Origin of the sequence: Micropruina sonneratiae, assembly GCF_025972045.1 — a bacterium.
GTDB lineage: Bacteria > Actinomycetota > Actinomycetes > Propionibacteriales > Propionibacteriaceae > Micropruina > Micropruina sonneratiae.
The window spans coordinates 173,015-230,685 of record NZ_JAPDHX010000004.1; the positions used below are offsets into that span (position 1 = coordinate 173,015).

At 69.4% G+C, this 57,671-nt stretch carries 46 protein-coding genes (2 of these 46 running past the window's edge); 25 read left to right on the forward strand and 21 right to left on the reverse strand.

Annotation, left to right across the window (positions count from 1 at the left end; translation table 11 throughout):
- The 3 genes in view from OIE40_RS11920 to OIE40_RS11930 are tightly spaced (each overlapping or abutting the next) and all read left to right on the forward strand, a layout consistent with a single transcriptional unit that may run on beyond the window.
- Nucleotides 1–2,719 carry the 3' portion of a hypothetical protein gene (locus OIE40_RS11920; protein ID WP_264702538.1) on the forward strand. Its footprint begins 587 nt before the window's first position, so 2,719 of the gene's 3,306 nt are visible here — the last part of the coding sequence; the start codon falls outside the window, past its left edge; the stop codon is at nt 2,717–2,719.
- Entirely contained in the window at nt 2,712–4,868 is a 2,157-nt protein-coding gene (locus OIE40_RS11925; RefSeq protein ID WP_264702539.1) for a glycoside hydrolase family 3 N-terminal domain-containing protein, read from the forward strand. The genes OIE40_RS11920 and OIE40_RS11925 overlap by 8 nt, the downstream gene beginning before the upstream one ends.
- Complete coding sequence (locus tag OIE40_RS11930) at nt 4,865–7,339, forward strand: beta-galactosidase (protein ID WP_264702541.1); 2,475 nt, start codon at nt 4,865–4,867, stop codon at nt 7,337–7,339. The genes OIE40_RS11925 and OIE40_RS11930 overlap by 4 nt, the downstream gene beginning before the upstream one ends.
- 79 nt (nt 7,340–7,418) lie before the next feature.
- Here OIE40_RS11930 and OIE40_RS11935 read toward each other — a convergent pair whose 3' ends face one another.
- A complete protein-coding gene (locus tag OIE40_RS11935; protein ID WP_264702543.1) occupies nt 7,419–7,961 on the reverse strand; it encodes an MGMT family protein in 543 nt (180 codons plus the stop codon).
- 52 nt (nt 7,962–8,013) lie between these two features.
- Here OIE40_RS11935 and OIE40_RS11940 point away from each other — a divergent pair, with 52 nt between their 5' ends.
- Nucleotides 8,014–8,325, forward strand: a complete 312-nt coding sequence (locus OIE40_RS11940; RefSeq protein ID WP_264702544.1) for a Dabb family protein — start codon at nt 8,014–8,016, stop codon at nt 8,323–8,325.
- Nucleotides 8,326–8,358: 33 nt separating this feature from the next.
- On the opposite strand, the gene OIE40_RS11945 is transcribed toward OIE40_RS11940, so the two are convergent.
- The 10 genes from OIE40_RS11945 to dnaK form a co-directional block, all read right to left on the reverse strand.
- The gene (locus OIE40_RS11945; RefSeq protein ID WP_264702546.1) at nt 8,359–9,222 is read right to left on the reverse strand and encodes a hypothetical protein; all 864 of its coding nucleotides are present in this window, start codon (nt 9,220–9,222) and stop codon (nt 8,359–8,361) included.
- Nucleotides 9,223–9,318: 96 nt separating this feature from the next.
- Complete coding sequence (locus OIE40_RS11950; protein ID WP_264702547.1) at nt 9,319–10,239, reverse strand: carbohydrate kinase family protein; 921 nt, start codon at nt 10,237–10,239, stop codon at nt 9,319–9,321.
- A gap of 9 nt (nt 10,240–10,248) precedes the next feature.
- Complete coding sequence (locus tag OIE40_RS11955; RefSeq protein WP_264702549.1) at nt 10,249–11,643, reverse strand: sugar porter family MFS transporter; 1,395 nt, start codon at nt 11,641–11,643, stop codon at nt 10,249–10,251.
- Between the two features lie 146 nt (nt 11,644–11,789).
- Nucleotides 11,790–12,635: a formate dehydrogenase accessory sulfurtransferase FdhD gene (fdhD, locus tag OIE40_RS11960; protein ID WP_264702551.1), complete on the reverse strand. Its 846-nt coding sequence runs from the start codon at nt 12,633–12,635 to the stop codon at nt 11,790–11,792.
- Nucleotides 12,635–14,938 carry an FdhF/YdeP family oxidoreductase gene (locus OIE40_RS11965; protein WP_264702554.1) on the reverse strand — a complete coding sequence of 768 codons (2,304 nt, stop codon included), beginning with the start codon at nt 14,936–14,938 and terminating at the stop codon, nt 12,635–12,637. The genes fdhD and OIE40_RS11965 overlap by 1 nt, the downstream gene beginning before the upstream one ends.
- Nucleotides 14,939–15,037: 99 nt before the next feature.
- Nucleotides 15,038–16,438: a protealysin inhibitor emfourin gene (locus OIE40_RS11970; RefSeq protein WP_264702556.1), complete on the reverse strand. Its 1,401-nt coding sequence runs from the start codon at nt 16,436–16,438 to the stop codon at nt 15,038–15,040.
- Nucleotides 16,439–16,637: 199 nt separating this feature from the next.
- Nucleotides 16,638–17,099, reverse strand: a complete 462-nt coding sequence (locus tag OIE40_RS11975) for a heat shock protein transcriptional repressor HspR (protein WP_264702558.1) — start codon at nt 17,097–17,099, stop codon at nt 16,638–16,640.
- A 1-nt stretch (nt 17,100) separates the two neighbouring features.
- Nucleotides 17,101–18,249, reverse strand: a complete 1,149-nt coding sequence (gene dnaJ / locus OIE40_RS11980; protein WP_264702560.1) for a molecular chaperone DnaJ — start codon at nt 18,247–18,249, stop codon at nt 17,101–17,103.
- Between the two features lie 80 nt (nt 18,250–18,329).
- Complete coding sequence (locus tag OIE40_RS11985) at nt 18,330–18,887, reverse strand: nucleotide exchange factor GrpE (RefSeq protein ID WP_413774498.1); 558 nt, start codon at nt 18,885–18,887, stop codon at nt 18,330–18,332.
- A gap of 212 nt (nt 18,888–19,099) precedes the next feature.
- Complete coding sequence (gene dnaK, locus OIE40_RS11990) at nt 19,100–20,962, reverse strand: molecular chaperone DnaK (RefSeq protein WP_264702562.1); 1,863 nt, start codon at nt 20,960–20,962, stop codon at nt 19,100–19,102.
- A gap of 388 nt (nt 20,963–21,350) precedes the next feature.
- Here dnaK and OIE40_RS11995 point away from each other — a divergent pair, with 388 nt between their 5' ends.
- A complete protein-coding gene (locus tag OIE40_RS11995; RefSeq protein WP_264702565.1) occupies nt 21,351–22,958 on the forward strand; it encodes a hypothetical protein in 1,608 nt (535 codons plus the stop codon).
- A 29-nt stretch (nt 22,959–22,987) separates the two neighbouring features.
- Here the strand turns inward: OIE40_RS11995 and OIE40_RS12000 are convergent, their stop codons facing one another.
- The gene (locus OIE40_RS12000) at nt 22,988–23,908 is read right to left on the reverse strand and encodes a hypothetical protein (RefSeq protein WP_264702566.1); all 921 of its coding nucleotides are present in this window, start codon (nt 23,906–23,908) and stop codon (nt 22,988–22,990) included.
- Between the two features lie 145 nt (nt 23,909–24,053).
- On the opposite strand from OIE40_RS12000, the gene ddaH reads away from it, so the two are divergent.
- On the forward strand, nt 24,054–24,824 hold the full coding sequence (ddaH, locus tag OIE40_RS12005) for a dimethylargininase (RefSeq protein WP_264702568.1): 771 nt from the start codon (nt 24,054–24,056) through the stop codon (nt 24,822–24,824).
- Between the two features lie 66 nt (nt 24,825–24,890).
- On the opposite strand, the gene OIE40_RS12010 is transcribed toward ddaH, so the two are convergent.
- The gene (locus OIE40_RS12010; RefSeq protein WP_264702569.1) at nt 24,891–26,198 is read right to left on the reverse strand and encodes a condensation domain-containing protein; all 1,308 of its coding nucleotides are present in this window, start codon (nt 26,196–26,198) and stop codon (nt 24,891–24,893) included.
- A 51-nt stretch (nt 26,199–26,249) separates the two neighbouring features.
- Between OIE40_RS12010 and OIE40_RS12015 the strand changes: the two genes are divergently transcribed.
- Nucleotides 26,250–27,068, forward strand: coding sequence for an alpha/beta fold hydrolase (locus OIE40_RS12015; protein WP_264702570.1), 819 nt, complete (start codon nt 26,250–26,252; stop codon nt 27,066–27,068).
- Between the two features lie 17 nt (nt 27,069–27,085).
- Here OIE40_RS12015 and OIE40_RS12020 read toward each other — a convergent pair whose 3' ends face one another.
- Nucleotides 27,086–27,367, reverse strand: a complete 282-nt coding sequence (locus OIE40_RS12020) for a hypothetical protein (RefSeq protein WP_264702571.1) — start codon at nt 27,365–27,367, stop codon at nt 27,086–27,088.
- Between the two features lie 77 nt (nt 27,368–27,444).
- Between OIE40_RS12020 and OIE40_RS12025 the strand changes: the two genes are divergently transcribed.
- From OIE40_RS12025 to OIE40_RS12035, 3 genes are all read left to right on the forward strand, one after another.
- Nucleotides 27,445–28,101 (forward strand): HAD family hydrolase, encoded by a 657-nt coding sequence (locus OIE40_RS12025; RefSeq protein ID WP_264702572.1) that lies wholly within the window; start codon nt 27,445–27,447, stop codon nt 28,099–28,101.
- 68 nt (nt 28,102–28,169) lie between these two features.
- Nucleotides 28,170–28,823, forward strand: a complete 654-nt coding sequence (locus OIE40_RS12030) for an HAD family hydrolase (protein WP_264702574.1) — start codon at nt 28,170–28,172, stop codon at nt 28,821–28,823.
- Between the two features lie 86 nt (nt 28,824–28,909).
- A complete protein-coding gene (locus tag OIE40_RS12035; protein ID WP_264702576.1) occupies nt 28,910–29,863 on the forward strand; it encodes a proline dehydrogenase family protein in 954 nt (317 codons plus the stop codon).
- A 10-nt stretch (nt 29,864–29,873) separates the two neighbouring features.
- On the opposite strand, the gene metB is transcribed toward OIE40_RS12035, so the two are convergent.
- A complete protein-coding gene (gene metB, locus OIE40_RS12040; RefSeq protein ID WP_264702579.1) occupies nt 29,874–31,034 on the reverse strand; it encodes a cystathionine gamma-synthase in 1,161 nt (386 codons plus the stop codon).
- A gap of 232 nt (nt 31,035–31,266) precedes the next feature.
- Between metB and OIE40_RS12045 the strand changes: the two genes are divergently transcribed.
- The 5 genes from OIE40_RS12045 to OIE40_RS12065 all read left to right on the forward strand — a co-directional run bounded on the left by OIE40_RS12045 (nt 31,267) and on the right by OIE40_RS12065 (nt 33,477).
- Nucleotides 31,267–31,695 (forward strand): CBS domain-containing protein, encoded by a 429-nt coding sequence (locus tag OIE40_RS12045; RefSeq protein ID WP_264702581.1) that lies wholly within the window; start codon nt 31,267–31,269, stop codon nt 31,693–31,695.
- A gap of 1 nt (nt 31,696) precedes the next feature.
- Nucleotides 31,697–32,170 carry an aminoacyl-tRNA deacylase gene (locus OIE40_RS12050; protein ID WP_264702583.1) on the forward strand — a complete coding sequence of 158 codons (474 nt, stop codon included), beginning with the start codon at nt 31,697–31,699 and terminating at the stop codon, nt 32,168–32,170.
- Between the two features lie 74 nt (nt 32,171–32,244).
- Nucleotides 32,245–32,460: a CsbD family protein gene (locus OIE40_RS12055; RefSeq protein WP_264702584.1), complete on the forward strand. Its 216-nt coding sequence runs from the start codon at nt 32,245–32,247 to the stop codon at nt 32,458–32,460.
- Between the two features lie 82 nt (nt 32,461–32,542).
- On the forward strand, nt 32,543–32,824 hold the full coding sequence (locus OIE40_RS12060; RefSeq protein ID WP_264702586.1) for an acylphosphatase: 282 nt from the start codon (nt 32,543–32,545) through the stop codon (nt 32,822–32,824).
- A gap of 110 nt (nt 32,825–32,934) precedes the next feature.
- Nucleotides 32,935–33,477 carry a bifunctional adenosylcobinamide kinase/adenosylcobinamide-phosphate guanylyltransferase gene (locus OIE40_RS12065; RefSeq protein WP_264702587.1) on the forward strand — a complete coding sequence of 181 codons (543 nt, stop codon included), beginning with the start codon at nt 32,935–32,937 and terminating at the stop codon, nt 33,475–33,477.
- 188 nt (nt 33,478–33,665) lie between these two features.
- On the opposite strand, the gene OIE40_RS12070 is transcribed toward OIE40_RS12065, so the two are convergent.
- Nucleotides 33,666–34,436, reverse strand: a complete 771-nt coding sequence (locus OIE40_RS12070) for an adenosylcobinamide-GDP ribazoletransferase (RefSeq protein ID WP_264702589.1) — start codon at nt 34,434–34,436, stop codon at nt 33,666–33,668.
- 102 nt (nt 34,437–34,538) lie between these two features.
- Between OIE40_RS12070 and OIE40_RS12075 the strand changes: the two genes are divergently transcribed.
- The 3 genes from OIE40_RS12075 (at nt 34,539) to OIE40_RS12085 (ending at nt 38,372) form a co-directional block, all read left to right on the forward strand.
- Nucleotides 34,539–35,279: a response regulator transcription factor gene (locus OIE40_RS12075; RefSeq protein ID WP_319805230.1), complete on the forward strand. Its 741-nt coding sequence runs from the start codon at nt 34,539–34,541 to the stop codon at nt 35,277–35,279.
- The gene (locus OIE40_RS12080) at nt 35,276–36,814 is read left to right on the forward strand and encodes a sensor histidine kinase (RefSeq protein WP_264702591.1); all 1,539 of its coding nucleotides are present in this window, start codon (nt 35,276–35,278) and stop codon (nt 36,812–36,814) included. The genes OIE40_RS12075 and OIE40_RS12080 overlap by 4 nt, the downstream gene beginning before the upstream one ends.
- A 145-nt stretch (nt 36,815–36,959) precedes the next feature.
- Complete coding sequence (locus tag OIE40_RS12085; protein ID WP_264702592.1) at nt 36,960–38,372, forward strand: glucosaminidase domain-containing protein; 1,413 nt, start codon at nt 36,960–36,962, stop codon at nt 38,370–38,372.
- On the opposite strand, the gene OIE40_RS12090 is transcribed toward OIE40_RS12085, so the two are convergent.
- The 4 genes from OIE40_RS12090 to ppdK all read right to left on the reverse strand — a co-directional run bounded on the left by OIE40_RS12090 (nt 38,373) and on the right by ppdK (nt 46,496).
- Entirely contained in the window at nt 38,373–39,227 is an 855-nt protein-coding gene (locus tag OIE40_RS12090; protein ID WP_264702594.1) for a glycine betaine ABC transporter substrate-binding protein, read from the reverse strand.
- Nucleotides 39,228–39,442: 215 nt separating this feature from the next.
- Nucleotides 39,443–39,775, reverse strand: coding sequence for a DUF4352 domain-containing protein (locus tag OIE40_RS12095; protein WP_264702596.1), 333 nt, complete (start codon nt 39,773–39,775; stop codon nt 39,443–39,445).
- Nucleotides 39,776–40,069: 294 nt separating this feature from the next.
- Nucleotides 40,070–43,414 (reverse strand): PKD domain-containing protein, encoded by a 3,345-nt coding sequence (locus OIE40_RS12100; protein WP_264702598.1) that lies wholly within the window; start codon nt 43,412–43,414, stop codon nt 40,070–40,072.
- 457 nt (nt 43,415–43,871) lie between these two features.
- Nucleotides 43,872–46,496: a pyruvate, phosphate dikinase gene (gene ppdK / locus OIE40_RS12105; protein ID WP_264702600.1), complete on the reverse strand. Its 2,625-nt coding sequence runs from the start codon at nt 46,494–46,496 to the stop codon at nt 43,872–43,874.
- Between the two features lie 224 nt (nt 46,497–46,720).
- Here ppdK and OIE40_RS12110 point away from each other — a divergent pair, with 224 nt between their 5' ends.
- Together OIE40_RS12110 and OIE40_RS12115 are read left to right on the forward strand one after the other, a co-directional pair.
- Complete coding sequence (locus OIE40_RS12110) at nt 46,721–47,737, forward strand: class I SAM-dependent methyltransferase (RefSeq protein ID WP_483403794.1); 1,017 nt, start codon at nt 46,721–46,723, stop codon at nt 47,735–47,737.
- 104 nt (nt 47,738–47,841) lie between these two features.
- Nucleotides 47,842–49,128 (forward strand): glycoside hydrolase family 1 protein, encoded by a 1,287-nt coding sequence (locus OIE40_RS12115; protein WP_264702603.1) that lies wholly within the window; start codon nt 47,842–47,844, stop codon nt 49,126–49,128.
- 4 nt (nt 49,129–49,132) lie between these two features.
- Here OIE40_RS12115 and OIE40_RS12120 read toward each other — a convergent pair whose 3' ends face one another.
- A complete protein-coding gene (locus OIE40_RS12120) occupies nt 49,133–52,006 on the reverse strand; it encodes a PKD domain-containing protein (RefSeq protein WP_264702605.1) in 2,874 nt (957 codons plus the stop codon).
- 190 nt (nt 52,007–52,196) lie between these two features.
- On the opposite strand from OIE40_RS12120, the gene OIE40_RS12125 reads away from it, so the two are divergent.
- The 5 genes from OIE40_RS12125 to OIE40_RS12145 form a co-directional block, all read left to right on the forward strand.
- Complete coding sequence (locus OIE40_RS12125; RefSeq protein WP_264702606.1) at nt 52,197–53,591, forward strand: glycoside-pentoside-hexuronide (GPH):cation symporter; 1,395 nt, start codon at nt 52,197–52,199, stop codon at nt 53,589–53,591.
- A 112-nt stretch (nt 53,592–53,703) separates the two neighbouring features.
- Entirely contained in the window at nt 53,704–54,564 is an 861-nt protein-coding gene (locus OIE40_RS12130; RefSeq protein WP_264702608.1) for an O-fucosyltransferase family protein, read from the forward strand.
- A gap of 186 nt (nt 54,565–54,750) precedes the next feature.
- On the forward strand, nt 54,751–56,244 hold the full coding sequence (locus OIE40_RS12135; RefSeq protein WP_264702610.1) for a metallophosphoesterase: 1,494 nt from the start codon (nt 54,751–54,753) through the stop codon (nt 56,242–56,244).
- Between the two features lie 49 nt (nt 56,245–56,293).
- Nucleotides 56,294–57,619 (forward strand): hypothetical protein, encoded by a 1,326-nt coding sequence (locus OIE40_RS12140; RefSeq protein ID WP_264702611.1) that lies wholly within the window; start codon nt 56,294–56,296, stop codon nt 57,617–57,619.
- A gap of 19 nt (nt 57,620–57,638) precedes the next feature.
- A protein-coding gene (locus OIE40_RS12145; protein ID WP_264702613.1) for a tyrosine-protein kinase domain-containing protein crosses the window boundary here: on the forward strand, nt 57,639–57,671 show its start. 1,443 nt of this gene lie beyond the right edge of the window; 33 of the gene's 1,476 nt are visible here — the first part of the coding sequence; it begins with the start codon at nt 57,639–57,641; its stop codon lies off the right edge, out of view.

Below are 57,671 nucleotides of genomic sequence, written 5' to 3' on the forward strand. Positions count from 1 at the left end.
CGAACTGGCCGGGCTGCGCCGGCGGGCCCTTCCGAACCGGCGGCTGCAGCACGAGCACACCCTGGCGGTGCTGTCCTCGAAACCGGAGGTGCTGCAGCCCGGCGAGACCCAACGCGGCGGCTTCTTCGGCCTGCTCGTCGAGGACCACCCCGCCGCGACCGGGCCGGGCGACGTCGATGCGGCCCCGGCGGCCCCGCTGCCGGTGGTGGAACGGGGGACGGAGCCCGGACTGCCCGCCGAGTCCGCCTCACTGGTGGTCCGGGCCGCGCAGCTCGACGGCGCGCCACTCGACCCCGGCGAGCTGGCCGCGCTGGTCGGCGATGACGTGCGGGTGGTGGAACGGCAGGCCGACGCCTGGTGGGAGGCCGTGGGGCCCCCCGGAGAAGTGCTGGTGAGCGCCGCGAAGCAGGCAGCCGTGCTGCGCCCGCATGGGCAGCTGCTGCGGACCTCCGCGGCGACGACCCCCACCCGGACCTGCCTCACGGCGACGGTCTGGATGGACGGCGTGTTCGCCGCGCAACTCACCCGCGGTCACGTCGGGCGGCGGCCGATGCTGACCACCACCCGCACCCACCTGGGCCTGCAACGCAGCCAGGGCCTACGGCTCTACCTCCGCCGGGGTGGCACGTGGTGGCGGCTCGGGCGGCCCAGCACCTGGGGGTTGCGACCCGACCGCGCCCGCTGGCTCTACGCCTTCGACGACGTGGTGCTGCAGGTCACCACCACGGCGGCGCAGGCCACCGACGAGTTCGCCGTCGAGGTGCAGACGCTCCGGGGCGCGGTCGACGAGCTGCTGTGGGTGGGCCAGTTGGCCGGCGGCGACGACCCGGAACCGACGCTGGAGCTGACCGAATCCGGGGCGATCGCCCGCTGGACCGACCGGACCCTGCGCGTCCGGTCTGAGGTCGATCCACATCGGGCACCGACTTCGGTGCCCGATGTGGACCAACCCCGACACCGGTTCGCCGCCGACGCCCCCCTGTACGCCGACGGACGGCAGCGCGGCACCGGCTGGCTCACGCTGCGCAGCGGCGGCGACGTGCGGCTCGTGGTCGACGCTCCCGCCGAGGGCGAACAGCAACCGGCCGCGACCCCCGGCGGCACCCACCCGGTCCGGCTCGGGTTGAGCCTGACAGGTGGGCCGGCGGCGTCCGAGGTGGCGGAACTGGACCGCATAGTGCCCTGGTTCGGCCACGACGCCCTGGTGCACTACCTGTCGCCACGCGGCCTGGAGCAGTTCACCGGTGGCGGGTGGGGAACCCGTGACGTGTGCCAGGGCCCGGTCGGGCTGCTCACCGCGCACGCCGACGACCGGGCCCAGCGCGACCTGCTGGTGCGGGTCTTCTCCGCCCAGCATGAGCGCGGCGACTGGCCACAGGCGTTCGAGTTCCTCCCCCCGGCCGGGGCCGGGCAGCCCGACGCGCACGGCGACGTGCTGTTCTGGCCGCTGCTCGCCCTGGGCGACTTCCTGCTGCGCAGCCACGACGCCGGGCTGCTGGCGGTGCCTGCCGGTTTCGTCGACGACGACGGCCCCACCGCGAAGGCCCCGATCTCGGAGCACCTGACCAGGGCGCTGGCGGTGATCGAGAACCGGACCGTACCGAACAGCCCGCTGCCCGCCTACGGGCACGGTGACTGGAACGACTCGCTGCAGCCGGCCGACCCGCGGCTGGCGGCGCAGATGGCGTCGGCGTGGACGGCCACCCTGCAGGTGCAGGCGCTGCGGGCACTCAGTGCCGGGCTGGCGGCGACCGGCGCGGAACCGGCGCTGGCCCGGCGGGCCTCCGAGCTGGCCGACGCGACCGAGGCGGCGTTGCGGAAGGAGCTGCTGGTCGACGGCGTGCTCGCCGGCTATGGGGTGTTCGACACCGACGGCGTCCGCGACGAGGTGCTGGTGCATCCGCGCGACGACCGCACCGGATTGACCTACGGGGTGCTGCCCTGGATCCACGCGATCAGTGCCGAGCTGCTCGAACCGGACGCCGCGGCGCATCATCTGCGGCTGATCGAGGAGCACCTGCTCGGGCCGGACGGCACCCGGCTGTTCGACGCCCCGGTGCCCTACCGCGGCGGCCCGGTGGAGGTCTTCCAGCGGGCGGAGGCGGCCACCTTCTGGGGACGTGAGATCGGGCTGATGTACACCCACGCACACCTGCGCTACGCCGAGGCGTTGGCGCGGTTCGGCGACGCCGGGGGGCTTTTCCGGGCGCTGTGCCTGGTCAACCCGGTCGGCGTCACGGCGCGGGTCGCCGGCGCCCGCCCCCGGCAGAGCACCTGCTACTACTCCTCGTCGGACGCCGCCTTCGCCGATCGCTATGACGCCGCCGCCCGCTACCCGGCCTCGCTGACCGGCCAGGTGCCGCTGGAGGGCGGCTGGCGGGTGTACTCCTCGGGGCCGGGGCTGTTCCTGCGCCTGCTGGTGGAATGCCTGCTCGGGGTTAACCGGCGCGGTGCCGAACTGCTGCTCGACCCGGTCCTCGACCCGGCGCTCGACGGCCTCGTCGCCGAGGTGCCTCTCGACGACCGGACGTTGCGGCTGACCTACCGGGTGCGCGGGCCGGGCCACGGAGTCTGCGCGGTGCGGGCCGGCGGGCGTGAACTGTCGCTGCGGCCGCACCCCAACCGCTACCGGCGCGGCGGCGTCCTGATCGATCGGGGCGACCTCGGCGAACCCGTCGGCGGCGTCACCGAGGTGCTGGTGCTGGTGGGCGATGAGTGAGCGGCCGTGGTTGCGCGAGGGCCCGCTGGAGCACCGGGTCGAGTCGTTGCTGGCCGAGCTGACCCTTGCCGAGAAGGCGGGCCAGCTCAATCAGCCGGCCAACGTGTCACCGGGTGACGACCACGACGCGCTCGCGGCGGGCCGGATCGGCTCGTCGCTGTACGCCAGTGGCGCATTGGGCGGCAACGAACGCGACGAGGGCCTGTCGATCGCCGCGATCGAGCAGTGCCAGCGGATCGCCGTCGAGGAATCCCGGCTGGGTATTCCCGTGCTGTTCGGCCGCGACGTCATCCACGGCCACCGCACTGTCTTCCCCATCCCGCTCGGACTCGCCGCCGGCTGGGACCCCGACCTGGTCGAACGCCTGGCCGCCGTCGCCGGCGAGGAGGCGGCCCGCGAAGGGGTCGCCTGGACCTTCGCCCCGATGGTCGACATCTCCGAGGAGCCGCGCTGGGGCCGGGTCGCCGAGGGATTCGGCGAGGCGCCGGTGCTGTCCGGGCGGCTCGCAGCGGCGTCCGTGCGTGGCTTCCAGCGCTCGATCGGTGCGACGGCCAAGCATTTCGTCGGCTACGGCCTGGCAGCCGGTGGACGCGACTACGACACCGTTCAGGTCGGCGAGAACACGCTGCGGAACCTGCACCTGCGCACCTTCCGCGACGCGGTGGACGCCGGGGTGCTGGCCGTGATGGCGTCCTTCAACGACGTCGACGGCACACCCATGCACGCAAACCGGCGGCTGGTCCGCGAGGTGCTGAAGGACGAGTGGGGTTTCGACGGCGTGGTGGTCGCCGACTGGTCGGGGGTGGGCCAGCTGGTCGACCACGGGGTCGCCGCGGACGCCCGGGACGCCGCCCGGCAGGCGCTGCTGGCCGGCGTCGACCTCGACATGGCATCGGGCTGCTATCTGGCGCACGCCGAAGAGCTGGTCGTCTCGGGCGCGGTGCCGGCCGAGATCGTCGACGACGCGGTCCGCCGGGTGTTGCGGATGAAGTTCCGGCTCGGCCTGTTCGACGACCCGTACCCGCGCACCACCGACGAGCCGATCGGGCCCACCGCGTCCACCCGTGCGCTGGCCCGCGAGGCGGCGGCGTCCTCACTGGTGCTCGTCGGCAACGACGGTGTACTGCCGCTGCGCGAGGACGTTGCGTCGCTGCACCTGACCGGACCGTTCGTCGACGACGGCGAGGCCCTGCTCGGCACCTGGGTGCTCGACGGGCGGGGCGAGGACGTGGCCACCCCGCTGGCCGCGTTCACCGAACTGCTCGGTGAGCGAGTGAGCCACACCGACGGCCGGTTCAGCGACCTGGCCTGCCACCGCACCCGTGAGGCGGCAGTCACGGTCGCGCTGCTGGGTGAGCATCCGAGCCGCTCCGGTGAGGCCAACTCGGTGGCCGACCTGGGCCTGCCGGCAGGCCAACTCGAGGCGCTGCGGCAACTGTGCGACCTGGGCAAGCCGGTGGTCGCGGTGGTGTTCGCCGGGCGTCCGCTCGACCTGACCGAGGTGCTGCGAGCGGCGTCCGCCGTGCTGGTTGCCTGGCATCCGGGCACCGAGACCGGCCCGGCTCTCGCCGATGTGCTGTTCGGACGCCGGGAGCCCCGCGGCCGGCTGCCCATGACCTTCCCGCGCAGCACCGGGCACGTGCCGTCGTCGATCCACGCCCGCGGCACCTCCCGGGTGATCGATTTCAGCCGCGACGTGTGGGGCGGCCGCTACCTCGACGCTCTCACCCAGCCGCAACTGCCGTTCGGCTTCGGCCTGGCGTACACCACCTTCGAGATCGGCCCGCCCGCCCTCGACAGGTCGCAGGTGCCGCTGGGCGGAGAGGTCGGCGTCCAGGTGCCGGTCGCCAACACCGGCGGCCGGCCCGGGCGTGCGGTGGTGCAGCTCTACCTGCACGATCCGGTGGCCGACGTCACCCGGCCCAAGGTGGAGTTGCTCGACTGGCAGGCCATCGACGTCGACGCGGGGGCGACCGGGTCGGCACGGTTCACCGTCTCCACCGACGCCTTCGGCTACTACGGGCGCGACCTGAGCCGGAGGGTCGACACCGGCCTGATCCGGCTGATCGCCGGTCCGGACGCCGCGCACGGCCAGGCAGTCGAACTCACCGTGACCGAACCCACGGCGACAAGGGAGGACGACGCATGACCTCGGTCGAGACCAGGGCCGGTCAGCTGCTCATCGACGGCGAGCCCAGGCTGGTGATCGCGGGCGAGATCCACTACTTCCGGGTGCCCCGCGACGAGTGGGCCGACCGGCTCGACCTGGCCGTCGAGGCCGGCTGCAACGCGGTCGCCTCGTACATCCCGTGGCTGCTGCACGAGTTGCCCGACGGCACGCTGGACGTCACCGGCGACACCCGCGACGACCGCGACGTGGGCGCGTTCATCGACCTGTGCGCCGCCAAGGGCCTGTGGTTCATCGCCCGGCCGGGGCCGTTCGTGATGGCCGAGCTGATGAACGAGGGGCTGCCGTTCCGGCTGTACCGGGAACATCCGGAGCTGGTCCCGGTCGGTTGGGACGGCGTCCCGACCGGCAGCAGGACGCTCGACTATCTGCATCCCGCCTTCCTGGCCGAGGTGCGCCGCTGGTACGCGACCGTGCTGCCGCGGATCTACCAGCGGCTGGCGCCCCGCGGCGGCAACGTGATCGCCGTCCAGCTCGACAACGAGGTGGGCATGCTGGCCTGGGTCACCAACTCCCCCGACCTGACCGGTCACCTGCTGGCCGACTTCCGCGACTGGTTGGACGCGCCGGCACGCCGAGCCTCGACCGGGCACACCGGCGGCACCCCCTGGCCGGACGAGCCGGAGGGGCCGGACGGGACCTCGCACGGCGCCACACCCTGGCCCGCGCTCGCCGCCCTGTCCCCCGAGCCGGACGCCTTCGCGCGCGCCGTCCGCTCGCCCGAGGAATCCTGGGCGGGTGAACTGCGGGCCGCGCTGCCACTGTTCATGCGCGACCGGTTCGCCCGCTACCTCGGCGCCCTGCGCGACCTGGCGCACGAGTTCGGGGTTCACGACGTGCCGCTATTGGTGAACCTGCACGGCACCGCGGCCGGGAGCGCCGAGCCGTTCCCGATCGGCATCAGCCAACTGGTGGAGACCTACTCCGGGCTACCGGGGATGGTGGCCGGCTCGGACCACTACGTCGGCGAGATGACGCTGAACGCCACCACCGACCTGTACGTGATCAACGCCTTCCAGGCGGCGGTCAACGGCCCCGACCAGCCGCTCACCTCGGTCGAGTTCGAGGCCGGCAGCGGCGACTACGGAAACGGCATGGACGTCGCTTACGACCCTTCGACGGTCGAGTTGAAGACCCGGCTGTTCCTCGCACAGGGCAACCGGCTGATCAACTACTACCTGTTCGCGGGCGGCCACAACCGCCCCCTGGAGGTGCCGATCGGCGACGGGATCGACCGGATCGCCTTCACCGGTGAGCGGCACGGGTTCGCCGCCCCGGTGGGGCCGGAGGGGCAACGCGGGCTGACCTTCGAGCCGACGTCGCGAGCGGGCCGGACGGCCCGCACCCTGGCGCCCTGGCTGTCCCGGATGCGGCCCGAGCCGGACTCGCTGCAGCTCGGCCTGGTGCTGGACGCCTACGCCAGCGAGTACCACCACCCGGGCTCTGCTCTGATGACCGAGATCACCGAGGACCTGACCCGGCACCGCGGTGCCGGCCCGCGGCGAGCCCTGGCCCGTTCGACCCTGCTGCTCGGCTACCAGTTCGACGCCGTCTGGCTGGAACGTTCGGCGCCACGCGACGACGCCGTGCTGATGCTGTCGACCGGGCGCTTCATGGACGCCGCCCTGCAGCGCCGGCTGGCGGCCTGGGTGCGCGGCGGTGGCCGGCTGCTGCTACTCGGACGCCTGCCCGAGGCGGATCTGGCCGGGCGTGGCTGCACGGTGCTGGCCGACGCACTGGGCCTGCGCGGCATTGGCATGGTCTGGGACGCCGCCCACTACTTCCCCACCGCCCGGGCCGCCGGCTGGACGAAGCCGTGGCCGGACACCCGGGTCGGATGGTTGCAGCGGCTCGCGGTCGACGACTCCCCGGGCGCGCCGGCGTCCGAGGTGGTGCTCACCGACTGCGACGACATCCCGTGCGGCGTCGAGGTCGAACTCGGGCGGGGCCGGGTGGTGTTCCTGGCCGCCGAGCTGCCCAGCAACCTGGCCCTGTTCGGGCGGGTGCTGGACCGGTTCGGCGTCCGGCCCCGGCTGCGCCTGGAGACTGAGGTGCCCGGCGTCTTCGGGCTCAGCACGGTCACCGACAACGGTCAGCGGCTGCTGCATCTGCTCAACGTCACCGGGTACGAGCCGGAAGTGGTGGTGTCCTTCGACGGCCTCCCCGCGCGGCGGCTGCGGCTGCCCGTCCGCGCCGGGGTGGCACTGCCGGTGAACCTGGCCACCCCGGTGGGGGTGATCGAGTGGGCAGACGCCGAACTGGTCGACGTCGCAGCCGATCGGTTGGCGTTCGGGCCGGGGCTGGCCGGTGACGCGTCGAGCGTGCGGTTGCGCGGGCCGGTGACGGCGGTCGAGGGTGGCACGCTCAGCGTCGACGGCGAGGTCAGTGTGGTGACCGGCCAGGGGCCGTTCGTGCTGCACCTGCCGACCTGACCGAGCGCCACGCGGCCGCGCCGGGCCTCATCGCGGCGTGGTCAGCGGGCCGGGGCGTCCGTAGCCGACCGGGCGCCGGTCACCGGGCGGGCGCACGCGCCGGCCACGTCCAGCCCAGCCGGTCGAGTTCGTCCGCGAGCAGCGCCAGCGCCTTGGGACCGAACCCGTGCAGGCCCAGCAGCTCCGACTCGGGGTGCTCGATCACCCGCTCCAGGGTGGTGACCCCGATGGACGCCAGGGCACGAGTCGCCGGAGCACCGATCGACGGCAGTGGCGTCCCGTGGTTGGCGAGCACGGCGTCCAGCCCGCGACGATAGGCACGGTCGAGGGCGTCCAGGTCGGCGTGATGGTCGGCCATCCGGCAGCCCAGCCCGTTCGGTTTCACGGTGATGCCCTCGTCCTCCCAGTGCGGGCGGAAGTGCTCCAGCAGGCCGCCACCGGGGTCTCCGGAGACGCCGACCACCCGCCAGTACGGCACGTCGCGGGAGTACAGCCGCATGATCGTGCCGACCCGGCGCGGCGACGTGCCGGTCAGCCGGGCCAGGTCCCCATAGGCGGCCACCCGACCGCGCGGAATCTGCTCGACGGCCAACAGCACGCGATCGACCAGGTAGTCGTCCATCGGGCTACGGTAGCGGCGGCCACGGCGGGGCGTCAGGACTAGATTGGGGCGCATGATCAAGCACATCGTGGCCTGGAACTTCGCCGACGAGGCCGAGGGCGCCGACAAGGCGACGAACGTCGCGCTCGTCGCGGACGCGCTGCGCGCCCTGCCCGCGGTCATCGACGGCATCGTCGAGTTCGAGGTCGTCGTCGCCCAGCCCGGCATGGACATGACGTTCGACCTGGCGCTCAACTCGGCGTTCACCGACGCCGAGGCGCTGCAGGCCTACGCGGTGCACCCCGAGCACCAGAAGGTGGTCGCCCTGATCGGTGCCCGCCGCACCGGACGCGCCTGCATCGATTACGACCCCGAGAAGTTGTGACGTCCCTGCCGCGATGACGCTGTGCGCGTCGCTTCAGTCGAGTGCCCGGGCGGCGTCCGCAAGCGTGCGCTCGGCCTGGCCCACCCTGCTGCGGGCCTCGTGCACCTCGTCCTCGGACGCTGTGAGGGTGTCCCGGGCCGCGACCTCCGCCTGCTCGGCGCTGCGCAGTTCGGCGCGTAGGTCGGCGACCTCCTGACTCGCCCGGTCGAGGGCCACCCGGGCCTCGGCCTGTGACGTCTGGGCCGCCTTCAGCATGGCGCGCGCCTCGATCAGCGCCTCGGTGGCCGCCTCCAGGGCGCGCTGCGCCTCGGCCCGCCGTTCCTGCTCGGCGCGCTGCTCATCCGCCGCCGGCTCGTCGGGCTCGACGTCCGGCCTGGCCGCGGCGGCCCGCTTCGGTGCCGCGGATGCCGACGGCGCGCCCATCGGCACCCCGAAACCCGAGTACACCAGGGCCTTCACCACCCGGCCGGCCTGCACGTCGGCCAACGCGTCCCGATCGGCGACGGCTGCCCCGAAGGTTCCCGCCACCTCTGAGCGCACCGCCTCCGTCGCCTGGTAGCCGCGCTCGGCCCCGGACGCGACGGCGTCGGTGGTGAGTTCCTGGACGAGTCGTTGCCGCTCGGTGCCGAGAGCGCGCAGCCGCGCCAGGTCGGCGGCGCCGTGCGCCGCGGCGAGTTCGGCCCCGAGCTCGCCGAGTCGTCGCACCCGATCGGGCGCCACCCGGGCCAGCACGTTCACCAGCCACGCAGAGCGGGTCGGCTTCTTCAACGCCCCGATGGCGGACGCCGCCGGCCGGTCCTTGGCCTGCCGGGCCGCCGCGACCAGCGCCGTCCGGGCGGCCATGAACTCGTCGGGGTCGAGCCCGTACAGCTCGTCGGCGGCGGTGTCCACGTCCATGCTCCCAGCCTGCCGCCCGGGCCCGCCCGCCGCCAGCACCATCCCCCCCCTCACCCCCATGCCGCGCAGGGGGTGAGGGGAGCAGGACGGACTACGTCAGAGCTCAGCGCGGGTCGGGGCGTAGGCGCCGGCCCGGCTGACGGTGTTCGATGAGGTGATGATCGCCCGGTCGACGGCGGGCATGATGTCCTCCAGCCGGGCGCCGCGCAGCGCGGCCGCGGGTCCGGGACCGCCCAGATAGTCGGCGTCGAGCAGGCCGGACAGCAGGCCGGCCATGAACGAGTCCCCGGCACCAACCGTGTCGCCCACCTCGACCACCCGAGGGGCGACCTCGATGATCGCGTCGTCGGAGGCGATGGCGACGAACGCGCCCTCGCCGCCCCGGGTCACGACCACCAGCGCCGGACCGAGCTGCAACCAGTACCTCATCACCTCGGCCACGGAACGGCCCGGGTAGAGCCAGTGGATGTCCTCATCGCTCGACTTCACCACGTCGGACAGGCCGACGATCTCCTCGACCCGACCGATCACGGCGTCCGGGCTGCCCATCAGGGTGGGCCGGGCGTTCGGGTCGTACGACACCGTCACCCGCTCACCGGCGGCACGGATGGCCGCCACCACCTGCGAACCGCCGGGCTCGAGGGTGGCCCCGATGCTGCCGGTGTGCAGATGGCCCACACCGTCGGCCGGCGGCAACTCGGGCAGCAGCCAGGACAGGTCGAACTGGTACGTGGCCTGGCCGGCGGCGTCGATCAGGGCGTTGGCCACCGAGGTGCGCGGCGCCCGGTCCGAGCCGGACGCGACCCGCACGTGGGCGTCCCGACAGGCCTGGGCGATGCGCTCGCCGCGTTCGTCCCTGGCGAACCAGGCCGCCAGTGTCACGTCATGGTCGAGCCGACCGAGACCGAACGCCACGTTGGCGGGGCTGCCGCCGACGTGCTCGGAGACCTGTCCAGCCTTGTGGACGACGTCGACCAGAGCCTCGCCCAACACCAGAACCGGGCTGTCCTTCGCCATGAACGCTCCTCAGTGCATCGCCGGGGTGGCCGGTCCACCCACGTCGTCGGGGTCGTGAACGAGCCCGAGCCTATGCTCCATCTCCTCCAGCGGCACACCCTTGGTCTCAGGCATTACCTTCAGCACCCAGATCAGCTGGGCGACCATGCAGACGGCGAAGATGCCGAACGCCACCCCGCCGCCCAACAGGGCGATGACGGGCGGGAACAGTGTCGAGGTCAGCCAGGCGAACACCCAGTGGGTGAGCGAGCCCAGCGACTGGCCGCGCCCCCTGATGCGGTTCGGGAAGATCTCCGAGATGAACACCCAGATCACCGCGCCCTGGCCGAAGGCGTGGGCGGCGATGAACAGCATCAGGCCGCCGAGCACCAGGTAGCTGGACGTGGCGTCGAAGTGGCCCGCGTAGGAGAACATCACCCAGGACAGGAAGCCGAGGCTGATGATGTAGCCGATCGACCCGACCAGCATCAGGTTGCGGCGTCCGAACCTGTCGATCACGGTCAGCGCGGCCATGGTCGCGACCAGGTTCATCGCCCCGACCCCGACACTCATCAGGAACGCGGTGTTCTGCGCGGCACCGGCCTGCTGCATCACCTCGGGTGCGTAGTAGAGGACGGCGTTGATGCCGGACAACTGGTTGAACATGGCGATGGTGAATGCCAGCAGGATGACCTTGGCGTGCCCCTTGGTGAAGAACGGCACGTTGGGCGCGTTCTCCGCGGCGTTCAGCGCGGCGTGGATCTCGCCGACCACCTGGTCCGCCTCGGCGTCGGTAGCGGCCAACCGGCGGGCCACCGCCTCACCCTCGGCGTCCTTGCCGACACTCAGCAACCAGCGCGGCGTCTCGGGGACGGTGAACAGCAGCAGCAGGAACACCGCTGCCGGGACGGCCATCACCCCGAACATCCATCGCCACGCCACGTCGGCGGACAGGGTGCTGACGATGATGAAGTTCGACAGGTAGGCCAGCAGGATGCCGAGCACGATGTTGAACTGCACCAGGCCGACCAGCCGTCCGCGCACCGCGGGCGGCGACACCTCGGCGGTGTAGATCGGCGCACACACCGAGGCCGCACCGACACCGATCCCGCCCAGGAACCGGAAGATGTCGAACATCAGCAGGTCGGAGGTGAGGGCGGTGCCGAGGGCTCCGACGACGTACAGGATCCCGATCACGAACAGGGTCGGTTTACGGCCGTACCTATCGGCCGGCTTGCCCGCGACGAGGGCACCGACGATTGTTCCGATGAGGGCAATGCCGACCGTCCAGCCGAGTCCGGCATCGTCGAGGTGGAACACCTCTTTGAGCGCATCAGTCGTCCCTGAGATCACTGCGGTATCGAAACCGAAGATCAAACCACCCAGGGAGGCGACAATCGCAGAGCGAATGACTAGGGGTTTCATACCGCAGAAGCTAGCGCCCCTCGATTGCCGGCGGGGAGTCCCGACTCACGGATACTTTCGCCGAAATTCTCCGAAACCACTCGCGACAATCACGCTTTGTGTTGGTTACTGTCGTGTGTCGACCGATACCACGCGCCCATGTGGATTCAGTTGTTGCTCTCAGGAAACGTTACCCGATGTGCATTGGCATACACGTTGAAGGAATCCCCGCGCACGAAGCCGGCAACCGTCACGCCGAGCCCGGACGCCGTGTCGACCGCCAGCGAACTGGGCGCCGACACCGCCGAGACGATCGGGATGCCGGCCAGGTAGGCCTTCTGCACCAGTTCGAACGAGAGCCGGCCGCTGACCTGCAGCACGGTGCCGGTGAGCGGCAGGCGTCCGGCCAGCAGCGCCCAACCGACAACCTTGTCGACGGCGTTGTGCCGGCCGACGTCCTCTCGCACCACCAACCGTTCGCCGGCCGCGGTGAACAGCCCGGCCGCGTGGACGCCACCGGTGGAGTCGAAGGTCCGCTGCGCCGCGCGCAGCCGGCCGGGCAGGGCCAGCAGCACCGCGGCGTCCAGCACCGCCGGGTCGGACGCCACGTCGTAGCGACCCTGCCGCGACAACGCGTCGATCGACTCGGCCCCGCACACCCCGCACGCACTCGAGGTGTACTGCGCACGCGGCACGGGCGGGGCGACGCCGCGTCCCAGTTGCAGGTCGAGCACGTTGTAGGTGTTGACGCCGGTGCCGGTCTCGTCGTCGAGCACCGAGCCCGCACAGTACTGCGCCAACCGCACGTCGGACGCCGCGGCGATCACCCCCTCGGCGTGCAGCCAGCCGTGGGCGAGTTCGATGTCGTGACCGGGGGTGCGCATGGTGACGGCGTGCGGGCGGCCCGCCACCCGCAGCTCGAGCGGCTCCTCGACCGCCAGCCGGTCGGGCCTGGTGACGCGGCGTCCGCCCTCGAAGCGGACCACCCGCACCGGCTGGGTGACGCGACCCATCAGCGCACGCCGACGGGGCTGCCGTCGGTCGGCTCGAGCCGGACGACGACGGATTTCGACGTCGGCGTCCCCGATTCGTCGGCGACCGAGTCGAGCGGCACCAGCAGGTTCGTCTCCGGGAAGTAGGACGCCACGCAGCCCCGGGCCGTCTGATAGTCGACGAGCCGGAAACCGATCGCCCGGCGCTCCTCGACGCCGTCGGGGCCGGTCCAGGTCGACACCAGGTCGACGATGTCACCGTCGGCGAAACCGGCCCTGGCCCGGTCGTCGGGATGGATGAAGACCACCCGGCGGCCTGCGGTGATGCCGCGGTACACGTCGTCCATGCCGTAGATGGTGGTGTTGAACTGGTCGTGGCTACGGATCGTCTGCAGCAGCAGGTGACCGTCGGGCACCTCGACGATCTCGAGCTCGTTGACGGTGAACCGGGCCTTGCCGGTGCGGGTGTTGAAGGTGCGCGAGTCGCGCGGCCCGTTGGGCAGCGCGAAACCCTGCGGGTCGGTCACCTTGCGCTCGAAGTCGTCGAACCCGGGCACGACCGCCTCGATGTGGCTGCGGATCGCGGCGTAGTCGCCACGCATCGCCGCCCAGTCGATCCCGTGGGCTTCACCCAGGGTGCGTTCGGCCAGGGTGCAGACGATGTCGACCTCGGAACGCAACTCGCCGGACGCCGGGTCGAGACGTCCACGGGAGGCGTGCACCATGCCCATCGAGTCCTCGACGGTGACGAACTGCTCGCGGCCGCCGGTCTGGTCGCGTTCGGTGCGCCCCAGCGTGGGCAGGATGAGCGCGCGGCGCCCGGTGACGGCGTGCGAACCGTTGAGTTTGGTCGACACGTGCACGGTCAGCCCCACGTTGCGCATCGCCCGCTCGGTCACCTCGGTGTCGGGTGTGGCGCGGACGAAGTTGCCGCCGACGGCGAGGAACACCCCGCACCGGCCGTCACGCATCCGGCGGATCGCCTCGACCACGTCGGCGCCGTGCTCGCGCGGCGGCTCGAACCCGAACCTGGCCTGCAGCGAATCGAGAAAGGCCTGCGGGGGCCGCTCGTTGATCCCGACCGTGCGGTCGCCCTGCACATTGGAGTGGCCGCGCACCGGGCAGGCGCCTGCACCGGGGCGTCCGACGTTGCCGCGCAGCAGCAGGAAGTTGACGATCTCGCGGATGGTGGGCACCGAGTTCTTGTGCTGGGTGAGACCCATCGCCCAGCAGACCACGATCGAGGACGCCGCTCGCACCTGCTCGGCCACCCGCTCGAAATCGGCCCGGGTGAGCCCGCTGGCCCGCTCGAGGTCGGCCCAGTCGAGACCCTCGAGGTGCGCCCGGGCCTCGTCGTACCCGCTGGTGTGCTCGGCGATGAACGGGTGATCGAGGGCGTCGGCGTCGATCAGCAGCTTGTTGAGGCCGGCGAAGAACGCCAGGTCGCCGTTGAGCCTGATCTGGACATAGTCGTCGGTCAGTTCGACGCCGCCGAGCAGCACCCCCTTGACCGTCTGCGGGTTGCGGAACCCCTTCAGTCCGGCCTCGATGAGCGGGTTGACGGCGATGATCCGGCCCCCGTTGGCCTTCACCTTCTCGAGGCTGGAGAGCATCCGCGGATGGTTGGTGCCCGGGTTCTGGCCGGCGATGATCACCAGGTCGGAGTTTTCGACGTCGGTGAGCGTGACGGTGCCCTTGCCGATGCCCAGCGTGTGCCCGAGGGCGGCGCCGGAGGACTCGTGACACATGTTCGAGCAGTCGGGCAGGTTGTTGGTGCCGAAGGCACGGACGAACAGCTGGTAGGCGAAGGCCGCCTCGTTCGAGGTGCGGCCGGAGGTGTAGAAGATGGCCTCGTCGGGGTCGTCGAGGGCCTGCAGCGACTCGGCGATGAGGTCGAAGGCGGCGTCCCAGGCGATCGGTTCGTAGTGCGTGCCGCCCTCGCGCAGCAGCATCGGCTCAGTCAGCCGACCGCGCTGGCCCAGCCAGTGGTCGGAGCGGGTGGCCAGGTCGGCGACGGAGTGTTCGGCGAAGAAGTCACGCGTGACCCGTCGCAGGGTCGCCTCCTCGGCCACGGCCTTGGCGCCGTTCTCGCAGAACTCGGCCAGGTGCCGGTGGGACGGATCGGGCCAGGCGCAGCCAGGGCAGTCGAAGCCCTCCCGCTGGTTGACCCGGGCAAGGGTCAACACGGTGCGCGCGACGCCCATCTGCGCCGTCGACATCGCCAACGCCCGGACGACGCCGGGCACGCCGGCCCCGTAGGTCTTCGGGTGGCCGATCGCCAGCAGAGCGTCGCCGGCGTCCTCGGCGGGTGCCTTCTTCGCCATGTCCCCTCCTCGGGCCGATGCGTCGATCCTGCCTGTGGATCGCTGCCGCGACAAGCCGGTCGGGCCGGCGGCCCGCCCGGGCGTGGCGTCCGACGCGCCCTACTCGGCCAGCAGGGTGCGCTGGAACAGGCCTCGCTGCGCCTTGCTGAGGGCGGTCTCGGCGACGGTGACGTCGAGCGAGAGCGCCTCGCAGGCGACCCGGTAGCAGAATCCGTCGGCGACCGGATCGCGATCGGCCAGCGTGAGCAGCGTGTCGGACGACAGCAGGCTGCCCCAGCGGCGGGCGTCCCTCGCCGGCAGTTGCTCGAGCGTGGCCCGTCGTTCGCGGACGGCCCCGGTCACCCCGCCGGTGCGGCGCAGCAGCAGTTCCGCGTTGCCCGGCACCGGCTCCTCGCCCCCGGACGCCGGCGGCTCGGCCTCGCCGGCCGGGGGCTCCGCGCTCGCCCCGGTCACCCCGACCGTGGACCAGCCGTCCCGGACGGCGACGTGCTCGGGACTGCCGTCGCCGAACCGGGCCTTCGCAGCGTCGACGGTCAGCGCGGCGAAGGCGGCGAAGTCGGCGCGCGCGTCGAGGGCGCCGCCGGTCAGCACGTCGTACCAGACCTGGCCGAGGCCCGCCCACGCCTGCCCGCCGACCGCGCTGGCCGCCACCGCGAAGGCACGGTTGGGGATGCCCGAGTTGAGGTGCACCCCGCCGTGGTCGTCGGTGGTCTGCACGTAGCGATCCATGTGGTCGGGCTGCGGATCCTTGCCGAGGCGCGGATCGTCGTAGGCGGTGCCGGGGGCGATCATGCTGCGGATCGCCACTCCCTCGACGCCCGGCAGCAGCAGGTCGGCGCCGATCAGCCAGTCGGATTCGGTTGCCGCCTGGCCCAGGTGACGCTGCTTGACCAGGATGCCGAAGACGTCGGAGACGTGCTCGTTGAGGGCGCCGGACTGCCCCGAGTAGATCAGGCCGGCGGTGCGCTCGGTGACCCCGTGCGCGAGCTCGTGCCCGATCACCTCGAGGCTGGCGGTGAACCTGCCGAAGATCTGACCGTCACCGTCGCCGAAGACCATCCGTTCGCCGTCCCAGAAGGCGTTGTCGTAGCCGTCGCCGTAGTGCACGGTGCCCTGCAGCTGCATGCCCGCACCGTCGATGGAGTCACGGCCGTAGCTGTCGTGGAACAGCTCCCACGTGGCGCCGAAACCGTCGTAGGCCTCGTCGGCCGCCACGTCGCCGGTCGCGGCGTCGCCCTCGCGGCGCACCGCCGTGCCGGGCAGCGTCTCGGTGTTGCTCGCCGAACTGATCTCACGGTTGGGCGCTGTAGGGGCGTCGGCATCGACCGACATCACCGCCGGGCGGGTGGCCGGCCGGAAGGCGAGCACGCCACGTTCGGCCCGGATGGACTGGTCGGTGAGCAGCGTGCGGTTCGCGGGCTCGGCGACGCCCGGCTCGGCCGACTCGGCCAGCCGGCGCAGCAGGTAGGGCGGAATGATCGCGGGCACGGGGCGTTCCATGCATCAAGCATGCCCGCTGGCTCGGACAGTTCCTCCGGCCGGCCCCGGTGGTCGGCGAGCGGGCCCGGTATCAGCCGCGCCCAGCGCGTCCTCTTCAGTGCGTCGAGGCCGCGGACGGGGCGCTGGCGGTAGGGGTGGTCGTGCGGGACACACCGCCCCCAACCTGCCGGCCCGGTCCCGCGACGCCGCGTAAACGGGCTCAGTCCGTGTCGACGGGCCGAATGGTCGTGGGCCGGCCGGGCAACGCCAGGGTCGGACGCCGGGCGGCACGGCGGCCCAGGTGGACGGCACCGGCATCGTCGGCGGTGAACACCCGCGCGGGATTGTCACCCTGCAACGAGGCGACCAGCTCGGCCACCCGCGCGAGCTGGCCGCGCAGGGCGTCCAGCTCGTCCTCGAGGGCCAGGATGCGGCGAATGCCCTCCAGGTTGATCCCCTCGTGCTGCGACAGGTGCTGGATGTGGCGCAGCTTGGCGATGTCCCGCAGCGAGTAGCGGCGGCCGCGACCGCGGGAGCGCTTGGGCACCACCAGCCCCACCCGGTCGTAGCCGCGCAGGGTCTGGGGGTGCATCTCGGCCAGTTGCGCCGCCACCGAGATCACGAACACCGGCGCGTCGGAATCGATGCGTTGCGGCAGGAATCCTGGCGAGCCAGCGGTCATCTCAGCCTCCGTAGAGCGAGGCGCGAGGGTCGGCGTCGTCGCCCATCGCGGCGGCGAAGCTGGCCAGCGCCTCCTTGGCGGTGTCGTTGATCGCGTGCGGCACCTGCACCTCGACGGTGACCAGCAGGTCACCGGTGCTGCCGTCGGACTTGCGGACGCCCTTGCCACGGACCCGGAAGGTGCGACCGTTGGGCGTCCCGGCCGGGACCTTCAGCGTCACCCGCTGTCCGGTCAGGGTCGGCACCGAGATGTCGGCGCCCAGCGCCGCCTCGGTGAACGTGACCGGTACGTTCAGGGTGAGGTTGTCGCCCTTGCGGCCGAACAGCCTGTGCGCCCGGACGTGGACGACGACGTACAGGTCGCCGGAGGCGCCGCCGTTCTCGCCGGCGCCGCCCTTGCCCTTGATCCGGATCCGCTGGCCGTCGGTCACCCCTGCCGGGATGCGCACCTGCATCGACCGGGTGGAGCGGCCGCGTCCCGAACCACCGCAGACCGGGCAGGGCTCCTCGACGATCAGCCCCCGGCCGCGGCAGTCGTGGCACGGCTCGGAGACCGCGAACACGCCACCCGAGGTCGACGTCTGCATGCCGCTGCCCTGGCAGGTCGGACACACCTTGGGCAGCGTGCCGGCCTTGGCACCCGTGCCCGAACAGGCCTCACAGGCCTCGTCCGACACGGTCTGCATGGTCACGGTGGCGCCGTCGACGGCCTGGGTGAAGTCGATGGTCGCCTCACCCTCGATGTCCTGCCCGCGGCGCGGGCCACGGTTGGTGGAGGTCCGGCGGGTCGACGTGCCGCCGAACAGGTTGCCGAACAGGTCGGAGATGTTGCCCGCACCGCCGCCCGAGGCGTTGCGGAACAGGTCCTCCATCGAAGGCCCCTGGCCACCGCCGGGGAAGCGGAATCCGCCACCGCCGAACAGGCTGCGGGCCTCGTCGTACTCCTTGCGCTTCTTGGCGTCCGACAGCACCGAGTGCGCCTCGGAGATGTCCTTGAACCGCTGCTCGGCCTCGGGATTGTTCTGGTTCTGGTCTGGGTGGTTCTCCCGGGCCAGCTTGCGGAAGGCCTTCTTGATCTCTTCCGGCTTTGCGTCGGAGGAGACGCCGAGGACCTTGTAGTAGTCCTTCTCGAGCCAGTCCTTGGTGCTCACTACGCCTCCTTATCTCTCATTGCTCTGCCGTCGGCCCCGGCCCGCGCGACCCGCGCGGGCCGGCACCGACCCGGATGCCGTCATTCGGGCTCTGCGACGCCGACCCGGGCCGGCCGGAGCACCCGGTCGTTGAGCCGGACGCCCTTCTGCATCACCGCCGAGACGGTCGTCACCTCGACCCCCGCCATCGGAAGCTGCATCAACGCCTCGTGCACGTTGGGGTCGAACGTCTCGCCGACCTCGCCGTAGACGGTGAGGCCGTACTTGGCGGTCAGCCGCTCGAGCTCCTCGGCGACCAGCTTGAACCCGCCGGTCAGTTCGTCGTGTTCACGGGCCGCCTCGATGCTGTCCAGCACCGGCAGCAGGTCGAGCACGACCGCTTCGACGCCGCCCTGCCGGGCCAGCGACCGATCCCGATCGACCCGCTTCTTGTAGTTGGCGTACTCCGCCTGGAGTCGCTGCAGGTCGGCGGTGCGCTCGGCGGCCAGCTCCTCCAGTTCACTGATCTTGGCCGCCACCACGGCGTCCTCGAACGCCGGTGCGGTGGTCGCGCTGCCCTGTGTGGGCGCCGCGCTCTCGTCCACGGCGTCCTCGGCCCGGCCGATGCCCGGCTCGGTCGGGGCCCCCTCGGCCACCATCTCTTCGGCCTCGTCGGGGGTCACCGGGTGGTCAGCGGACTGCTGATCCTCGTTGCTCACTCATGCTCCTTAGTCCCGTCGGCGGGGGCGCTCACAACGCGCCTGATCGGGCACCGTTGTCGTAGCCCGACCTGGCGAGTTGTCCGGCGCCACCCCGGACGACTGCCAGGGACCGGGCCCGCGGGTGCACGGCACCCGCGGGCTGGCCGGCCTCACTTGCTGTCGTTGTCCTCATCATCGACGATTTCGGCGTCCACGACGTCGTCATCGGCCGGAGCGGACGACGCGCCCTCTGCGCCCGCGCCGGGCGCCTGGGACTCGTCGGCCTGCTGCTTGGCCTGGGCGGCCGCGTACATCGCCTGGCCCATCGCCGACGCCTTGGTGTTCAGGTCGTCCATCGCCGCCTTGACCGCGTCGTTGTCGTCGCCGGCCAGAGCCTCCTTCAGCTTGGCCAGGGACTCCTCGACCGGGGCCTTCACGTCGTCGGTGATCGACTCGGCGTTGTCGGCGATCAGCTTCTCGGTGCGGAACGCCAGGGCGTCCGCCTCGTTGCGCATCTCGACGGCCTCGCGACGCTTGCGGTCCTCCTCGGCGTGGCTCTCGGCGTCCTTGACCATGCGGTCGATGTCGTCCTTGCCCAGCGCCGAACCGCCGGTGACGGTCATCGACTGCTCCTTGCCGGTGGCCAGGTCCTTGGCGTGCACGTGGACGATGCCGTTGGCGTCGATGTCGAAGGTGACCTCGATCTGCGGCACATTGCGCGGCGCCGGCATCAGCCCGGTGAGCTCGAAGTTGCCCAGCGACTTGTTGTCGCGGGCGAAGTCGCGCTCGCCCTGGTACACCTGGATCATCACCGACGGCTGGTTGTCCTCGGCGGTGGTGAACACCTCCGAACGCTTGGTCGGAATGGTGGTGTTGCGCTCGATGATCTTGGTCATCACGCCACCCTTGGTCTCGATGCCGAGGCTCAGCGGGGTGACATCGAGCAGCAGCACATCCTTGACCTCGCCCTTCAGGACGCCGGCCTGCAGCGCAGCACCCAGGGCCACGACCTCGTCGGGGTTGACGCCCTTGTTGGGCTCCTTGCCCCCGGTCAGCTCCTTGACCAGGTCGACGACGGCGGGCATCCGGGTGGAGCCGCCGACCAGGATGACGTGGTCGACCTTCGACACCGAGGTGTTGGCGTCGGCGATCACCGAGTTGAACGGTGCGCGGCACCGGTCGAGCAGATCCTGCGTCATGCGCTGGAACTCGGCCCGGGTGAGCTTCTCGTCCAGGTGCAGCGGGCCCTCGGCGCCGGCGGTGATGTACGGCAGGTTGATCGAGGTCTCCTGGGTGGAGCTGAGCTCGATCTTGGCGCGCTCGGCGGCCTCCTGCAGCCGCTGGCGGGCCATCTTGTCCTTGCTCAGGTCGATGCCGTTGGCGTTCTTGAACTGCTTGACCAGCCAGTCGACGATGCGCTGGTCCCAGTCGTCGCCGCCCAGCCGGTTGTCGCCCTTGGTGGCCTTGACCTCGAAGACGCCGTCGGCGATCTCGAGCAGGGACACGTCGAAGGTGCCACCGCCGAGGTCGAAGACCAGCACGGTCTGCTCGCTGCCCTTGTCGAGGCCGTAGGCCAGGGCCGCGGCGGTCGGCTCGTTGATGATCCGGTCGACGGTCAGCCCGGCGATCTCACCGGCCTCCTTGGTGGCCTGCCGCTCCGCGTCGGAGAAGTAGGCGGGCACGGTGATGACCGCGTTGGTGACGGGTTCGCCCAGGTAGGCCTCGGCGTCCCGCTTCAGCTTCTGCAGGACGCGGGCGCTGATCTCCTGCGCGGTGTACTTCTTGCCGTCGATGTCGACGGACCAGTCGGTGCCCATGTGGCGCTTGACCGATCGGATGGTGCGGTCGACGTTGGTGACCGCCTGACGCTTTGCGACCTCGCCGACCAGCACCTCGCCGCCCTTGGTGAACGCGACGACCGACGGGGTCGTGCGGGCGCCCTCGGCGTTGGGGATGACGGTGGGTTCGCCGCCCTCGAGGACGGCGATGACCGAGTTGGTGGTGCCGAGGTCGATGCCTACTGCACGAGCCATTCTGTGTTCCTCCAGTGAGTGATGTTCCGTGTCTGCCGGCGCTCGCCGGCTACTTTGTTGAGCCTAGCACGCTCAATCGTAAAGTTGAGCGCACCAGACTCAACTATTGCCCGGCGGCTTCTATTCCGCGTAGGGGCCACCGTTCGCAGAATTCTCAGTCAATCCACGGGTTCGACTCGCAGCGCCATGACAGCTCGCTGTGCCGTCGCACGCCCGGGCTGGCGGCTCATGCGTCGCACCTTGTCAGATCCCTTTTCCGGGGCTGGTCCGGGGTTCGATCGCCGGTGCTGCGGCGCATCCGTGGAACCTAGGCAGCCGGGCGAGGTGCGACGATGAGGCCGCCGGGCGTGCCATCGTGGAGGCCGGCAGGCTGACGAAGGAGGGGACGTTGCCAACCGACCGTCCTGACGATCCCGCGCACGGCGACGGGTGGGTCGAGGATGCCGCGACCGGCAGCTGGATCTTCTCCCCGCAGAGCGACGAGGAGGCCGGCCTGAGCTACCGGGGCGAGACTCCCCGCCCGAAGCCGGCCGCACCGCGGAGTGCGGACGCCTCGGACGCCCCCGACCGCGAATCCGAGCCCGCGGGGGGCCGAACCAGGGACTCCGGGGGCGGCACGGACGCCGCCCGGTCGGAGGCGGGTGGCGGCAGGGACGCCGACGCCGGGGGCGATCCGGGCGGTCCCGACACGGAGGGCGGTCCTGAGACGGATCGCGGCCCCGACACGGGGGGCGGTCCCGAGACGGACCGCGGTCCCGACACGGGGGGCGGTCCCGAGACGGACCGCGGTCCCGACACGGGGGGCGGTCCGGCCACCGAGCGGTGGTCCCCCTTCGGCGCGAGCGCGGCCGCGGCTTCCGAGGCGCCGGGTGCCTCCGCATCCGTCCGGCTACCCGGCGCTCGGTCGGAGGGCCGGCCCGGGGCGTCCGGCACCGACGCCACCGGTGCCCATGCTGCCGACGCCACCCGTGCCCAGGGCGCCGGCGCGCCCCGGCCGTCCGGCTCGACCGCGACGACGTCCGCCACTCGCGCCCAGGCCGGGGATGCGACCCGCCCGCACCGGGCCGGTGGCACAGCCGCGGCCGGTGCGGCCGTCACCTCCGGGTCAGGGTCGGGCCCGGCCGGTGCCGGGGGCGGCCGCTCCCCCGGCTCGCCGCAGCGTCCCCCGGGCTCACCGGCGTCGCCGGGCGGCGCACCGAGGCGCCGGACCGACAACGGCGCCGGTCGGGCGGCCGTGATCGGCGCCATGGTCGGCACGATCGTGTTGTTCCTGGCCTGGTTCTTCCTGGTCCGCGGCAATGCCGACCCGACCCGGGCCATCCCGGTGCGCAGCACGCCGGCGATCACCACCAGCTCGCCGTCCGCGACCCCGAGCACGCCGGCCCGAACCGTCACCGCGACCGCGACGGCCACCGCGACGGCGACTGCAACGGTCACCCGGACGGCGACCCCGACTCCGAGCCCGTCGCCTACCCCCACCCCCACGCCGACGCCGACTCCCACGCCGAGCACCGCGACGCCGACGCCGAGCCCGACCAGCAGCCTCAACGATGCCGGCAACCGGCTGGGCTGGACCTTCATCATCGACGGACTGGGCCCGGTCACCCTGGGGCTGGACGCCGCCAAGGCCGAGAAGCTGGGCGTGCTGAGCCCGACCCCGTCGGCCTGTGACGCGCACTCGCCCAGCACCCTGCTCGGCGAGGCGTGGGTGTACTCCACGGGCGACGTCGTGACGTCGATCGACATTCGCAACTCCGCGTTCGCCAGCGTGCGCGGCGTCCGGGTCGGGACGCCCCTGGCCAACCTGCAGCAGCTCTACGGTGCCGACCTGCACGCCATGGTGATGACCGACGGCGATGCCACGATCAACCAATGGGCATTGCTCAGCGGCGACCGCTACCTCGCCTATCTGGTGGACGGCTCGGGCCTGGTGTACCGGATCACCATCGGCTACCTGGGCGCGGACGGCTCGATCACCCTGCCCCCGCCCTGCTGAGAATGGCCTGAAATGGAACCGTCCCCATTTCAGGCCACTGCGCGGGCGGCGTCCCCGAGGGCGGGGATCAGCACGTCCAGCAGCGGGAACGAGTGCCACAGCGGGTGGCCGAAGCCTTCGACGTCCCAGGTCCGGCCGACCGGCGGGGCAGCGGCGTGGAGCTCCTCGAACGAATCCCGCGGGCACAGGTCACTGCGCTCGCCCCGGACCAGGTTGATCGCCACCGTGCCGTCCAGCGGCAGGTCGCCGGGCAGGTGCGGCTGGGCGAGTACCTGCGCAATGGCCACCAGGTCGACCGGGCCGTACCGCACCCATGGTTCACGCAGCTGGCGTCGACGCGTCCGCATCACCCAGTCGTGGCGGCGGTTGGTGGCGTAGGTGCCGGGTTGGCGCAGCACGTCGGCGACGTTGTGCAACTCCAGCTGCAGCAGGTTGCGCGACAGCAGGGCGACCGGCTCGATCATGCTGACCGAGCGCACCAGCGCCCGTCCCTGCCAGCCGGGCAGTGCGGCCACCGCCATCGAACAGCCGGTCGAGTAGCCCAGCACGTCCACGACCGCCGGCAGCCGGCGTCCCAGCGCAGACAACGCGGCCAGCTGGTACTCGACGAGCAGCAACGCCCACGCCTGGACGTCGCCGCCCAGCATCGTGCGCCGCACCCTCGCCGGCAGCGCATCACCGAACCGGCTCATCCCCGGGATCTCCACCATCAGCACATCCGCGTCGAAGGCGGCGGCGAGCAGGCGGCATTTCGCCGCCTCCCACGGACCGAGCGGCGTGTTGAAACCGGGGAAGTACACCAGCAGGCGCTCGCTCGATCCCGGGCCGACCAGCATGGCCTCCAGCGGCGGGGCGTCCGGGCCGATCCGGACGACGAACTGCAGCACCCGGCCCAGCGGTTCGTCGATGGGGTGAGAGGAGTCCACCGACAACCGCACCCGCTCGCGCATGAAGCGATGCTAGTTCGTGGCCCGCGCGCCGGGGACGGTACCGGGCCGGCCGGGCGAACGCGGATCGCGCGACCGCTCGCCGGAGGTCTGTCCACGGCCGGGACCGCGGCGGGGCCGAGCCGTCACCGGCGGGCAGACTGGTGGCGTGTTTCAGCAGCGCGCCCTGGTCCGGCCCCCCTCGCCCCGCCTCGCCGAGGGACTGCTCACCCATCTCGAGCGGGTCCCGGTCGACGCGCAGCTTGCTACCAGGCAGTGGGCCGACTACCGCTCGGCCCTGCACGACAACGGCTGGGAGACCCTGCTCGCACCGGCGGCCGACGAGTGCCCCGACGGCGTCTTCATCGAGGACACGATGGTGGTCTACGGAGACCTGGCCGTGATCACCCGGCCCGGGGCGGTGAGCCGCCGGCTGGAGTTGCCGGGTGCCGAGCTCGCCATCCGGACGCTGGGCTATCGGACGGCCCGGATCACCGACCCGGGCACGCTCGACGGCGGCGACGTGCTCAAGCACGACCGGACCGTCTGGGTGGGCATCGGCGGCCGGACCAACACCGCCGGCGCGGACCAGCTGGCCCGGCTACTCGCACCGCTCGGCGCCCGGGTCGTGCCCGTGACGTTGACGAAAGTGCTGCACCTGAAGTCGGCGGCCACCGCGCTACCGGACGGCACCGTGCTGGGCCACCCCGACTTCGTGGACGACCCCGCCGTTTTCCCGCATTTCCTGGCCGTGCCCGAACCCGAGGGCGCACACGTCGTCAGCCTCAACGACGGCCGGCTGCTGATCTCGGCCGCGGCCCCGCGCACCACCGAGCAACTGGCCGCGCTGGGCTACACGATGGTGCCGGTCGACATCTCCGAGTTCGAGAAGCTCGAGGGTTGCGTCACCTGCCTGTCGGTGCGGCTGCGCGGCGTCTGATCCTGCCGCCAGGACGGGGAAGGACGAAGGGGTGCGCCCCGCCCCGGCGTTCGGGAACGCGCGAGGTCAGGCGAGCAGTCGGTGCAGGGCGGCCTCGACGGCGTCCAGCCAGGCGCCGACCCCGGTCCGCGCCTGCGGGGTGTCGGGGTAGCGGGCGCGTAGGTGCAGACCCTCGTCGTTGACGACGAACCACACCATCACGCCGTCGTCGGCGAGGATCGCCGAGACGAACTGCGCCTGGGCATCGGGCGGCAGGGCGGGCAGTCGCCGGACGTCGAGCCAGGACAACGCGAACATGCCGGGCGCCACCGGCATGCCGCCATAGGGCGCCAGGATGGGCGCCAGCGGGTACGAGCCCAGCGACACCGCCTCGGCGACCGCCCGGGCGCAGGCCGCCGGGTCGGTGTCGGCGGATTCGATGACCGCGTTGGTGATGAACCAGCCCACGGAATCGCGCCAGCGTTCCTCGTGCCTGCTGTGCACCGGGAACACGGCCCGCAGCGGGCTGCCGGCGAGTTCGGCGGTCACCCCGGTCAGCACCGAGATCGCCAACGGCAGCAGACGGACGCCGCGCTCGCCGGCCAACTCGGCGAGCCGATCGGTCTGGGCGGCGTCCAGCAGGTCGCGGACGTCGATGCAGGCGTCGAGGCCCGGGTGCACGTCCCCCAGCGGCAGCGGGAAGCGCGGCAGGAAACCGCCCCCGGCGTCCAGGATCTCGGCCCAGCGCCGGGTCACCCGTTCCGGCGCGGGTGGCGCGGCGGCCAGGGCGGCGCTGTGACTGGCGAAGTCGGCGACCGGCGGCAGTTCGTGGTCGACCTCGTGCCCGGCCCGCAGGTTGCCCAGCGCCGCGTACAGGTCGCGCAGCACGTTCAGGAACGACCACATGTCGACGTGGGAGTGGTCCGAACCGAGCACCACGACCGGGCGCGGGTCGTCGGCGTCCGGCTCGGGAACGATCAGCACCAGGGCGTGCGAGGGTCGCTCGAACGGTGCGCAGGCGGCGTCGAAGATGCCGCGCAGCGCGTCGCGCGGGTCACCGCCCGGAGGCACCGGATGCTCCCGCCAACCGCCGAAGCCGAGCGTCACCTCGTTGAGCTGCAGGGCGCCGTCGGCGTCCCGGCTGAACACGCTGCGGAAGGTGCCGTGCCGGCGCAGGACGACACGCCAGGCCGCGCCCACGGCGTCCGGCCCGGCGGCGGCGGGAAGCCGTGCGGCGATCGCCATCCATGACCCCGGGCGCTGGCCCTGCCCGACGTGCCTGCCCTGGTCGAAGGAGACCGGGAGGCGCCGTCCGGGCAGGCCGGCGGCCCACACGTCATAGCTCATCAGGCGTCCGTTGGGAAGGGCCATCCGCGCCACGTTCGTCAGCCGCATGGGGCCTTAATCTAGGGGTCCGAGGCAACCGAACTGTTACGGAGGTGCTACGTGCACCGGGCGACGCTCACCGACGCGGAACTGGCCTATGACATCACCGGCAAGCGGGGGCCGTTGGTGGTGCAGTTGCACGGACTGACCTCGAGCCGGAAGCGCGACGCCCAGATCGGCCTCGACCTGGGGCGGGCGCTGCGCGACCACCGCATTCTGCGCTACGACGCCCGCGGGCACGGTTCGTCGACCGGGAGTCCCGAAGCGGCGAGCTACACCTGGCCCCGGCTGGCCGGCGACCTGCTGGCGTTGCTCGACCAGCTCGCCCCCGGTGAGCCGGTGCACGGGGTGGGCACCTCGATGGGGTCGGCGACGCTGCTGCACGCGGCGCTGCGGGCGCCGGACCGGTTCGCCAGCCTGACCCTGGTCGTGCCGCCCACCGCCTGGGAGACCCGCAAGGCGCAGGCTCAGCGGTATCTGGCCAACGCCGACGTGGTCGAGGCGCACGGCATCGAGGCGTTCGTCGAGCTGGGCGCCACCGTCCCCGACCCTCCCGCGCTGGCCGGCGCACCGCAGTCGCTGCCGAGTGTCGAGGAGTCGCTGCTGCCGAGCGTGATGCGCGGCGCGGCGACGTCGAACCTGCCGCCGCTGCAGGAGGTCGCGGAGCTGGCCGTGCCGACCCTGATCCTGGGCTGGGCCGACGACCCGTCACACCCCGTCCGGACCGCGGAACTGTTGCACGCCGCCATCGCCAACAGCCGGCGGGTGGTGGCGCGCACCCCCTACGGGATCATGGCCTGGCCGGCCCTGTTCGCCGACCACGTCACCGCGGCCGACGAGCAGCGGCGGGCCAGGCTGGACGACGCCCTGGCCAGCTGAGGCGCCGGCGTCCAGAGTCAGGTGTGGGACGCCCACAGCCGGCCGGCCCGGTCCGCGGCGGCGGCGATCAGGGCGGCCAGTTCCGGGCGGTCCGGCACCCGGAACGACGTGTAGCCTCCCCGGCCGCCCGCCGTGGGGCGTCCGTAGGCCTTGGCGGCGAGCCCGCCGTCGGGCAGCAGCCGCACGTTCAGCGTGGTCAGCACGAACTCGACACCGCGTCGGGTGTCGGTCCACTGCAACTCGTCGGGGATCAGCACGTTGAGGGCCAGCGCGGTGACATCGGGGGCGGCGGGGTCCATGGCACCAGCGTGCCGGGGCCGGGGCGAAACCGGAACAGTCCACGCCCCTCACGTCGTCGTACCTCCACAATGGCCCCATGACGCAGGCCGTGATCTTCGACATGGACGGGACCCTCACCGACACCGAAGCGTTGTGGGACGAGGTCCGCCGCGAACTGGCCGCAGCCGACGGCGTGGAGTGGACGGACGACGCCACGGCCGCGGTCATGGGGATGAGCACGAAGGAGTGGTCGGCCTACATGGCAAGCCATGGTGTCGGGGCCACCCCCGAACAGGCCGCGGAACGCACCATCGGCGCCCTGCTGGAGCGGTACCGCCACGACCTGCCTGCCCTGCCCGGCGCAGCGGACGCCGTTCGGCGGATGGCGGCCCGGTGGCCGCTGGGTGTCGCCTCCTCCTCACCGCGGGTGCTGATCGAACGCGGGCTGGAATCGCTCGGCGTCCGGGAGTTGATCACCGCGGTGCGCTCGACCGAGGAGGGCCCGGCACGCGGCAAGCCCGCCCCCGACGCCTACCTATGGGTCGCCGAGCAGCTGGGCGCGGAACCCGCACGCACGGTGGTCGTGGAGGATTCGGGCACCGGCATCCTCGCCGGGTTGAACGCCGGCATGGCCGTGGTGGCGGTCCCGCCGCACTTCCACCCGCCGTCGCAGAAGATTCTCGACCGTGCCGCCGTCGTCCTGACGGGTCTGGACGAACTCACCGTCGACCTGGTCGACGGACTGGCCGGTTGAGCGGGCCGGCTGCCTCACGCACCGGTCACCAGCCCGCGCCGCTGCCCGCGAAGGTTAGGCTGACAAGCATGATCACCGCGTTCTGGGACATCGACGGCACCCTGGTGGAGAGCCCCAAGGCACGGGCCGACCTGTTCGGCGAGGCCGTCGAGGCGTTGGGCGTGGCCGCCGTCATCCCGGCCGGCCCGCGCGACGGCTTCACCGATCGACGGCTGGCCGAGGTGCATCTGGAGGCGGCCGGGCTGGCCACGGACCGGGTCGAGGAATACCTCGGCGTCCTGGATTCCCTGTCCGCGGAGTTCTATGGCCACACCCCGCGTGAGGCCGTGCCGGGCGCGCGCGAGGCGCTGCAACTGACCAGGGACCACGGCTGGCGCAACGGCCTGCTGACCGGCAACACCCCGCTGCGGGCGCGGACGAAGCTGAGCACCTCCGGGTTCGACCTGGACGCCATCGACTGGGATTGCTTCGCCTCGGGAGCCTTCGTCAGCGACCGGGCCGAGTTGGGCAGGCAGGCCCGCCGGCTGGCCGGCGACGGTCCGCTGGTCGTGTTCGGCGACACCGTGCAGGACGCCCTGGCGGCCGAGGCGGCCGAGGCCGAGTTCGTCGCCGTGAACACCGAACCCGAACTGCTCGAGGCGATCGCGGACCGGGCCGTGCTTGCGGTCTCGTCGTTGGCCGACCCCGCGTTCGCCGCCTTCGTCCGTGATCATCGGGGCTGACGCTGGCGGGCCGACCCGTTAGGGTCGGAGCGTGGGCGCCGGGTGCCGGTAGGAGGACCGACCCGCCGCCACGTCGAGGAGGGCGAATGCTGAAGTCGCTGCTGCTGGGAATGTCCCGCACGCCCGCGGTGAAGAAGGCGGTCGTCGCCTTTCCGCTGACCCGCCGCGTCGTCCAGCGCTTCGTGGCGGGCGAGACCGTCGAGGACTGCCTGCGCACCACCCGCGGCCTGCTCGCCAACGGACTGCTCGGCACCATCGACTTCCTGGGCGAGGACACCACCACCGCGGCCCAGGCGGACCGGGTCACCGACACCTACGTCGAACTGCTCCGCCGCCTCAGCGACGAGGGTATCGCCGGTCGGGTCGAGGTCTCGATCAAGCTGTCCGCACTGGGCTCGCAGCTCAAGGGCGGCTACGAACTGGCCCTGGACAACGCCCGGGTGATCTGTGCGGCGGCAGAACGGGCCGGTACCACCGTCACCGTCGACATGGAGGACCACACCTCGACCGACGCGACCCTGCGCACGGTGACCGCACTGCGCGAGCAGTACCCCTGGGTGGGCGCCGTCCTGCAGTCGATGCTGTACCGCACCAGCACCGACTGCCAGCGGCAGACCGGGCCGGGCGATCGCGTCCGGCTGTGCAAGGGCGCCTACGCCGAACCCGCCGACGTCGCGCACAAGGCGAAGCCCGCCGTCGACCGCAACTACAAGCGCTGCGCGACGATCCTGCTCGAGGGCGAGGGGCGTCCGATGTTCGCCACCCACCACGACGAGATGATCAGTCACGCCATCTCGGAGGCGCAGCGCAACGATCGTGCCGACGACTCGTTCGAGTTGCAGATGCTGCTCGGTATCCGTTCCGACGAGCAGCGCCGGCTCGCCGCGAAGGGGTACTCGGTGCGCGTCTATGTGCCGTTCGGCACCGACTGGTACGCCTACTTCATGCGCCGCCTGGCCGAACGCCCCGCGAACGTGGTGTTCCTGATCCGCGCCCTGTTCGAACGGCCCGCCAGGGAGCGGGCGGCGTCCGGCTTCTAGACGGACGCCCTCAGCCCGCGGCGTCCAACGCCCGGCCGAGGTCGGCCAGCAAATCCTCGGCCTGTTCGATGCCGACGCTCAGCCGCACCATGCCCGGCGTGATCCCGGCGTCCGCCTGCACCTCCGAAGGCATGGACGCGTGGGTCATCGTCGCCGGATGGGACACCAGCGACTCGGTGCCCCCCAGCGACTCGGCGGGACAGAACAGCGTGAGCGACTCCATGAACCGGCGCGCCGCCCCCTCGCCGTCGCGCAGTTCGAAACTGACGACGCCGCCGAACAGTCGCTGCTGGACCGAGGCCAGCGCGTGACCTGCGTGCCCGGGCAGGCTCGGATGGTGCACCACGGCGACAGCCGGGTGACGGCCGAGCAGGTCGACCACGGCGGCACCGTTGCTCTCGTGGATCGCCATCCGGGCGTGCAGCGTCCGCAAACCGCGGGTCACCAGGTAGGAGTCGAAGGCGCCGCCGGTGACACCGAGACAGTTGGCCCACCAGGCCAGCTCCTCGGCCGACGCCGCGGTGCTGCTGACGACCGCACCGGCCACCACGTCACTGTGGCCGGCGAGGTACTTGGTCGCCGAGTGCACCACGAGATCGGCGCCGAGGTCGAGCGGACGCTGGCCCAACGGGGTGCAGAAGGTGTTGTCGGCCACGACCGTGGCCCCCACCTCGTGGCCCAGCCGGGACACGGCGGCCAGGTCGCTGATCCGCAGGAGCGGGTTCGACGGCGTCTCCACCCACAACACGGCCGGACGCCGCTGCCGGATCGTACGCTCGGCCACCTCGGGGTCGCTCAGGTCGGCGAGCACAAGCTCGAAGGCGCCCTTGCGGGCCAGCGCGTCGAACAGCCGCCAGGTGCCGCCGTAGGCGTCGTGCGGCGCGACCAGGACGTCCCCGGGCTGCAGCAGCGCGTTGACGACGGTGGTGATCGCCCCCATTCCGCTGGCGGTGACGACGGCCCCGGCACCCCCCTCGAGACCGGTGATGGCCTGCTCGAGCGCGCTGCGGGTCGGGTTGCCGCGCCTGGCGTAGTCGAACGGACGCGGGACGCCGAACTCGGCGAAGGTGTAGGTGGTGCTGAGGTAGACCGGCGGGACGACGGCGCCGTGCGTGCGGTCGGTGTCGATGCCGGCCCGCACCGCACGGGTGATCGGTGACGGCTCGGTCATCGTCCCCTCCTGTTCGTCGCCGCCCACCCCTCGCGCTCGCCTAACTACCGAGCGCTCGCGAAGCTTGGCGAGCGCTCGGTAGTCAGGCGAGCGCGTGGGTTCCGGCGGGCTGGCCCGACAATAGCCCGCGCGCTCGTGCGGCCCGCGGCCGGCGTCCAGCACGTGGGAGCGGAACTTCCGGGACTTGCGCGTATCGCTTTCCTGCCCCTGCCCCAGCGGGTACCTTCCCGATATGAGGATCGAAGACATCATCCGAGGCAAGGGCGCCGGGGTCGTCACGGTCGAACCTGGTGCGTCGGTCGAGCAGCTGGTCGGGCTGCTGGGTGAGCACCGCATCGGCGCTGTCGTGGTCAGCACCGACGGCGTCCACATCGAGGGCATCGTCAGCGAGCGAGACGTGGTGCGCGAGCTCGGCAAGCAGGGCGCGGAGGTGCTGCAGCGCACCGTCGGCGACATCATGACCGCCAACGTGCACACCTGTGGGCTCGAGGACACCCTCGAGGAGACGGCGCACACGATGACCTACCAACGCTTCCGGCACCTGCCGGTGGTCGTCGATGGTGAGTTGCGCGGCGTGATCTCCATCGGCGACGTGGTGAAGCACCGCATCGACCAGCTGATGGACGAACGCAACCACCTGCTCGGCTATCTGCACGCCTGAGGTGACGAGCGAGGCGCCGGGGGTCGCCGCGGCACGCGCCCTGGGCCTCGCGGTGACCGTGCACGAGCACGGTCCGGTGTCGTCGCTGGCCGAGGCCGCCGCCGCCCGCGGGATGCAGCCGCGCGACATCGTCAAGACGATGGTGGTGCGCCGCGGCCCGGACGACTTCCTGTTCGTGCTGCTGCCGGGGGACGCCGCGATCTCCTGGCCCAAGCTGCGCTCCGTGCTCGGGGTGTCGCGACTGTCCATGCCGGACGCCGCGACCGCCCTGCGGGTCACCGGTTACGAACGCGGCACGATCACCCCGTTCGGCTCGAGCACCCGCTGGCCCGTCGTGGCCGATGCCTCGATCGGCGGACGCCTCATCTCGATGGGCAGCGGACGCCACGGCGTCGGCCTCGGTCTGGACGCCGACGCCATGCTCACCGCCCTGGACGCCACCGTCGCCGACATCAGCGATCACCCCAAGGGGTGATGGGTGGCAGGCACGCGCCACCTAGCCTTACAAAGGAGACGGGCGCTACCCCGGCGTCCGAGAAGGAGGAAGCTATGGGTATCGGCGACAAGATCCAGAACAAGGCCGAGGAGATTGGCGGCAAGGTCAAGGAGGCCGTGGGAGACGCCACCGACAACGAGCGACTCCAGGCCGAAGGTGCCGCCGACCAGGCGGGCGCCAAGGCGAAGCAGGCCGGCGAGTCCGTCAAGGACGGTGTGAAGGACGCCGGCGAGGACGCCAAGGCAGCCTGGAACAAGGCCACCAACTAACCAGTCTCACCCAACGGCGCCGTCGCACAGACGGCGCCGTTGCCATGTCCAGGTCTCACCGCAGAGAGTTAGGGTGCTCAGCATGGAACGTGCCGTGATCGTGGTGGACGGGTACGTGCAGGGCGTCGGCTTCCGCTGGTGGGCGACCTCGGTGGCTCGCGAGCTCCGGCTCACCGGCCGTGCCGAGAACCTGTCGGACGGACGGGTCCGGGTCGACGCGCAGGGCTCTACCGAGGCCCTCGGCAGCCTGATCAGGGCGATGACCGAGCAACCGACCCGCACCGGACGCCCGGGCCGGGTCACCGGCCACGAAATCGACTGGGTCGAGGTCGAGCCCGCCCGCAAGGGGTTCAGCGCCTACTGAGCCGCACGGGTGGGCCGTCGACGGTGCAGCGCCAGTGGTACCGCTCGACGGCCGAGCGCGGAGACGGGCAACAGCCCGCGGCCCGTGGTGGCGCCGGTTAGGGTCGCTGCATGAGTGCAGTCAGCAAGGTGCTGGTCACCGGCGGCGTCCGCTCGGGCAAGTCGCGCTACGCCGAGTCGCTGCTGGCGTCCGCCGACGCCGTGACCTACCTCACGCCGGGTTACCCGGCAGACCCGGTCGCCGACCCGGAATGGGCGGCCCGGGTGGGCGCGCACCAGGCCCGGCGTCCGGCCACCTGGACGACGGTGGAGACCGTCGGCCTGGCGGCCGGCATCAGCGCGGCGAACACCCCGGTGCTGATCGACTGCCTGGGCACCTGGCTGACCCGCAGCATCGACGGCTGGGGCTGGGAGGCACCGTTCGCCACCTGGCAACCCCGCTTCGAGCGTGCCCTCGACGACCTCGTCGACGCGTGGCGGGCACACCCGCACACCGTGGTGGCCGTCACGAACGAGGTCGGCTGGGGGCTGATCTCAGAGCACGCCTCGGGACGCCTGTTCGCCGACCTGCTGGGGCGGACCAACCAGCGGGTGGGGGCGGTCGCCGACGAGGTGGTGCTGCTGGTCGCCGGACGCCCGCTGCACCTCGGCTGACGCCGCCAGGCCCCACGCGTCCGGTAGCTCTGATCCTGAAAACGGTGCACTCGTTCGGCCCCAGCTGCCCACGCACCACCCGACAACCGCCAGGAAACACCCCTGCGACAAGCGTTTTCATGGAAAGGCGCTGACCGCGCGCCGCGCTGGTCCGCACGACGAGCGCACCGTTTTCAGGATCGCGCCGCTCAGCCGGCGGCCAGCACCACCAGCACCGCCGCCACAGCCAGCTCCACCGCAGCACCCAGCACGTCGCCGGTGATGCCGCCGAGGCGCCTCGTCGCCGCCCAGACCAGGTAGCCGGCGGCAGCAGCGCCGGCGAGGGCGGCCAGCAGGCCCTGCCACCAGGGCGATCCCTGCAGCACGCCGACCACGACGAGCACGGCGCCGATGCCCGCCCACAGCGCAGCGGCGGCGAGGGTGGGCACGCTCGAGGCGAACACCGCCCCCAGGCCGTCGCGGCGCGCGGCCGGCACGCCGTGCCGGGCCGCTATCGCCAGCGCGCCGCGGCTCGCGGCGAGCGCCGACGCCACGGCGAGCCATCCCCACGGCCGCTGCAGCAACTCCCCCGCGCTGGCGGCCTGCAGCCCCAGCACCACGATCAGGGTGACGACGCCCATCGGACCGACGTCGCCGCGCTTCATGATCTCCAGGGCGCGCTCGGCCGGCCGTCCGGAACCCAACCCGTCGGCCGTGTCGGCCAGCCCGTCGAGGTGGATGGCGCGGGTCAGCCAGGCCGTCAGCCCGACCAGCAACAGGCCGACCACCGGGCCCGAAAGCGCCCACCCGGCCAGCCAGGTCACCGACCCCAGCACCACCGCCACCGGAGCGAACGCCAGGGGCGCCAGCAGCGCCGCCACCCGAGCCGTGCCGGCGTCCACCCGTTGCGGCGGCGGCACCGGGATCACCGTCAACGTGCCCACCACCAGCCGCCAGCCGTCGGTGAGTCGAGTGCGCACGTCCCCATCATTCCAGCCGCACACCGACCGGTACGCTGCTCTCACAGCCTTCCCACAGCAAACCCCCAGCCCAGACTCACAGGCGACTGACAGATTGACCACATGACGACCAGTACCCGCGGTGGCAATGATCCGCTGACCAGGCCCGACGGCACCGCCATCCGCATCCTCACGGTGGACGACGAGTCCAGCCTGACCGAACTGTTGAGCATGGCGATGCGCTACGAAGGCTGGGAGGTGGCCACGGCGGGATCCGGCATCGACGCGGTGAAGGAGGCGCGCGAGATGCGCCCCGACGCGATCGTGCTGGACATGATGCTGCCCGACTTCGACGGCCTCGAGGTGATGCGCCGCATCCGCACCGAGCAGCCCGACGTCCCGGTCATTTTCTTGACCGCCAAGGACGCACTGGAGGACCGCATCGGCGGCCTCACCGCCGGCGGGGACGACTACGTCACCAAACCGTTCTCGCTGGAGGAGCTGATCGCCCGGCTGCGCGGCCTGCTGCGACGCTCGGGCGCGACGACGGTGCGGCCCGGCTCGCAGCTGGTGGTCGGCGACCTGGTCCTCGACGAGGACTCCCACGAGGTGACCCGGGGCGGCGAAGAGATCCAGCTCACCGCGACAGAGTTCGAATTGCTGCGCTACCTGATGCGCAACCCGCGCCGGGTGCTGAGCAAGCCGCAGATCCTCGACCGGGTGTGGAACTACGACTTCGGCGGGCAGGCCAACGTCGTCGAGCTCTACATCAGCTACCTGCGCAAGAAGATCGACGCCAACCGGGCCCCGATGATCCACACGCTGCGGGGTTCGGGCTACGTGCTGAAGCCGGCGAGCGAATGACCGCTGTCCCCTCACCCCCGACCGCGCCGAAGGCCTCCGCCGACCCCGCGACCCCCGCGGAGGGCCCGCAGCCGGACCCGGCCGTGCCCGCCGACCTGCGACCGCTCGCGAAGGGCACCCTCGGGCGCCGGCTGGTGCTGCGCGTGGCGGTGCTGGTGGCGCTGGTCGCGGTCGGCCTCAGCGCGGTGGTGGCACTGGCCGCCTACAACATCCAGATCGCCCAGGTCGACACCCGGCTCGACCAGGCCGCGTTCCGGGCCACCCGTGACGGCCCCGGTACGGACGGCCCCGGTCCCGGCGGCCAGGAGATCGGCACGATCATCGCGGTGCAGACCTCCAGCGCGATCTACGCCCAGATCCTTGTCGACCGGACCACCAACGACCGCGTGCAGTACCTGACCCTGACCGACGCCGCGGCGCAGCAATTGGCGGCGCTCGAACTCGAGTCCGGCACCAAGTCGACGATCCAGATCGCCGACTACGGGGTCTACCGGGTGACCGTGAAGGAGGGCAGCAACTCGCGCGTCATCGTGGCCCTGCCGCTGAACCAGCTGGCCAGTGCGATGACCTCGCTGGTGCTGTTCGAGGCGCTGCTCGCCGGAGTGGTGATCGTGGTCGCGGTCTTCGCCACCCGCAGCGTGGTGGTCAGCAGCCTGGCCCCGCTGAACCGGCTCGCCGGCACCGCCACCACCGTGTCCAACCTGCCGCTGGAGAGCGGTGAGGTCGAGGGGATCGTGCGCGTTCCACTGAGCGACACCGACCCGGTCAGCGAGGTCGGACGCGTCGGGCTCGCCTTCAACCACATGCTCGACAACGTCGAGGGCGCCCTGGCCGCCCGGCACGCGTCCGAGGTGAAGCTGCGCCAGTTCGTCGCGGACGCCTCGCACGAGCTGCGCAACCCGCTGGCAGCGATCCGCGGCTATGCGGAACTGACCCGGCGCGAGCGCGCCGAGGTGTCGGAGCCGATGGCCCACGCGCTGACCCGGATCGAATCCGAATCCGACCGGATGAGCAGGCTGGTCGAGGACCTGCTGCTGCTGGCCCGGCTCGATTCGGGCCCGGCGCTGGAGGTGAAGCGGACCGACCTGACCGAGATCGTGCTGAACGCCACCAGCGACGCCCGAGCCGCCGGCCCCGACCACAAGTGGTCGCTGGCGCTGCCGGACGAGCCGGTGTGGGCGATGGCCGACCGGTACCGGATGCACCAGGTGCTGGCCAACCTGCTCGCCAACGCACGCACCCACACGCCGCCGGGCACCGAGGTGCAGACCGCCGTGACCGTCGAGGACGGGATGGCCGTGCTCACCGTCACCGACAACGGTCCCGGCATCGCCGCCGACCTGCAGCCGGCGGTGTTCGAACGGTTCACCCGGGCCGACACCAGCCGGGTGCGCCGGCAGGGCGGCTCATCGACCGGACTCGGCCTGGCCATCGTGGCGGCGGTCGTGACGGCGCACTCCGGCACGGCCGGCGTGGAGTCCGTTCCGGGTCGGACGGTGTTCACCGTCCGCATCCCGGCCGCGCCCGGCGACTGAACTCCACCGTCAGGGGGTGAGGCGGCACTTGAGGGTTCCGCGGCGCTGAAACACCTTGTCAGAAGCAACTCGGTAGCACCGATGTCGACGTCTGGTTGAGACTCTCAGTGGCTCACGGGCTTCTCTCAGGGTTTGAATCCAATCCATGACCCACCCCACCCTTCGCCTTCGAGCCAGTCTCCTGGCGCTGGCCGTCAGCCTCACCGGGCTGGTCGGCGGCACGTCCGGCACCAGCGAGAGCGTGGCTGCCGTCAACTACGAGGCATTCATCGCCAAGGCGGCCAAGGCCGCGGCGGCGTCCAAGAAGACCTACGGGGTGCCGCGTGCGGTCACCATCGCTCAGGCGATCCTCGAGTCGTCCTGGGGCACCTCCGGACTCACCACCGGCTACCACAACTACTTCGGCATCAAGTGCGGGGCGATCGTCAGCCCCCACCAGCGCGGCTGTGTGGCACTGGCGTCCTACGAGTACGTCAACGGCAAGAAGAAGAAGTACGTCAGCAGGTTCCGCACCTACAGCTCGATGAGCCGGTCGTTCCTCGACCACGGACGCCTGCTCAACTACGCCGACCGCTACAACAAGGCGTTCAAGTACACCAACAATCCCGACCAGTTCATTCGCGAGGTGCACAAGGCGGGCTACGCCACCGACCCGAACTACTCCACGCTGGTGATCAGCCTGATGAAGAAGTGGAACCTGTACCGGTTCGACGCGGTCAGCAAGCCCGCCGTCGATCCTAACCTGGCGGTCATCAGGTCGTGGGTCGGCGTGGCGCAGCGCAACCAATCGACGTGGGGCGTGCCCGCCTCGATCACCCTCGCGCAGGCGCTGTACCACTCGGCGTCCGGAAAGAGCACGCTGGCGACGAAGGCGAAGAACTACTTCTCGATGACCTGCGCCGGCGGCAAGGGCAGCACGGCGAAGGGCTGCCTGAAGCTCAACGGCACCAAGTACCGCACCTACGCCACCGTCAACGACTCGTTCACCGACCGCTCCCGGGTGCTGGCCACGACCAAGCGCTACGCCAAGGCGATGAAGCAGGCAAAGCTGCCCAAGCACTTCCTGATCGCCATCAAGAAGGCCGGATGGTCGAGCAGCAGCAGCTACGTCGACAAGGTGTACGCCTACGTCACCAAGTACAACCTGAAGCAGTACGACCTGCTGATCCACACCACGCTCAAGAAGGGCACCCGCAGCGCCAAGGTGCAGGCACTGCAGCAGTTGCTGAACCGGGCCGGCAGCAAGGTCGGCACCACCGGCTACTTCGGCACCGACACCTTCGCCGCGGTCAAGAAGTTCCAGAAGAAGGCGGGGGTGAGCGTGTCCGGCCGGGCCGACCCGCTGACCCTGACCCGGATCACCCCGGACATCCGCAAGGGCTGGAGGGGACGCGCCGTGGCAGCCCTCAACGCGCTGCTGAAGTCACGCGGCTACAGCGTCAGCAGCAGCGGCTTCCAGTCCCGCACCGAGAAGTCGGTCAAGGCCCTGCAGAAGAAGTACAGGCTGCCGCAGACCGGCATCGTCTCGGTGCGCACCTGGGGCGTGCTGTTCGGCTGATCAGCCCAGCGGGTGTTCCTGCAGCCACCGCGCCACGGCGTCCGGGACCCCCGAGGTGGCGGCCTGCCGGCGGATCGACACGATCGCGGCGTTGTCCATCTGCGCGTGCAGCTGCTGGACCACCTCGAGCACCGTGTCGTCCTCGGACAACTCCAGGCGCAGCAGGGCCACCTGCGGGTCGGCCGACACCATCGTTCTGGAGTCCGTGACGGGGTGGACGGCCGCATCGCCGGCCTGCGGATCGGTGCCGTCGAAGACGCCGACGGCACCGTCGGTGACCTGCGCGAGCCGCGCTTCCGGGTCGTCGACCACTGTCACGGTGGGCGTGAACCCGTAGACGGCCTTCACCCCGGCCTCGCCGTCGCCGGCGGCACGCCACGCGGTGGGGGCGGCGAACCTGGTGCGGTTGGGCATGCCGTCGAGCGACTGGTCGGGCTTGGCCGAGACGAACACCCAGGCGCGATCGACCTTCGAGGGCTGCAGGACCGCGACCTCACCGTCGAGCGCGGCGGCCAGGTCGGGGACGAGGTTCGCGGCGTCGCCGGTGTCGGCCTGCAGGCCCTCCGCGGCCGACCAGGCGTAGGCCGGCATCAGGTCGAGCTCACCGGCCATCAATCGGCTGACCTGGGTGTTCGGGTCGGCGTCGACCGAGGTCACGGTGGCCACCCGGCCGCGGGCCGTCAGAGCCTGGCGGTACAGCTCGGCGATCACCGTGGTGGTCTGGTCGCCGGTGGTGCCGATCACGACGCTCGGCACGGTCGTGGCGGACGCCGACGTGGACGGCTGCGGCGCCGTCCGGCCGCAACCGGCCAACGCCAGCAGCACGGTCAGCACCAGGACCAGGGCACGCCTCATGGCCTCTACCGTGCCACCCGATGCCTGCCCGGCCGGGAAGCCTCACCGCGTGTCCCCAGGGCCGGCTCGTCACACGGCATCCTGAAACTGCATGCATCGGTCGCACGCACAGTCGGCCACTGGCTCGGCGCACAACTGCCGGGCAGTTTTCAGTATCGGACGCCGAAAGGCCCGGCCACACGGCAGCGGAGCCGGCCTCTCGGGCCGGCTAAACCTCAGCTGGCGTTGCCCACGAAAAGTGCGGTCTCCGCGCCGGGCTCGTAGGTGACGGTCACCGTGATGGGCGAACGAGCACTCTTCTTGACACTGAACACATATACGCCAGTTGCCTTGCGCCCAGCGTCAATAGTTCCCGCGAGCGGACGCGCTGGAGACCCCGCGTACGGTGTGCCGACCCTGCCCTTGGAGTCGGTGAGGTTCACCACGGCCGAGTCGATGCTAATGGCGGTGTCGGTGTAGTTGCTGACCCGAACGGTGATTCGCAGAGCGGGCCCACTGATCTCACCAGGGCCCATTCCCTTCATCTGCAGTCTGCGGATGGAGGTCAAGGCGACCTCAACCCCAGCGGCACGATACGGGGACTTGAGCTTGATCGGACTCGAGGTTGTCTGTGGCTTCGCCTCAACTGTCTGATCGACCGATCCGGGTGTGGGCGTGTCCAATGGCGCGGACGCCGTCGGGCGACTCCCACCCCCGGACGGAGACGTTGTCGGGAAGGCCGTGCCGCTCACCGACGGAGTCATCGACGGTCCTTGAACGGGCTCAGGGGGCACAGTGCAACCCGCAGTCATGCCCATCAGTCCCAGGGCCAGCAGGCATCCGCGCAGGCTAGTCATGCATCCTCAATCAAGCGTCGTCACCCGTAGGTCGTCGACGGCCACGCCGATCGTGGCGTTCGTGACTGCCCCTTGCACGTAGGCACTGACCCCGACCGACCCACCGTCCTGCAGCGTCGCAGTGCTGTCCGACGCAGTCAGAGTCCAGCCCGAAGGCTCCGTCTGGCCCTGTTCCCAAACCTTGACCCTGAGATCGGTGCCAGTCCCGGCCCCTTCGACCTCAAACCGCAGCCTGAGCCGGTCACCCGCCTCGAAGGTGTAGTCCGCGATGGTCTTGCTGGCAAGGGACGATTCTCCGGTGCCGACAACCCTGGCGAGCATGAGAGACAGCTGGCCACCGGCCAGGAAGCGAGCTTTGACACGGTACGCGCCATCGGACCCGCTACGGAGATCGTAGTTGACGTCGACCCGTCCGCCCTGAGGAACCTTGTCCAGCCCTATGACGAGATCTCCACGAACGTCACGCCCTGTCGTGTCGTTCAGTTTCGCGGTACGCGTGGACCCGGCCGCCATCGAGATCCGACCTTCGCCATCCGCGACGGAGAAGCCGCTGCCCGTGGTCACCCACGTGCCACCGGTCAGCGCAGACCCCCAGCCCGAGGTCACGTCGGTGGCGAAGGTCGCTTCAGCCACCACATTCACCGGCGGTTCATCCGGCGCGCTTGGCGAGACGCTTCGAGTCGCCGTTGCCTGCGCCCCCAGCGAGTCGGTAACCGTGAGCGTCACCGTGTAGGTTCCCTCCGCATAGGTGTGGGTGGCCGTCTTCCCACTGGCGTGGGCAGTGCCATCACCCCAGTTCCAGTCGTAGCTGAGCGCAGCACCGTCGCTGGCCTGGGAGCCTGAGGCGTCCACGGCAACGTCGAGATCGCTCACCGCGGCGTCGAAGGATGCCGTGGGTGGTTGATGCTGCCCAACGATCGTCACCTGCTTCGTGGTCGACGCTGTCAGCCCGCCAGAGTCGGTAACCGTCAGGGTCACCGGGTACGTTCCGCCGGCCCCGTACTCATGAGATGCCGTCTTGCCGGTCTCGGAGCTTGAGCCGTCGCCGAAATCCCAGCTGTAGGACGTGATCGAGCGGCCCGAAGCGGCGCTGGACGCGGACGCGTCGACGTTCACAGTCTGATCAGTGACCTGCTGGGTGAAGGAGGCAGTCGGGACCCCGATCCCGGTCCCCGCGGCGTACTGGGCCACGACTTGCGACGAGCTCAGGGCGTATGTGTATACCGAGAACTCATCCAGCGATCCAGAGAAGTAGTCACTGGATCCACGGTTCGGCCAGCCGGCGGTGGAGTCGCCCCCCACCCGCCAGTAGCCCAGGTAATACTGCCCCCGGATGATGGATGAGTCGGAGGCCACCCTCACTCCGTCCACGTACAGTGTCGCGCCGTTTGCGTCAGAGGTCACCACGGCCTGGTGCCACGCCCCGTTGCGGTAGGTGCCGGGGCTGGTCACCACCTTGGCCGTGTTGTCCTGGAAGATGCCGAAGTTCAGACGCCCGTCGTTCGACATGTAGAGGTGGCGGTCGTAGGTGCCGGAGCTCCCGGACTGCGACGCACCGAAGCCGAACAGCTTTCCACCCGCATTCGAGGTGGTCTTGAACCAGATGGATGCCGAGAACCCGTCCAGGGACTCAACCTGGAGGTTGCTGCCGATCCGGCCGTTGCTCGTCCCGTTGAAGTTTGAGCCAACTCCGTTGTCGACGGCGCCGTTCGCAGCCACCGACACTCCACTGCCCTTGAGACCGTAGTTGTTGGACGTGAGCACATCCGCGGCAACTCCCGAGTCGCCAAGCGGCCAATGCAGTACTGCACCGTCGGTCAGGACCTGGCGTAGATAGTTCGATGAGCTGCTGCCGTTGGCTGTCGCGGTCGCCGTCGCGCTTTTCACCTGATTTCCGGCGCTGTCCGTCGCGGTCACCTGGTAGGTGTAGCTGCTCCCTGACGTGAGGCCTGTGTCGAGGAACGTCACCGCGGGTTGGGCCCAGAAGTACGACTTCATGGTGGTCGTGTAGAGGGGTTGTGCGACGCCGACCCGATTGACCTGATACGTGATGTCAGTGCCGTCTCGATCCCAGTTGCCCGGAATCGTCACCCGCATCGTTCCACTGACTGCCGAGACGAGCGACGGCGTCCAGTTGCTGCCACTGAGCCGGGGGCCCTGCCTCGGCGTGACCTTCCCCGGTTTGGTGAAACGCACCAGACCTTGCTGCGTCGAGCCGTTGACGGTCGGGAACTCTCCCCCGACAACGAGGTAGTCACCGGATCCCGCCATCACCCAGCCAGCCTGACCCTGTCCGGTGGCTGTACCAGTGGCCCAATCGGGGAACCAATGCACCACGGCCGGCGCCGGCTGCCCCTCCCAGTTGGCATAGATCGAGTTGACGCGCGGACTCCGCCACAGCGTTCCCTTTGCCTGTGCTGTGAATGCGATCGCATTCCTCATGTTGCCTGGTGCGCCCGCCTTCTGCGGCTCGGCTCCGACCGATTCACAGTCGTGCGGGTGCCCGGTGGCGTAGACGTACTTGGTGTCGGAGTAGGTGGTGTACGTGTCACCGTGGCAGTCCTCCAGCCAGTTGATGGCCCCGGTCTCTGGATCGGCCGAGAAGGCGCCTTCCAGATTGCCCACTGTGACATTGGCGTACACCCAGCCGGTCCCGAAGATTGACGTGCCGTCCGTGGAGAGCGAGTAGATGCCCGCTTTGCCACTGTTGGGCGACTGGTTCCAGCCGTTCTTGACGATGGTGGGAGCGATCCAGGGCTGAATGCTCCCGTCTGTGGGGCTCAGCGCGACCAGGCCACGTTGACTAACACCGTTGACCAAGGCGAAACGCCCGCCGACGATCAACTTGCTACCCGACGGGTTCATCACCATCGCATCGACCTGGAGATCCGTGGTCGGAGCCCAACCGAGCAGATTGCCACCGGTGTCGAACGCGATCAGGTTCTTCCGGGTCACCCCGTTGCCCGCACCCAGAAGGCCCCCGACGTAGACCCTGTTACCCGACGCCACGATGGCGTTCACATAGGAACCACCGACCGCAGGCTTCCAGGCGGTCGAGAGGGCTCCTGTCGCTGTGTCGAAGGCTGCCACGTTGTATCGGGTCTGGCCGTTCACCTGCGTGAACGAGCCGCCCACGTAGAGCCGGCTGCCGTCGGGCGAAGCCGCAAGCGACTTCACGATGCCGTTGAACGTGGGTGAGAACGACGTCAACGCACCAGTCGTGAGATCGAAGGACAACAGGTTGGAGCGACTGACCGTGTTGGCATTCGGAGCGGAGCCGGCGGGCCGAGCCGCCGTGAAGCTGCCGCCCGCATACACAGTGTTGCCGATGATGGCCAGCGCCCAGACCACGCCACTATTGATCTGTGCCGTGGGCAGCGCATCAGCAGTCATGGTGTCGGGACCGGGCGCTTCGACCGGGGCCGGGACAGGAAGGACTGCCGCCGATGCCCGCGGAGCGCTCACACCCAGCGTGCCCGCAATCAAGAGAATCGAAAGCAGTCCGGCTATGCCGTGGATTCCTGGACGCGCATGCGTACGACCGTGCCCCATAGTTCCGACCTTCCCCCGTTGGTCCCGGTGGTGCGCTACCCTGCCGAACCCGAGCGCGAGGGCCGATCCGCGGCTCCGCGAAGCCGATCAGTCCCGCCACACTCGGGCTAAGGCGTCCCGGCGCACCCAACCTCAGCAGATACTCTCACAGCCCAGCCCCCGGTGAACCTGACAGCAAAGGGGCAATTCTGCTGAGAAAACCGATGGGCCCGGCTCCGCGTCAGCGGAACCGGGCCCATCGGTTGAGTGGTGAGGCTCAGCGATTGGCGAGTGCCGACTGCGCCGCCGCGAGCCGGGCGATCGGCACCCGGAACGGCGAGCAGGACACGTAGTTGAGGCCGACCCGCTGACAGAAGTCGATCGACGCCGGATCGCCGCCGTGCTCGCCACAGATGCCGAGCTTGATGTCGGGACGGGTCTTCTTGCCGAGGTCGACGGCGAGTTCGACGAGCTTGCCGACGCCGGTCTGGTCGAGCCGGGCGAACGGGTCGTTCTCGTAGATCTTCTTCTCGTAGTAGGCGTCCAGGAACTTGCCGGCGTCGTCGCGGCTGAAGCCGAAGGTCATCTGGGTCAGGTCGTTGGTCCCGAAGGAGAAGAACTCCGCCTCCTTGGCGATCTCGTCAGCGGTGAGCGCCGCCCGCGGGATCTCGATCATCGTGCCGACCAGGTACTTCAGCTCCACTCCGGCGTCGGCGATGATCGCGTCGGCGGTGTCGGTGACGATCTTCTTGACGAACGCCAGCTCCTTCAGCTCGCCCACCAGCGGGATCATGATCTCGGGCACCAGGTCCCACTCGGGGTGCTTGGCCTGCACGTTGATCGCGGCCTCGATGATCGCCCGGGTCTGCATGGCGCCGATCTCGGGGTAGGTCACGTCGAGACGGCAGCCCCGGTGGCCCATCATCGGGTTGAACTCGTGCAGCGAGGCGATCACGTCGCGCAGTTCGTCTGCCGAGATCTTCATCTCGGCTGCGAGGGTGACGATGTCGTCCTCGTCGTGCGGCAGGAACTCGTGCAGCGGCGGGTCGAGCAGCCGGATGGTGACCGGGTAGCCCTCCATCGCCTCGTAGATGCCCTCGAAGTCGCCACGCTGCATCGGCAGCAGCTTCGCCAGTGCCGCCTCGCGCTGTTCGGCGGACTTGGAGACGATCATTTCGCGGATGGCCGCGATCCGGTCGGGCTCGAAGAACATGTGCTCGGTGCGGCACAGGCCGATCCCCTCGGCGCCGAACTCGCGGGCCTGGGCGGCGTCGGTGGGGGTGTCGGCGTTGGTGCGGACCTTCATGGTGCGGAACTCGTCGGCCCATTCCATGACGCGGCCGAAGTAGCCGCCGATCTCGGCCGGCACGGTCTCGATCTTCTGCCCGTACACGTTGCCGGTCGAGCCGTCGAGGCTGATCCAGTCGCCCTCGTTGTAGGTGGTGCCACCGAGGGTGAAGCTCTTGCCGTCCTTGGCGAAGGAGATGTCACCCAGACCCGAGACGCAACAGGTGCCCATGCCGCGAGCCACCACGGCGGCGTGCGACGTCATGCCGCCGCGCGCGGTCAGGATGCCCTTGGCGTAGTGCATGCCCTCGATGTCCTCGGGCGTGGTCTCCAGCCGGACCAGGACGACGTCCTCGCCTTTCTTGCCCTTGGCGGCGGCGTCCTCGGCGGTGAAGGTGACCTGGCCACAGGCCGCACCCGGGGACGCCGGGAGGCCCTTGCCGATCGGGGTCGCGGCCTTCAGCCCGGCGGCGTCGAACTGCGGGTGCAGCAGCGCGTCGATCTGCTTGGGGTCGATCATCGAGACGGCCTTCTCGGGATTGATCTTGCCCTCGTCGACCAGGTCGCAGGCGATCTTGAAGGCGGCGGCGGCCGTCCGCTTGCCGTTGCGGGTCTGGAGCATGAAGAGCTTGCCCTCTTCGATGGTGAACTCCATGTCCTGCATGTCGGCGTAGTGATCCTCGAGCCGGGTGACGATCTCCTGGAACTGGTCGTAGACCTCAGGGTTCTGATCGCGCAACTGGTCGATGGTCTGCGGGGTGCGGATGCCGGCCACGACGTCCTCGCCCTGGGCGTTCATGAGGAACTCGCCGTACAGGCCCTGCTCGCCGGTGGCCGGGTTGCGCGAGAACGCCACGCCGGTGCCGGAGGTGTCGCCCAGGTTGCCGAACACCATCGACTGCACGTTGACCGCGGTGCCCCAGTCGGAGGGGATGTCGTTGAGCCGGCGGTAGTAGACGGCGCGCGGGTTGTCCCAGGACCGGAACACCGCCTTGATCGCGCCGAACAGCTGCTCGATCGGGTCGGACGGGAAGTCGGCGCCCAGCTTGGCTTTGTACTCGGCCTTGAACTGCTCGCTGAGTTCCTTGAGGTCGTCGGCGGTGAGCTCGATGTCGTCCTTGACGCCGCGAGCCTCCTTCATCTCGTCGATGAGCTCCTCGAAGTAGGCCTTGCCGACCTCCATCACCACGTCGGAGTACATCTGGATGAAGCGGCGGTACGAGTCGTAGACGAAGCGCGGGTTGCCGGTCTTGGCGGCGAAGGCCTCGACCACCGTCTCGTTGAGGCCCAGGTTGAGGATGGTGTCCATCATGCCGGGCATGGACGCCCGCGAACCTGAGCGGACCGAGACCAGCAGCGGGTTCTCGGGATCACCGAACTTCTTGCCGGTGAGTTCCTCCAGCTTGCCGATGTAGGTGCCGATCTCCTCGCGGATGTCGTCGCCGATCGCCTCGCCGTCGGCGTAGTAGCGGGTGCAGGCCTCGGTGCTGATGGTGAAACCCTGCGGGACGGGCATTCCCAGCCCGGTCATCTCGGCAAGGTTGGCCCCCTTGCCACCGAGGAGGTTCCGCATCGAACCGTTGCCCTCGCTGAACTCGTAGACGTACTTGGTCATCGTGTGATGAATCTCCTTCGATGCTCCATTGCATGGGCGCCGGTCTGAATCGGCCGGTCCGAGCCGGTGCCGGACGGAGCTGCCCCGACCCGGTCAAGACACCGCCAACCGTAGTCACTCCCCCGGTGGTTAGCCACCTCAACGACCATTGCGCCCGTGCTGGACGGGGCCGTCCCGAGATGTGGGCGCCACCGGCCCCGCTCCGGGCGTGGTTTGCTGGGCCAATGCAGCCGGCCGACCCCGTCACATCCCTGTTGGTCGAGCTCTTCGACCAGGCCGGGACACGTCCACCTGAGCGCGTGGCCGTGCTCGACGACGCCGGCGGTGCGATCACCGCAGCGCTGCTCGAGCGGGGATTGACGTCGAGCACCTGGTGCGATGACCTGCGCAGTGAATTGCTGGTCCCGGAGGCCAACCGCGCAGCGACCCCCGCCGAGGCTGTGACCGGGGCGACGACGGTCCTGTGGCGGCTACCCCGGGCGCTCGGAGCCTTGGACGAGTACGCCCAACTCATCGCGACCCATGCCGACCAGGCGGTGCAGGTGGTGGCCGGCGAACGCAACAAGCACCTCAACCGGTCGATGAACGACGTGCTCGGCCGCCACTTCACCACCGTCCACGCCAGTCTCGGACGCCGCAAGGCCCGCGCGCTGCTCGCATCCGGGCCGAGGGCCACGACGGCGTCCTGGCCGCGAAGCGCACGGATCGACGGCCTTGCACTGGACGTCGTCGCCCACGGCGCCACCTTCAGCACCAACCGGCTGGACCGGGGCACCGCCCTGCTGGCCGGTTGCATCGACGAGATGCCGGCGTCCGGCAGGGCGGTCGATCTGGGCTGCGGCAGCGGCATCCTCGCCGCGCTGCTGGCGAGGCGAGGACTGCGGGTGAGCGCGGTCGACGTCGCCTGGAGCGCAACGGACGCCACCCGACTGACCGCGGCAGCCAACGGTGTGACGGTTGAGGTCGAGCGGCGCAACGGACTGGAGGGCTGGAATGAACCGATCGAACTGGTGGTCAGCAATCCGCCGTTCCACGTCGGGAGGGCGAAGGACACCTCGCCCACCCGCGAGCTCTTCGCCCAGGCCGGACGCCTGCTCGTGCCGGGCGGTGAACTGTGGTGCGTCTACAACAGCCACCTGCCGTACCTGGCCTGGCTACGGGAGTCGGTGGGCCCGACGAAAATCGTGGCCCGGGACCGCAGCTATCTGGTCACGCGATCGCGGCGGTCCGGTCAGCGGTGACGCCCGCGTCCCGATCGCGCCGCGTGCTGCACCTGCGTGGTGTGCCGCGTTGACACCCCCGACGTGACCGCAGACGATGCTTGAGGACGACCGAAGGGGAGGGTGTGCACGCGTTCAGCCTGCGTAATTGCGAACTCGGTGTCGCCACCGCGGCCACTCAGATCGAGGGCGGCCACGCCCGAACCAACTGGCATCGCTGGGCCGAGCAGCCCGGGCGGATCAAAGACGGCTCGAGCCCGGTCCGCGCCTGCGACCATTGGAACCGCGTCGACGAGGACCGGGAGTTGCTCAAGGCGCTCAACGTCAAGCACTACCGGATGGGCCTGGAGTGGGCCCGCGTCGAGCCCAGCCCAGGGGTGTTCGACTCGACCGCCATCGATCACTACCGCCGCGAACTCGGCGCGCTGGTCGACGCAGGGATCAAGCCGCTGGTCACGCTGCACCACTTCAACAACCCGGTCTGGTTCGAGGACGAGGGCGGCTTCCTCAACGCCGCAGGGACCGAGGTTTTCCAGCGCTACACCCAGCGAGTGGTGTCCGCCCTCTCCGACCTGGTCGATGAGTGGATCACCATCAACGAACCCAACATCTACGCCACCCATGCGTTCTACTTCGGGGTCTGGCCACCGGGCGTCAAGTCGCTACGCACGCTGACCACCGCGTACACCAATCTGGCGGCCGCACACATCGACGCCTATCGGCTGATCCACTCGCTGCAGCCGCAGGCCCGAGTAGGGGTGGCCCAGCACCTGCGCGTGTTCCGGCCCCGGGTCGCCTGGCATCCGGGCCATTGGGCGTCCGCTCAGATGATGGAGTGGCTGTTCCAGCGTGTGATCACCAAAGCCATGTGCAAGGGCCGCTTCCTGGCCCCCCTGCGTCAGCCGGCGGGTATCCATCCCGGGCACTACTACGACTTCCACGGCATCAACTACTACTCGCGCAGCACCGTCACCCGGCTCGACGACGGGGTCGGCGCCGACGTCCCGATCAATGACCTCGGGTGGGAGATCTACCCCCAGGGGCTCATCGAAGTGGCCCGCTGGCTGGACGACGCCCACCCGGGTCCGCTGTACGTCACCGAAAACGGCACCGCGAACTCTGACGACGGTTTCCGCAGCCGCTTCCTGTACGAGCATCTGGCCGAGATCGCGGCGTCCGACCTGCCGATCGAGCGGTACTACCACTGGACGTTCATCGACAACTGGGAGTGGCTCGAGGGAGAGTCTGCACGCTTCGGCCTGATCGGGCTCGACTACGAGACCCAGGAGCGGACGATGCGCGAATCCGGCCGGTTCTTCGCCGAGATCGCGGCAAATGGTGGAGTGACCGAGGATCTGTACCAGCGCTACGTGGCACACCAGATCTACTCGACCAACAGCCGCATCCGCTGACGACTCAGGGCTGGACTGCAACCAGATCATCGACGGAGAGTGTGACGGTGGCTGTGGAGTTGCTCGATGCGTATGCGTTGACGCCGAGCGACCCACCACCCTGCAACCGGGGGGTGCTGTCGGCCGTGATGGCGGTCCATGCGCTCGGTTCACTGGCCGTTGCGGGCCAGAGTTTGGCCGAAAGGGCCGTAGCACCGGCACTGGTGACTGCGCGCAGAGCGACGCGGTACCGACTGTTTGCTGCGTAGACGGATCCGCGTAGGGTCACCACCTGCAGGGTGGTCTCCGTTGCTCCTACTCGCCGTATCAGGTGAAGCTGCATGGCTCCGGACGCGGCGACGTAGATCTTGGCACGGTAGTCACTGCCGTCGCTCTGCCGTCGGACCACCAGCGACCCATAGAGCGCCCCTTGTGACGAGCTACGACTCCACGACAGCGTCGCCCGCAGGTCGACGTCCTGCGCGCTGAGTGCGGGCAGCGTCGACTCGGCACTACTGCCTGCACTCAGTTGTTGGTTCCCGACACCTCCGCTGACCGCGTATCGACTCAAGGCTCCAAGGTGAGCCCAGTTGCCTCCGGTCTGAGCAGCGCCCCACCCGTTCGCGGCATTTCGATCGAAGGTGTCAGCTGCTAGATCGGCGCCGGGTTCAGGCTCGGCCCGCACGACGACCTGATGACTGGCGGTATCGGTGTCGCCAGCGTCGTCGGTGACCGTCAACCGAACCGTGTAGGTCCCATCGGCTGCGTACGTGTGCGACGCGGACGGCGCGGTACCCGAGGAACCGTCGCCGAAACTCCACGCGTAGCTGACGATGGAGCCGTCGGAATCATGTGACCCCGACCCGTCGACCGCAACCTTGCGCTCATTGACGACTGGCGTTCCGATCACCGCAGTCGGTGGCGTGTTCGGAGGAGTTGGCGAGGCACCCAGCCTGGTCACGGTGTACCTGTCGAAGATGACGGTGGACGGCGTGGTCGCGCCGCTCGAAGGGTAGACGTCTACGCCGAGCGTTCCGCCGACTTGGAGTGCACTGGTGCTGTCCGATGCCGTCACGGTCCATGCCGACGGCTCGGGTCGATCGCGCGACCACAACTTGGCCCGCAGGGTCGTGGGGCTCGTCCCCTCCAACTCGAACGTCACCCTCAGATACTGACCGGGCGTCACGCTGAGTCCTGAGACGTTAATCGAGGCAATCGTGACCTCGGAGGTCACGAAGCGGATGAGGGACAGGTTCACTGCGCCGCCGGCGATGAAGCGAACTTTGGCACGGTAGCTCGCTGCGTTGACGATGCGGCCATGAAGCGACACGTAGGTGCCCGATCCGCTCGCGATGGAACTGAGCGCCAAGTCCGCCTGCAGACTGAATTCCGTACCTGTTGGCGAGGACAGTCGCATCGCCCGGGTCGAGCCCGCCGGCGCCACGATTCTGCCGGCGGAGCCATCGACCGAATACGAGGATTGGCTGGAGTTCCCCTGCCACGACTTGCCGGGTTCGGCTTGACCCCAACCGTTGGACACTGTGCGGCTGAACGTGTCGTCGATCAAGGTGGCCTCCGCCGGGGTCCTGACCACCCACGTCTGCGACGTCGTTTGGGTCTCTCCGTCACTGGTCACCGCCCGCCATTCGTAGGCGGTATCGGCATGCAGCCCGCCCCACGTGCGGCTCGCGACACTCCCCGATTGCACGCTGACCGTCCCGATTTCCTCGAAGGGAGCAGGCTGGGCCTGACCCAGGTCGAACGGCAGGGTGAACTGCGAGTTGGCGTCCGTCTCGAAGGTCCCGAGCTTGGTCGAATAGGTGCGGGCGGTCATGGTGTCGGCCGATGGGTCGAAGGTGTAGTACCGCAACCATCCGTCTCCACCATTGGCTCGATCCTGGTAGTCGCTGACAATCTGATGGACCTGATTGCCGCAGCGGTTGGGGTCGGCCCGATTGGCTTCGCCCAGATCGCCATCATGGAAGTGCCCGTTCAGAACCAAGCGGATCTGGCACTGCTGCGAAACGAACTCGTTCCACAGTTGCGTGGATGAGATACCCCCTGGGCGTTCTGGGCTGGAGCGTCTGAGGCCGTTCAGGCCGAGGAAGCTGTGAGTAACGAGAATCGCCAGCCGATCGGGGTAGGCGTCAAGCACCTTGGCAGCCCACTCGGTGGCGTAGCTGGGGGTGTCCCATTCGAGGTTCAGCACGAGAAAGTCACGCCCACCGGCCGAGAACAGGGCGAAGTTGTTCATGTTCTGCGTATCCACCGGGTCGGCGCCGAACAGGTTCTGTCCCAGATAGCCCCCGTACCTGGCGGTGCTTGGCGTCCACGATGCTTCTGCATAACGCGTCGGTGGGAAGAACTGGTCGTACTCCACATGTGCCCCGGTGGTGACATTGAAGTCGTGGTTACCCGCCACGACCGTGTTCGGCAAGCCCGCGTCGTCCATCACCTTCAACCCGGCGGATACGTATCCCCACTGGGTGAGGTTGTTGTACGTACTCACCAAGTCACCGAGTTGCACCACCATGGCTGTGTTGAGCTGGTTTCGGGAGTCCACGGCCCACTGCGCCTGCTGAACGATCGTGCTCTGCCGATTGCTGTAGGTGTAGTTCTGGGTGTCGGGAAGTGCGACGATCGTGAATGGATCGCCGGCACTCTCGCCCGCAACGGTCGCGCCCTCTTTTCGACCCTCGAACCGCACCTGGACGGCACCGCCATCGGGGTCGTTCGCGCGCACGCTCAAGGACACATCGGTCGAAGCAGCGGTCGAACCGGACGCCGGGGCAACCAGGGTGGCGGCTTCCGGGGCCGCCGCCCGTGCTCGTTGAACCGTCAGGGAACTGAGCAGTAGTGCTCCTGTCAGTGTTGCGACTGCCAGCCGACGAACGTCCATCCCACACCTTCCCGCCCCAGGTACAGGCGCCCGCATGCACTGACCGGCATCGGGGTGGCGCCGCGGCAAGCATCTGAGCCGGCGGCCGACTGGTCAAGGGGTAGTTGTGCGTAGGACGCTCTTCCGTGGGAGGCGCCCCGAGGGGGCCACTCCACTCATGACACCCATGCCACGGCCCTACTCTGAGCGCATGGCAACGCAGCCCGAGCCGGCCCTGCCTGGCGCCCTGTTGACCCGCAACCGTTGGTCGTTCGGTGTGGGCACTCTTGGCAGAGACATGGTGTACACACTCGTGAGCCTCTACCTGATCGTGTACCTCACCGAGGCACTCAATGTCTCGGACTACTTCTTGTGGTGGGCAGGTTGGTTGATCCTCGCCGCGCGCTTGTTCGACGCCGTGATGGACATCGTCATGGGCTCCGTCGTCGACAACACGCGAAGTCGATGGGGTCACTACAAGCCGTGGATCCTTGGTGGCGCCCTCGCCTCCGCAGTCACGACGTTGCTGCTCTTCACCGATCTGGGACTGCCGGACACCACCTACGTCGCAGTATTCGCCCTGCTCTACCTGCTGTGGGGTCTGTCCTGGACGATGAACGACATTCCCTTCTGGGCGTTGCTGCCCGCCTTGACCCTTGACCAGAAGGAACGGGAAAGGATCGGCGCGCTCGCCAAGATCTTCGCCACGATCGGCCTGTTCAGCGTCGTGGTCGCCATTCTTCCGGCGACCGCCGCCCTGGGCGGCGATAGCCGGGCCTGGTCTGTGTTCACCCTTGTGATAGTGACGATCATGTTGACCGGCCAAGCGGTCACCCTGTTCGGGGTGCGCGAACCAAAGCTGGCCGTGGAACAGCCCAAGGTGACGCTGCCCGAGCTGTGGAGGGTGGTGACCGGCAACGATCAGCTGCTGTGGACTGCCATCTCGATGGTCCTCTTCATGACCGGGTACATCACCACCACGTCGTTCGGGATCTACTTCTTCAAGTACGCCTACCGCGACGAAACCATGTACACCCCGTTCGGGACGGTCCTGGGAATTGCTCAGCTGACCGGCTTCCTTGTCTTTCCACTGTTCCGGAAGAGGTTCAGCCGACGAAGCCTCTACACCGGGGCAACCGGCATGATCGTGGTCGGCTACCTAGTCTTCTTCTTCGCACCGATGAATATGCTGTGGATCGGAGCAGCGGGTCTGTTGTTGTTCATCGGCCAATCCTTCGTGGTCGTCCTGATGCTGGTGTTCATCACCGACTGCATCGAATACGGGCACTGGAAGCTCGGACGCCGCAACGCGGCGGTCACTTTTGCGCTGCAGCCATTCATCAACAAGGTGGGAGCGGCGCTGGCCACCCAGATCGTGAGCGTCGTTGTGCTCCTGTCCGGCATCAACTCCGCCGCCACTCCCGACGCGGTCACGGGCGAGGGCCTGCTGATGATGCGGCTGGCGATGCTGGTACTGCCCTTGGTGCTGATCGTGGCCGGTTACCTCATCTACCGCTCGAAGTACCGCATCGATGAGGAGTTCTACGCCAGGATCCTCGCTGACCTCGCTGCTCGTGGCCAACTGAGCATCCATCGAACACCATGAAGAAACGGATCCACCAAGCAGGAGCCGGTTAGTTGGTCACACTCGAGACTAGTAACGTTCCCGAACGAGGACCGCTTGGCTGTTCCGCAGCCGATGGATCGAGGAGTCAATCGTGGGCAAGCGCCTTGTGGTCGTCAGCCGTCCGCTTCACGGGCTGGGCAATCGCGTGCGACTGGTCCTGAGCGGGCTCGCACTTGCCGAGTCGACGGGTCGAAGGTTCGACTACTACTGGCCCGTGGGACCGAACTTCGGCGCACGCATGACGGACCTGTGGGAGTTCAGGCCATCGCTGTCGCCACTGCAGGAACTCGTCCTGCGCGTTCGGTCCCCCCTTGCTGATCCGCAGGAGCTGGCCAGCCACACGTCGCGCAGGATCTGGCACGTGCGGAGTGGGAGCACCCTGCCATTGCCCGAGGATGCGCTCGATTGGCACCGGCTCCTCGCCGAGTTGTCTCTCAATCCCACGCTGGCCCAACTCGTCCGCGAGACGCACGCCGCCCAGTTCGGCCAAAGGCCGTACGTCGGGGTCATGGTTCGCGCTCACGCAAACGCCCACAGCCTCACCAAGCAGCACTCGCCGATCAGTTGGTATGTGGATCGGATGCGCGAGTTGCAGGCTCAGTTGGGCGATGTCGGATTCTTCATCTCAGCCGACACCAGGCAGGCGGCAGATCGCCTCAGGGCGGCCTTCCCGGGCGCCTATGCGGCCGATAAGTCCGGCAGCTACAACTCGCGCCTCGCTCTACAGGAATCGGTGGTCGACCTCTATCTCCTCGCCTGCTCGACCCACATCCTGGGCCCCCACCATTCGAGCTTTCCGGAACTGGCCTACTTCCTCGCGTTGGGCCAGGTCCCACTCGAGACGTCCGTGGGCGAGTCGTTTGCCCGAGTGCGCCCGCCCGTTTCTCTCAGCATCGCCCCGAATCCCGTCCGTCCACGACAGCGAGTGCCAGTGGATTCTTTCACCTCGTGAGACATTGGCTGAAGAATCATGGGGCGCTCACAATGGTGTTCCAAGGTGCTCGATGAGCCCTTGCGACCACCCCTTGGAGGGACCGTGCCACACATCCCCACCCATCCCCAGCGCCCCCCAGTCGTTCGCACATTGGCGGCCGCAGCAGCATTGACCCTTCTGGCCACCTCTTTTCAGGCGGCAGTAGTGGCGTCAGCCTCCGACACCATCCGCGTTTCATCGGGAAAGAGCGCCGTCGCGCCGATCGGATCGAGCCGCATCACGTCGATCGCGCAGGTGAAGGCGATCGTCCCCGCCAACGGCGCGCAATGGGGTATCCAGCTACGGGCCGCCAGCACCACCTCGGGGTACCTGGTGAAGCTCAAGATCGGCACCGGCGGGAATCTGGTCGGCGCAATCAAGAGACTGTCCGGAAAGTCTGCGAAGACGCTGCACGACTGGGCTCCGCTGGGTGTGAAGGTGAAGCCGGGTCAATCCGTCCGTCTCGAGGCCACCGTTACGGCCAAGGCCCAGGTGAGGACGTACATGCGCGCCTGGGTCGACGGCGAGCCCAAACCTGTCGTCTGGCATATGTCTGCGAGCGACTCGACGTCGAGTCGCTACCGCAGCCCCGGGCGAACATACGTGTGGGCCGCCGTTCCCGAGGGGGCTCCGACGACCTCCGTCTCATTCCCGGCAACATCGGTGCACGACTACAGCGCCGCTTCGGCTGGCCGCATCAGCGTCGTGGCACCGCTGTCCTGGACGTCCAGCACCTTCAGCTTGGCTGTGATTCCCGATACACAAGTGGAAACGAACGATCCAAAGAACACGCTCTTCCTCAATCGAGTCGATTGGTTGACCCGTCACAAGTCGACACTGAACGTTGCCTACGCTCTGCACACGGGCGACATGACCAACTGGGGGTGGCTTGATGCCCCTCAGATCGAAAGGGCTCGGCAGGCAATGGCGCGCGTCCGCAACGCCGGGATCCCGTATGCCCTCACAGTGGGCAACCACGACACCCGGGCGGTTGGATGGAATGGCATCGCAGGCTCGAGTGGCTACGGCGGCAGCGCCTACATGTACAACCCGGAATGCCCCGGACGACTCGGAGGGGCAGAGTGCAAGTCATGGCTCCTCGTCCGACACACCGAAGCGTTCAACAAGGCCTTCCCGTTGTCCTCGATGGGTGGTGTCGGCGGCGCCTACGAGGCCGGCAAGTCCGACAATTACTGGACAACCTTTGAAGCAGGAGGGACCAAATGGCTGGTACTCACTCTTGAGCCCTGGCCTCGCAAGTCGGTCGTCACCTGGGCCCAGAACGTCTTGGCGACCCACCGGAGTCACAACGTGATCATCCAGATTCATCACTATCTGACCAAGACGGGGGCCGTTTCTGACTCAAATGCCGGCTACGGCGCCACATCACCTCAGTATCTGCGAGAGAAGCTCGTTGCGAAGTATCCAAACGTGAAACTGATCTTCTCTGGTCATACCGGCGCATTTGCTCAGCGAGTGGAAACTGTTTCGGGCAATAGAGTGGCCGCCTTCGTCGGCAATGACCTGGGAGCCGGGACCAACCCCTTACGGATCGTCACCATCGACACGCGCACCGGCCGCCTGGTCAACACGGTCTACAACCCCGTCAAGAACGCGGCCGCACTGACGACGTCCACCACCCTGAAGTTCATCCATTGAACGTGGGGCGGGCTCCGGCATCTGACCACGGCGAGTATGGTCGGGCAGCATGACCGCCGACCAGCTGGAGAACGGGCTCACGCTGTCTGTGCTGGGTCTACTCGCCATCATCGCGTGCATCGTGATCGTCCCGCACGCTCGGTTGGCACTCGCCCTGTTCATCGGCGGAATCGCCTTCGCGCCGGTGTGGCTGGGCGCGAACCTGTCGGGGCTAGTCACCATTCACACCGCGTTAGCGGCACTGGCACTTGTCTCGCTCGTTGTGGACGCGTACCGCACGAGATCCCGCGCCGCCCCAGACCCACGCCCCCTGCGTCAGGCAGGGCTGCACTCGTTCGATATTGTCTTTATGCTGCTGGCAGCCCTCACCGTCGCATCGAATCTGGTCGGAGGGGTCGACCGGGGGCAGGTTTATCTCGTCGCAACGTGGGGCCTCATGTACGCGTTGGGCCGTGCGGCCATGCTCCGGGTCGGCCTCGTCTGGATCGCTGGGGCTCTCACGGCCGTCATGACGGTGGTTGCCGTTTTTGCCATAATCGAATGGGTGACCTCATGGAATCCGTGGCTTGAGTTCACGGGCAACTCTTCCAGCGCGTTCAGGGTGTGGGGCCCGCAGCAGTTTCGCGGCAGTCAGGTGCGGGCCGAGGCGTCCTTCGGCCATTCGATTGCCCTTGGCTGCAGTCTCGCAATCACTCTGGTTCTCACGATCATCGCGCGCATGCGCAATGCGGCCAAATTGATAGTAATTGGACTGCTGACTGTCGCTCTTATTCTGACGTTCAGTCGGACTGCCTACATCACCGCGGGCCTGGGGGTCGTCCTTCTGCTGCTGTTCACGGGCAGGAACCTTTCCAGCAGGATGCGCGCCGGGTTGTCAGCAATCCTGGTGGCCGGCGCCACGTTGGGCCTGATAATCACAACCTCCGCGTTCGCCGAGAATGAGGATGCATCCTCGGATGCGGCCTTCTACCGACTCTGGCTGTGGGACCTTGTGCCAGGACTGAGAGCCCTTGGCGCCTCCAGCCTGCTCTACCGCACCACTGACGGCACGTCGACGGTGGGATCGTTCGCGTCCATCGACAGCGCTGTCCTGCTCTACGCACTCACCAACGGCTGGGTCCCTGCCGCCGTCCTCTGCATTGCGTTGCTCATTGCGACAGTCCGCTTGGTGCTCAGAGGCGGCGATCCCGCCCTCGTGGCCTTGGTCGCACAGATCCCGGCGTTCTTCACCGTTGCTCTGATCACCCAGTACGCCCACCTTGTGTGGTTCGTCGCCGGCATGGCCGTGACCGGCATCACCCAGGCGGCCCCCAATGACTTGGGCACAAGTCTCAGACCGTCCGCCAGCCGACGACACCCGTCTCTAGTGGCGTAGTTTGGTCATCATGTTTCGCTTGTCGCTCAAGGATGTTTGGCGCTCCTGGCCC

What these genes read in the sequence shown, in the direction of transcription:
- OIE40_RS11925 (WP_264702539.1), top strand. Translation starts at nt 2,712, where the DNA reads ATGAGTGAGCGGCCGTGGTTGCGCGAGGGCCCGCTGGAGCACCGGGTC.
- OIE40_RS11930 (WP_264702541.1), top strand. Translation starts at nt 4,865, where the DNA reads ATGACCTCGGTCGAGACCAGGGCCGGTCAGCTGCTCATCGACGGCGAG.
- OIE40_RS11935 (WP_264702543.1), bottom strand. Translation starts at nt 7,961, where the DNA reads ATGGACGACTACCTGGTCGATCGCGTGCTGTTGGCCGTCGAGCAGATT.
- OIE40_RS11940 (WP_264702544.1), top strand. Translation starts at nt 8,014, where the DNA reads ATGATCAAGCACATCGTGGCCTGGAACTTCGCCGACGAGGCCGAGGGC.
- OIE40_RS11945 (WP_264702546.1), bottom strand. Translation starts at nt 9,222, where the DNA reads ATGGACGTGGACACCGCCGCCGACGAGCTGTACGGGCTCGACCCCGAC.
- OIE40_RS11950 (WP_264702547.1), bottom strand. Translation starts at nt 10,239, where the DNA reads ATGGCGAAGGACAGCCCGGTTCTGGTGTTGGGCGAGGCTCTGGTCGAC.
- OIE40_RS11955 (WP_264702549.1), bottom strand. Translation starts at nt 11,643, where the DNA reads ATGAAACCCCTAGTCATTCGCTCTGCGATTGTCGCCTCCCTGGGTGGT.
- fdhD (WP_264702551.1), bottom strand. Translation starts at nt 12,635, where the DNA reads ATGGGTCGCGTCACCCAGCCGGTGCGGGTGGTCCGCTTCGAGGGCGGA.
- OIE40_RS11965 (WP_264702554.1), bottom strand. Translation starts at nt 14,938, where the DNA reads ATGGCGAAGAAGGCACCCGCCGAGGACGCCGGCGACGCTCTGCTGGCG.
- OIE40_RS11970 (WP_264702556.1), bottom strand. Translation starts at nt 16,438, where the DNA reads ATGGAACGCCCCGTGCCCGCGATCATTCCGCCCTACCTGCTGCGCCGG.
- OIE40_RS11975 (WP_264702558.1), bottom strand. Translation starts at nt 17,099, where the DNA reads ATGACCGCTGGCTCGCCAGGATTCCTGCCGCAACGCATCGATTCCGAC.
- OIE40_RS11985 (WP_413774498.1), bottom strand. Translation starts at nt 18,887, where the DNA reads ATGGTGGCCGAGGGGGCCCCGACCGAGCCGGGCATCGGCCGGGCCGAG.
- dnaK (WP_264702562.1), bottom strand. Translation starts at nt 20,962, where the DNA reads ATGGCTCGTGCAGTAGGCATCGACCTCGGCACCACCAACTCGGTCATC.
- OIE40_RS12000 (WP_264702566.1), bottom strand. Translation starts at nt 23,908, where the DNA reads ATGCGCGAGCGGGTGCGGTTGTCGGTGGACTCCTCTCACCCCATCGAC.
- OIE40_RS12010 (WP_264702569.1), bottom strand. Translation starts at nt 26,198, where the DNA reads ATGCGGCTGACGAACGTGGCGCGGATGGCCCTTCCCAACGGACGCCTG.
- OIE40_RS12020 (WP_264702571.1), bottom strand. Translation starts at nt 27,367, where the DNA reads ATGGACCCCGCCGCCCCCGATGTCACCGCGCTGGCCCTCAACGTGCTG.
- OIE40_RS12025 (WP_264702572.1), top strand. Translation starts at nt 27,445, where the DNA reads ATGACGCAGGCCGTGATCTTCGACATGGACGGGACCCTCACCGACACC.
- OIE40_RS12030 (WP_264702574.1), top strand. Translation starts at nt 28,170, where the DNA reads ATGATCACCGCGTTCTGGGACATCGACGGCACCCTGGTGGAGAGCCCC.
- OIE40_RS12035 (WP_264702576.1), top strand. Translation starts at nt 28,910, where the DNA reads ATGCTGAAGTCGCTGCTGCTGGGAATGTCCCGCACGCCCGCGGTGAAG.
- metB (WP_264702579.1), bottom strand. Translation starts at nt 31,034, where the DNA reads ATGACCGAGCCGTCACCGATCACCCGTGCGGTGCGGGCCGGCATCGAC.
- OIE40_RS12045 (WP_264702581.1), top strand. Translation starts at nt 31,267, where the DNA reads ATGAGGATCGAAGACATCATCCGAGGCAAGGGCGCCGGGGTCGTCACG.
- OIE40_RS12055 (WP_264702584.1), top strand. Translation starts at nt 32,245, where the DNA reads ATGGGTATCGGCGACAAGATCCAGAACAAGGCCGAGGAGATTGGCGGC.
- OIE40_RS12060 (WP_264702586.1), top strand. Translation starts at nt 32,543, where the DNA reads ATGGAACGTGCCGTGATCGTGGTGGACGGGTACGTGCAGGGCGTCGGC.
- OIE40_RS12065 (WP_264702587.1), top strand. Translation starts at nt 32,935, where the DNA reads ATGAGTGCAGTCAGCAAGGTGCTGGTCACCGGCGGCGTCCGCTCGGGC.
- OIE40_RS12075 (WP_319805230.1), top strand. Translation starts at nt 34,539, where the DNA reads ATGACGACCAGTACCCGCGGTGGCAATGATCCGCTGACCAGGCCCGAC.
- OIE40_RS12080 (WP_264702591.1), top strand. Translation starts at nt 35,276, where the DNA reads ATGACCGCTGTCCCCTCACCCCCGACCGCGCCGAAGGCCTCCGCCGAC.
- OIE40_RS12085 (WP_264702592.1), top strand. Translation starts at nt 36,960, where the DNA reads ATGACCCACCCCACCCTTCGCCTTCGAGCCAGTCTCCTGGCGCTGGCC.
- OIE40_RS12090 (WP_264702594.1), bottom strand. Translation starts at nt 39,227, where the DNA reads ATGAGGCGTGCCCTGGTCCTGGTGCTGACCGTGCTGCTGGCGTTGGCC.
- ppdK (WP_264702600.1), bottom strand. Translation starts at nt 46,496, where the DNA reads ATGACCAAGTACGTCTACGAGTTCAGCGAGGGCAACGGTTCGATGCGG.
- OIE40_RS12110 (WP_483403794.1), top strand. Translation starts at nt 46,721, where the DNA reads ATGCAGCCGGCCGACCCCGTCACATCCCTGTTGGTCGAGCTCTTCGAC.
- OIE40_RS12120 (WP_264702605.1), bottom strand. Translation starts at nt 52,006, where the DNA reads ATGGACGTTCGTCGGCTGGCAGTCGCAACACTGACAGGAGCACTACTG.
- OIE40_RS12125 (WP_264702606.1), top strand. Translation starts at nt 52,197, where the DNA reads ATGGCAACGCAGCCCGAGCCGGCCCTGCCTGGCGCCCTGTTGACCCGC.
- OIE40_RS12140 (WP_264702611.1), top strand. Translation starts at nt 56,294, where the DNA reads ATGACCGCCGACCAGCTGGAGAACGGGCTCACGCTGTCTGTGCTGGGT.